At 59.5% G+C, this 57,671-nt stretch carries 42 protein-coding genes (2 of these 42 only partly in view); 31 read left to right on the forward strand and 11 right to left on the reverse strand.

All coding sequences use genetic code 11. From position 1 onward, the window contains the following. The 3 genes in view from ACP7BO_RS10800 to ACP7BO_RS10810 are tightly spaced (at most 12 nt apart) and all read left to right on the forward strand, a layout consistent with a single transcriptional unit that may run on beyond the window. Positions 1 to 622: the 3' portion of an ABC transporter permease gene (locus tag ACP7BO_RS10800; protein ID WP_426210225.1), read on the forward strand. The gene continues 92 nt to the left of window position 1, outside the view; 622 of the gene's 714 nt are visible here — the last part of the coding sequence; its start codon lies off the left edge, out of view; it ends in the stop codon at positions 620 to 622. A 3-nt stretch (positions 623 to 625) separates the two neighbouring features. Continuing rightward, positions 626 to 1,468 (forward strand): ABC transporter ATP-binding protein, encoded by an 843-nt coding sequence (locus tag ACP7BO_RS10805; protein ID WP_426210227.1) that lies wholly within the window; start codon positions 626 to 628, stop codon positions 1,466 to 1,468. Positions 1,469 to 1,480: 12 nt separating this feature from the next. Further along, positions 1,481 to 1,969, forward strand: a complete 489-nt coding sequence (locus ACP7BO_RS10810) for an Lrp/AsnC family transcriptional regulator (RefSeq protein WP_426210229.1) — start codon at positions 1,481 to 1,483, stop codon at positions 1,967 to 1,969. A 65-nt stretch (positions 1,970 to 2,034) separates the two neighbouring features. On the opposite strand, the gene ACP7BO_RS10815 is transcribed toward ACP7BO_RS10810, so the two are convergent. The 7 genes from ACP7BO_RS10815 to ACP7BO_RS10845 form a co-directional block, all read right to left on the reverse strand. After that, the gene (locus ACP7BO_RS10815) at positions 2,035 to 4,251 is read right to left on the reverse strand and encodes a TonB-dependent receptor (protein WP_426210231.1); all 2,217 of its coding nucleotides are present in this window, start codon (positions 4,249 to 4,251) and stop codon (positions 2,035 to 2,037) included. A 115-nt stretch (positions 4,252 to 4,366) separates the two neighbouring features. Further along, positions 4,367 to 5,350, reverse strand: coding sequence for a siderophore ABC transporter substrate-binding protein (locus ACP7BO_RS10820; protein ID WP_426210233.1), 984 nt, complete (start codon positions 5,348 to 5,350; stop codon positions 4,367 to 4,369). 11 nt (positions 5,351 to 5,361) lie between these two features. Next, complete coding sequence (locus tag ACP7BO_RS10825; protein WP_426210235.1) at positions 5,362 to 6,123, reverse strand: ABC transporter ATP-binding protein; 762 nt, start codon at positions 6,121 to 6,123, stop codon at positions 5,362 to 5,364. Next, on the reverse strand, positions 6,120 to 6,908 hold the full coding sequence (locus tag ACP7BO_RS10830) for an iron chelate uptake ABC transporter family permease subunit (protein WP_426210237.1): 789 nt from the start codon (positions 6,906 to 6,908) through the stop codon (positions 6,120 to 6,122). The genes ACP7BO_RS10825 and ACP7BO_RS10830 overlap by 4 nt, the downstream gene beginning before the upstream one ends. Then, positions 6,905 to 7,846 (reverse strand): ABC transporter permease, encoded by a 942-nt coding sequence (locus ACP7BO_RS10835; RefSeq protein WP_426210239.1) that lies wholly within the window; start codon positions 7,844 to 7,846, stop codon positions 6,905 to 6,907. Before ACP7BO_RS10835 ends, ACP7BO_RS10830 begins: the two co-directional genes overlap by 4 nt. Next, complete coding sequence (locus tag ACP7BO_RS10840) at positions 7,846 to 9,612, reverse strand: ABC transporter ATP-binding protein (protein WP_426210241.1); 1,767 nt, start codon at positions 9,610 to 9,612, stop codon at positions 7,846 to 7,848. Before ACP7BO_RS10840 ends, ACP7BO_RS10835 begins: the two co-directional genes overlap by 1 nt. Beyond that, the gene (locus tag ACP7BO_RS10845; protein WP_426210243.1) at positions 9,606 to 11,393 is read right to left on the reverse strand and encodes an ABC transporter ATP-binding protein; all 1,788 of its coding nucleotides are present in this window, start codon (positions 11,391 to 11,393) and stop codon (positions 9,606 to 9,608) included. Before ACP7BO_RS10845 ends, ACP7BO_RS10840 begins: the two co-directional genes overlap by 7 nt. Positions 11,394 to 11,583: 190 nt before the next feature. Between ACP7BO_RS10845 and ACP7BO_RS10850 the strand changes: the two genes are divergently transcribed. Continuing rightward, a complete protein-coding gene (locus ACP7BO_RS10850) occupies positions 11,584 to 12,228 on the forward strand; it encodes a TetR/AcrR family transcriptional regulator (protein WP_426210245.1) in 645 nt (214 codons plus the stop codon). Between the two features lie 94 nt (positions 12,229 to 12,322). Further along, on the forward strand, positions 12,323 to 12,823 hold the full coding sequence (locus tag ACP7BO_RS10855) for a GNAT family N-acetyltransferase (protein WP_426210247.1): 501 nt from the start codon (positions 12,323 to 12,325) through the stop codon (positions 12,821 to 12,823). Between the two features lie 43 nt (positions 12,824 to 12,866). Here ACP7BO_RS10855 and ACP7BO_RS10860 read toward each other — a convergent pair whose 3' ends face one another. Then, positions 12,867 to 13,313, reverse strand: coding sequence for a winged helix-turn-helix transcriptional regulator (locus tag ACP7BO_RS10860; RefSeq protein WP_426210249.1), 447 nt, complete (start codon positions 13,311 to 13,313; stop codon positions 12,867 to 12,869). Positions 13,314 to 13,429: 116 nt separating this feature from the next. On the opposite strand from ACP7BO_RS10860, the gene ACP7BO_RS10865 reads away from it, so the two are divergent. The 22 genes from ACP7BO_RS10865 (at position 13,430) to abaF (ending at position 44,212) form a co-directional block, all read left to right on the forward strand. Next, a complete protein-coding gene (locus ACP7BO_RS10865) occupies positions 13,430 to 14,695 on the forward strand; it encodes an MFS transporter (RefSeq protein WP_426210251.1) in 1,266 nt (421 codons plus the stop codon). 239 nt (positions 14,696 to 14,934) lie between these two features. Beyond that, the gene (locus ACP7BO_RS10870; RefSeq protein WP_426210253.1) at positions 14,935 to 15,354 is read left to right on the forward strand and encodes a hypothetical protein; all 420 of its coding nucleotides are present in this window, start codon (positions 14,935 to 14,937) and stop codon (positions 15,352 to 15,354) included. A gap of 104 nt (positions 15,355 to 15,458) precedes the next feature. Continuing rightward, complete coding sequence (locus ACP7BO_RS10875) at positions 15,459 to 16,139, forward strand: GntR family transcriptional regulator (protein ID WP_426210255.1); 681 nt, start codon at positions 15,459 to 15,461, stop codon at positions 16,137 to 16,139. Between the two features lie 114 nt (positions 16,140 to 16,253). Continuing rightward, positions 16,254 to 17,186 carry a 4-hydroxyproline epimerase gene (locus ACP7BO_RS10880; RefSeq protein WP_426210257.1) on the forward strand — a complete coding sequence of 311 codons (933 nt, stop codon included), beginning with the start codon at positions 16,254 to 16,256 and terminating at the stop codon, positions 17,184 to 17,186. Then, positions 17,183 to 18,298, forward strand: coding sequence for an NAD(P)/FAD-dependent oxidoreductase (locus tag ACP7BO_RS10885; RefSeq protein ID WP_426210259.1), 1,116 nt, complete (start codon positions 17,183 to 17,185; stop codon positions 18,296 to 18,298). The genes ACP7BO_RS10880 and ACP7BO_RS10885 overlap by 4 nt, the downstream gene beginning before the upstream one ends. Continuing rightward, positions 18,291 to 18,527, forward strand: a complete 237-nt coding sequence (locus ACP7BO_RS10890) for a (2Fe-2S)-binding protein (RefSeq protein ID WP_426210261.1) — start codon at positions 18,291 to 18,293, stop codon at positions 18,525 to 18,527. The genes ACP7BO_RS10885 and ACP7BO_RS10890 overlap by 8 nt, the downstream gene beginning before the upstream one ends. Next, positions 18,524 to 19,795 (forward strand): FAD-dependent oxidoreductase, encoded by a 1,272-nt coding sequence (locus ACP7BO_RS10895; protein WP_426210263.1) that lies wholly within the window; start codon positions 18,524 to 18,526, stop codon positions 19,793 to 19,795. The genes ACP7BO_RS10890 and ACP7BO_RS10895 overlap by 4 nt, the downstream gene beginning before the upstream one ends. A 74-nt stretch (positions 19,796 to 19,869) precedes the next feature. Then, a complete protein-coding gene (locus ACP7BO_RS10900) occupies positions 19,870 to 20,625 on the forward strand; it encodes a helix-turn-helix domain-containing protein (RefSeq protein ID WP_426210265.1) in 756 nt (251 codons plus the stop codon). A gap of 336 nt (positions 20,626 to 20,961) precedes the next feature. Further along, positions 20,962 to 21,945: a hypothetical protein gene (locus ACP7BO_RS10905; RefSeq protein WP_426210267.1), complete on the forward strand. Its 984-nt coding sequence runs from the start codon at positions 20,962 to 20,964 to the stop codon at positions 21,943 to 21,945. A gap of 80 nt (positions 21,946 to 22,025) precedes the next feature. Continuing rightward, entirely contained in the window at positions 22,026 to 27,086 is a 5,061-nt protein-coding gene (locus tag ACP7BO_RS10910) for an RHS repeat-associated core domain-containing protein (RefSeq protein WP_426210269.1), read from the forward strand. Between the two features lie 351 nt (positions 27,087 to 27,437). After that, entirely contained in the window at positions 27,438 to 27,563 is a 126-nt protein-coding gene (locus ACP7BO_RS10915; protein ID WP_426210271.1) for a hypothetical protein, read from the forward strand. Between the two features lie 63 nt (positions 27,564 to 27,626). Further along, a complete protein-coding gene (locus tag ACP7BO_RS10920; protein ID WP_426210272.1) occupies positions 27,627 to 28,844 on the forward strand; it encodes a YcaO-like family protein in 1,218 nt (405 codons plus the stop codon). 126 nt (positions 28,845 to 28,970) lie between these two features. After that, positions 28,971 to 30,224, forward strand: coding sequence for a trans-sulfuration enzyme family protein (locus tag ACP7BO_RS10925; protein WP_426210274.1), 1,254 nt, complete (start codon positions 28,971 to 28,973; stop codon positions 30,222 to 30,224). 231 nt (positions 30,225 to 30,455) lie between these two features. Next, positions 30,456 to 35,531, forward strand: a complete 5,076-nt coding sequence (locus ACP7BO_RS10930; RefSeq protein WP_426210276.1) for an RHS repeat-associated core domain-containing protein — start codon at positions 30,456 to 30,458, stop codon at positions 35,529 to 35,531. A gap of 463 nt (positions 35,532 to 35,994) precedes the next feature. Further along, complete coding sequence (locus ACP7BO_RS10935; protein WP_426210278.1) at positions 35,995 to 36,813, forward strand: transporter substrate-binding domain-containing protein; 819 nt, start codon at positions 35,995 to 35,997, stop codon at positions 36,811 to 36,813. Between the two features lie 11 nt (positions 36,814 to 36,824). Continuing rightward, on the forward strand, positions 36,825 to 38,597 hold the full coding sequence (locus ACP7BO_RS10940; protein ID WP_426210280.1) for an aconitase X: 1,773 nt from the start codon (positions 36,825 to 36,827) through the stop codon (positions 38,595 to 38,597). Beyond that, positions 38,590 to 39,255 carry an amino acid ABC transporter permease gene (locus tag ACP7BO_RS10945; RefSeq protein WP_426210282.1) on the forward strand — a complete coding sequence of 222 codons (666 nt, stop codon included), beginning with the start codon at positions 38,590 to 38,592 and terminating at the stop codon, positions 39,253 to 39,255. Before ACP7BO_RS10940 ends, ACP7BO_RS10945 begins: the two co-directional genes overlap by 8 nt. 10 nt (positions 39,256 to 39,265) lie before the next feature. Then, positions 39,266 to 39,916, forward strand: coding sequence for an amino acid ABC transporter permease (locus tag ACP7BO_RS10950; RefSeq protein ID WP_426210284.1), 651 nt, complete (start codon positions 39,266 to 39,268; stop codon positions 39,914 to 39,916). Further along, the gene (locus tag ACP7BO_RS10955) at positions 39,909 to 40,631 is read left to right on the forward strand and encodes an amino acid ABC transporter ATP-binding protein (protein ID WP_426210286.1); all 723 of its coding nucleotides are present in this window, start codon (positions 39,909 to 39,911) and stop codon (positions 40,629 to 40,631) included. The genes ACP7BO_RS10950 and ACP7BO_RS10955 overlap by 8 nt, the downstream gene beginning before the upstream one ends. 9 nt (positions 40,632 to 40,640) lie before the next feature. Beyond that, entirely contained in the window at positions 40,641 to 41,669 is a 1,029-nt protein-coding gene (locus tag ACP7BO_RS10960) for a trans-3-hydroxy-L-proline dehydratase (protein ID WP_426210288.1), read from the forward strand. Between the two features lie 162 nt (positions 41,670 to 41,831). Beyond that, positions 41,832 to 42,749 (forward strand): dihydrodipicolinate synthase family protein, encoded by a 918-nt coding sequence (locus ACP7BO_RS10965; RefSeq protein WP_426210290.1) that lies wholly within the window; start codon positions 41,832 to 41,834, stop codon positions 42,747 to 42,749. A 68-nt stretch (positions 42,750 to 42,817) separates the two neighbouring features. Then, a complete protein-coding gene (abaF, locus tag ACP7BO_RS10970; RefSeq protein ID WP_426210292.1) occupies positions 42,818 to 44,212 on the forward strand; it encodes a fosfomycin efflux MFS transporter AbaF in 1,395 nt (464 codons plus the stop codon). Between the two features lie 169 nt (positions 44,213 to 44,381). Here abaF and ACP7BO_RS10975 read toward each other — a convergent pair whose 3' ends face one another. The 3 genes from ACP7BO_RS10975 to ACP7BO_RS10985 all read right to left on the reverse strand — a co-directional run bounded on the left by ACP7BO_RS10975 (position 44,382) and on the right by ACP7BO_RS10985 (position 49,268). Then, positions 44,382 to 45,389 (reverse strand): Ldh family oxidoreductase, encoded by a 1,008-nt coding sequence (locus ACP7BO_RS10975; protein ID WP_426210293.1) that lies wholly within the window; start codon positions 45,387 to 45,389, stop codon positions 44,382 to 44,384. A 62-nt stretch (positions 45,390 to 45,451) separates the two neighbouring features. Further along, positions 45,452 to 47,593 carry a bifunctional mannitol-1-phosphate dehydrogenase/phosphatase gene (mtlD, locus tag ACP7BO_RS10980; RefSeq protein WP_426210294.1) on the reverse strand — a complete coding sequence of 714 codons (2,142 nt, stop codon included), beginning with the start codon at positions 47,591 to 47,593 and terminating at the stop codon, positions 45,452 to 45,454. Between the two features lie 712 nt (positions 47,594 to 48,305). Further along, positions 48,306 to 49,268: an alpha/beta fold hydrolase gene (locus tag ACP7BO_RS10985; protein WP_426210370.1), complete on the reverse strand. Its 963-nt coding sequence runs from the start codon at positions 49,266 to 49,268 to the stop codon at positions 48,306 to 48,308. Between the two features lie 183 nt (positions 49,269 to 49,451). Between ACP7BO_RS10985 and ACP7BO_RS10990 the strand changes: the two genes are divergently transcribed. From ACP7BO_RS10990 to ACP7BO_RS11005, 4 genes are all read left to right on the forward strand, one after another. After that, positions 49,452 to 51,638, forward strand: a complete 2,187-nt coding sequence (locus tag ACP7BO_RS10990; RefSeq protein WP_397456664.1) for a TonB-dependent siderophore receptor — start codon at positions 49,452 to 49,454, stop codon at positions 51,636 to 51,638. A 253-nt stretch (positions 51,639 to 51,891) separates the two neighbouring features. Continuing rightward, positions 51,892 to 53,136, forward strand: coding sequence for a multidrug efflux RND transporter periplasmic adaptor subunit MexE (mexE, locus tag ACP7BO_RS10995; protein WP_397456663.1), 1,245 nt, complete (start codon positions 51,892 to 51,894; stop codon positions 53,134 to 53,136). Between the two features lie 15 nt (positions 53,137 to 53,151). Then, positions 53,152 to 56,331: an efflux RND transporter permease subunit gene (locus tag ACP7BO_RS11000; RefSeq protein ID WP_060692281.1), complete on the forward strand. Its 3,180-nt coding sequence runs from the start codon at positions 53,152 to 53,154 to the stop codon at positions 56,329 to 56,331. Beyond that, a protein-coding gene (locus tag ACP7BO_RS11005; protein WP_426210297.1) for an efflux transporter outer membrane subunit crosses the window boundary here: on the forward strand, positions 56,328 to 57,671 show its 5' portion. Its footprint extends 66 nt past the window's final position; only the first 1,344 of its 1,410 coding nucleotides appear in the window; it begins with the start codon at positions 56,328 to 56,330; the stop codon falls past the right edge of the window. The genes ACP7BO_RS11000 and ACP7BO_RS11005 overlap by 4 nt, the downstream gene beginning before the upstream one ends.

Consider the following 57,671-nt stretch of genomic DNA (forward strand, 5'->3'; position numbering starts at 1 on the left):
CCTGTCGATCGTGCTGGGGTTCCTGATCTCGATTCCACTGGCAATTGCCCGTGTATCGCCGCACTTCTGGCTGCGCTGGCCGGTTGAGTTCTATACCTACGTGTTCCGGGGAACGCCGCTGTATATCCAGCTGCTGATTTGCTACACCGGCCTGTACGGCCTCGAAGTGGTCCGTGACAGCGCCCTGCTCAACCAGTTCTTTCGCAACGCCTTGAACTGCACAGTGCTGGCCTTTGTACTCAATACGTGCGCCTACACCGTAGAGATCTTTGCCGGCGCGATCCGCAACATTCCCCAGGGCGAAATTGAAGCAGCCCGCGCCTATGGCCTGTACGGCTGGCGACTGAATCTGTATGTGGTGATTCCGGCGGCTTTACGTCGCTCCATTCCGGCATACAGCAACGAACTGATACTGATGCTGCATGCCACCTCGCTGGCCTTCACTGCCACCATCGCTGACATCCTCAAGGTTGCCCGCGATGCCAACGCTGCAACCTTCATGACCTTTGAAGCCTTCGGTATCGCGGCAATCTTGTACATGTTGCTGTCCTTTGTGCTGGTCGGGCTGTTTCGCCTGGCTGAACGTCGCTGGATGTCTTTTCTGTCCCCTTCCCGAGCCTAATCCATGAACCCTTCCGCCAAAGCCATGCCTGCCTGTTACTCACCAACGCCGATCACTTCATCTGGCGTTATTGCAGAGGCCGCCAGCGTCAAACTCAAGGTCGCCGACCTGCATAAATCCTATGGCGAGCTCCAGGTGCTCAAAGGTGTATCACTCAATGCGCGCAACGGCGATGTCATCAGCATGGTCGGGGCCAGCGGTTCCGGTAAAAGCACGATGCTGCGCTGCATCAACTTTCTCGAAAAACCCGACGCGGGCTGTATCACCCTCGACGGCCAGAGCATCGAAATGCGCCAGGGCCGCGGGGGCGACCAGACTCCGCATCCCGCGCAGTTGCAGAACCTGCGAACGCGCCTGGCCATGGTCTTCCAGCACTTCAACCTGTGGAGCCACATGACGGTCATGGAGAACATCTGCCTGGCCCCACGACGGGTGCTGGGAGTAAGTGCCAAGGAAGCCGAGGAACGGGCCCGCACTTATCTGGAGAAGGTCGGCCTGCCCGATCGCGTGACATCTCAATACCCGGCCTTTCTGTCGGGCGGCCAACAGCAGCGGGTGGCCATTGCCCGGGCTTTGGCCATGGAGCCGGAGATCATTCTGTTTGACGAACCCACATCGGCACTGGACCCGGAGCTGGTCGGGGAAGTGCTCAAAGTCATACAGACGCTGGCAGAGGAAGGTCGTACCATGATTATGGTGACTCACGAGATGGGGTTTGCCCGCCAGGTCTCCAGCCAGGTGCTGTTTCTGCATCAAGGGCGAATCGAAGAACAAGGTACGGCTCAAATCCTTGATCAACCACGCAGTGAACGGCTGCAACAATTTTTATCCAACCGCCTGAAGTGAAAAATACCCACAATGGATATCAAGGCTAACAACACATTGAGTTCGCCACCGCTGGATCGAATCGACGAAGCCATTATCGAAGTGTTGCGCCATAACGGGCGCATCACTTATGACAAGCTTTCGACCCTGGTGCACCTGACTCCGCGACCGTGCCTGGAGCGCGTCCGCAAGCTGGAGCGGCGCGGCGTGATCAGAGGCTATGGGGCGATCATCGATATCCAGATGGTTTCGCCCGGGCTCTCGTTACTGGTACTGGTGGCCCTGTCAAATCAAAGCGGGCGCGCTGCACAGAGAGCATTCGAAGCCTGCGTGCGCGCCTGCCCGCAGGTCTTTGCCTGCCAGCTGATCAGCGGCCATTACGACTACAGCCTTCGTATGCGCTGCCGGGACATGGAGCATTATCGGGTCCTGACCGAGACCTGGATGGACGACGATGAGCTACACATTGACAAGCTGGTAGCCCATCCGGAGTTGGCGGTGGTAAAAAACACCGCCATCTAGGGCCGTCAAGCCGCAGTGCGGATTCTGGCGGCGGCGGCCGCCAGAAGGAGTGACGCGCCTGCAGGTTAGAAGTCCACCGACGCGGAGAGCTCAACAGTACGTGGCGCTCCCAGTCCCAGGCTGGACAACAACGGCGTCCCCCAATAAGCCTTGTTGGTCAGGTTGGTGACGCTGCCTCGCAACGTCACCGGGCGACTGGCAAAGCGGGTGGCATAGCGTGTGCCCAGGTCATAGATCGTATAGCCAGGTATCGATTGCGTGTTGTCGTCGCTGATGTACTGCTTTGACACTGATGTCGCATTGGCGGTCAGGGTTAAACCGTCGAGTACCGGTGTGTCCCATTCCACGCCCAGCTTTCCTTGCAGCTTGGGCAAGCCGGTGGCCGTCTTGCCCTGGTTGACGCCGCCCTCGGTCTTGGTGATTTTCGGGTCCACGTGAGCCACGCCCCCCATCAGGCGCACATTGTCCAGCGGTGAGCCGAAGAATCCCCACTCGACACCCCGGTTACGCTGTTCGCCACCAAACGAAAAGATATTGCTGTTCGGGTCCAGATAGCTGCCGGGACGCTTGATTTCATACAAGCTGAGGGTGTGGGTGAAGTCACCGAGGTCGACCTTGAGCCCCACCTCTTTCTGTTTGGATTTGTAGGGGGCGAACACATCGCCCGCATTCGCCGCTGTCATCGGCGCGGTAGCCCCTTTGCTCAGGCCTTCAATGTAGTTGGCATACAGCGAAACATTGTCGGTGAGTTTGACCAGCAACGCCGCTGCAGGCGTAGTGGCCCCTTCGTCATAACGGTCTGTGCGCGCCCCGGTAGTCACACTAAAGGCGTCGGTGAGCACTTGCTGACGGCGCACGCCAAGGGTCAGTTGCACCTGTTCCTCCAGAACCGACAGCGTATCCGCCACGCCGTAGCTGGTCAGACGGCTTTCGTTATGGGCAATGTAGGGAAAATCGGTGGGCGCAGCCGGGCCCCAGACCGGGTTGTAGATATTGGTCACCCAGTCTGCACCCGGCACCGAGCGGCGCCCGAAGTCCTTTTGGGTATCGCCGTAGTGCGTGGCATTCAAGGACCATTGATGCTTGATGGCCGCCGTCTGGAAGTGGCCCTTCAAGCCAACCTCCCCCGAGGTCTTCTCGAGTTCCATTTTCAACTGACCCATGCTGGTCCTGAAGTCGCCCGCATCGTTAAACACAGTGGCCAGCATCGTGCCGCTGTAGGTGTAGCGGGTCCTGCTGGCGCCGTAGGCCGCATAAGCCATCAGGCTGTCAGTCAGGTCGTACTCACCGCGCACTATCGCTCCCCGGTCTTTAGTCTGCACGTACGCCCAATCGGGGTTCAGCAGAGTGTCGGCCTTCGGCGGTTTGGGCACTGCCACGCCGGAGGCCAGGTTGATCCCCCGGTTCTGCCCGCGAATACGGTCTTCACTTTCATACAGGTCGGCGGAGAGTCGAGCGCGCTCGCCGCGCCAGTCCAGGCCCAGCGACGTCAGTTCGGCCTTCTGCTCCTGGTGATTGATCGCACCGTCGCCATCACGGTAAACACCGTTGAAACGGATGCCGAACTGCTGGTCCTCGCCAAACCGCCGGCCCACATCCAGATGACCGCCAAACTGGGCATCCGACATGTAGGTGCCGGTCAGCCGCGTCAACGGTTCATCGCCAGCACGCTTGGGTACCAGGTTGACGCTGCCGCCTACCGAGCCGCCGGGCGGCATGCCATTAAGCAGTGCAGACGGGCCTTTGAGCACCTCGATGCGCTCGTACATTTCCGGCGAAATCCGGTAGTACGGCGCGACGCCATACAAACCACCGATGGTCACGTCGCTGATGTCACTGGCGAAGCCACGGATGGAGTAGTTCTCACTGAAGGTGCCGGTCAGACCGTTGCTGAACACTGAAGGATCAGTGGCAGCAATCACCTGAGTGATGTTTTGCGCCTGACGGTCGGCGATGTACTTCTCCGTGTAGCTGACGGTGCTGAACGGCGTTTCCATAAAGTCCTTGTTACCCAGCAGGCCGACACGGCTGCCGTACGCCACCTGCCCGCCGGCATAGGTGGGCGGCAGCCCGGAAGGCAATAGCATTTCGCCCTCCACCAGGGTGGCGGGCAGCGTGGAGACACCCTCTTCTTCACTGGTCGTGCTCTGGGCATAAGCCGGCAAGCCGGTTGCGGCCAGGGTCAGGCCCAGTAGTACACCCTGTACGGCGGCGGCAGTGCGATTCAAGGCAAAGACTGCGCGTGGTGGCGCAATGCGGGTTTGAAAGTGGCGTTTACGCACGCTATGACTCCGTTCAATTGAGAAGGTATTGGTTGTGTTGAATCTGAATCTAAAGAATGGTTTTAATGAGAATCGATAACTATCAAAGGCGTAAGCGGCTACGGCCTGGCTCCCTTTAGCGCTGATAGCCCTTTTCGACGTCGTCGATAATCAATTTCAGTGAGGTCGGACTGGCCCCGGTCACGTACCAGGCCTGGGCATCGACAAAGATCACCCGCCCGTTTTTCCAGGCCTTGGTCTGGCGCAGCAGCGGGTTATCCATGCTTCGGGCATCCATCACCGGTCGACGCTCCATCACTGCCGTGCGGTCGACGACGAAGATGATGTCGGGGTTGGCCTGCAGGATGAATTCGCTGGAAATCGGCTGGCCATGCAGACCGGTTTCGGCATTCGGGCCGGCCGGCTTCACCCCCAGGGCACTGAAGATGAAGCCGTAGCGCGACTGCACGCCGAAGGAGTTGAAGGCGCCATTGTTGTGCAAAACCACCAATGCTTTGTCGGGGCGCCCCGCAGTGATACGCCTGACCTCCTCGACCCGGGTGTCCAGTTCGTTGACCTTCTGGCGGGCGAGCGCCTGCCGGGCGAAGACGTCTCCCAACGTCATCAGGTGCTCCCTGATGACGTCGATGTGGCGCGCCTGGCTATCGCGATAGTCGACATCAAAATGAAGGGTCGGGGCCATCTCGCTCAATTCCTCAAAGCGATTGGCCTGCAGCGATGTAATCAGTATCAGATCAGGCCGGGCGCCATGAACGCGTTCCAGATTGGGCTGCACGATCGAGCCCACGTCCTCGACGCTCGCTGCATCCTTGTAGCGGGCAAGAAAATGCGGGACGAAATCCTTTGGCATCGCCGCCACAGGTACCCCCAACTGGTCGAGAAAATCGACCTCGTTCATGTCCAGGGCGACCACCCGTTGTGGCGCATGGTCGATCCGGGTCGTGCCCAGTTGGTGTTGCACTGTGACAGGGGTGTAAGCCGCCGCTGATGATTGTGGGGATGGCGCTTGGCCGGACTTTTCATTACATGCACAGAGTGCGGCAGTCACGGCGATCAGCAAGGCCGACGCCCACCTGCGGTGTGTGTGATGGCTGGACATGGGGGATCTCTTTATGGGTTGAAGTAGTTGCACAGGCGCCCGCGCTGACCCTGTGTGATATCGAAAGCCAGACCGTAGAGTTCACCCAGGCGCGCCTCGGTAATCACCTCGGCAACGCTGCCGGCGCAATACACCGCACCCTCCTTCATCGCAACGATGTGGTCGGAATAGCTGGCGGCAAAATTGATGTCATGCACCACCAGGATGACGGTGCGCCCTTGCTCATCGCACAGGCGGCGCAGCGCACGCATGATCTGCACGGCGTGCTTGATATCGAGGTTGTTCAGCGGCTCATCCAGCAACAGATAGTCCGTCTGCTGGGCGATGGTCATCGCCAGAAAGGCCATTTGCCGTTGCCCGCCGCTGAGTTCGTCGAGGTAGGCCTGGCGCAGGGGTTCCAGGGACAGGAACGCAATGGCCTCGTCGATCACCCGCTGGTCTTCGCGGGTCAACGCACCACGGCTGTAGGGAAAGCGCCCGAACGCGACCAACTCCTCCACCGTCAGGCGCAGATTGAAGTCCGGCGCCTGACGCAGGGTCGCAACCCGCCTGGCGTATTCACCTATATCAATGCCTGCAACCGGGCGGCCCTCGATGCGCACTTCACCACGGCCAGGCGCCGTCAGCCGCGCGATCATCAGCAGCAGCGTGGTCTTGCCCGCGCCATTCGGGCCAATAAGCGAAGTCAGGCTCCGGGCCGGAAAACAGGCATCTACGCCCTTCAGTACGGCCTTGGCGCCATAGGCCTTGTGGATGTCGTGGACAGTGATCATGGGGCTCCTCGGGTACGAACCATCAGCACCAGGAAATAGCCGCCGCAGACCAGATTGACCAGAATGCCGACGGTGGTTTTGTAGTTGAAAACATGCTCGACCAGCAGTTGCGCGGTGATGAACATGCCGGTGGCTATCGCGCCCCCCAGTGGCAGCGTGACGCGGTGCCTGAAGGTGCGTGCCAGGGCGTAGGTGATGTTTGCCACGAACACCCCCATAAAAGCCGTGGGCCCGAGCAGGCTGGTGGACACAGCGACCAGGATTGCGATCAGCGCGAGATGCAGGCGTACATTGCGCCGATAGTCGACCCCCAGAGAAACGGCCTGGTCGCGTCCCAGACAAAGCACATCGAGGGTCGGCAAGGTCTTGCGTCCCAGCAGGCAAACCGCCCCCACCAGCAGTCCCGAAAAGAGCAACTGCAAGGGTTGGGCCCGGTTGAAAGAGGCCTGGCTGAAGCCCTGCAGGACCGAGAGCACAAAGTTGCCGTTGACCCCGAGCAGCACCAGGCTGGCGCTGCCCATAAATAGAATCAGCAAGGCCTGCCACAGCAAGTAGACAGCCTCATAGCCCATGATCGCCGGCGTCAGTATCCGGTTGCCGGTAAGGGTCTGGAATGTGATCGACGACCAGGCAATAGCTGCTCCGCCGATCAGCATGGCCGTCAGCCGCGCGATCCGCTTGGGGATCACATAGTCAAAGTCCAGGCCCGAGTGCAGGAACACGAAGATGAGTGCCAGCGTCACCACCACAATCCATACCGCGTGCCGGGGTTGCAGGTGCATCATCTGTACCTCCGGATGATCAACGCGAGGAACAGCACCCCGCCCACGCTGCCCGCGGTCAGGCCGATAGGCACCTCGAACGGGTAGATCAGCAGCCGCCCGAGGATGTCGCAGACCAGCAGCAGGCACGCGCCGCCCAGCGCAACGATGGGCAGCGTGCGCCTGAGGTTGTCGCCATAACGCAGCGCCACCAGATTGGGAATGACCAGTCCGACAAAGGGGATCGAACCGACAGTGATGACAGTGGCCGATACGGTGACGGCCACCAGCAGCAAGCCCAGCGCCACCCAGGCCAGATAGTTGAGACCCAGACTCGTGGCCATGCCCTCCCCCATGCCCAACAGGGTGAAACGCCGGGCATACAGGTAGGTCAACCCGACAATCGGCAAGATCAGGTAGATGATTTCGTAACTGCCCTGCACGACCCGGGAAAAGTCCCCCAGCAGCCAGCCCTGCATGCTTTGCATGATGTTGTTGCGATAGGCGTAGAACTCGGCAATGGCGCTCAGCACGCCGCCATACATCAGGCCGATAACCGGAACCAGTACCGAGCCCTTGAACTGGATGCGCCGTATGATCAGGACAAAAATCAGACCCGCGGCGAAGCTCAACAGCAACGCGAACAGCATTCGGGCCGGGGCACCCGCGCCAGGGGCGAGCACCAGCGACACCAGGATGCCGAGCCTGGCCGCGTCCAGTCCGCCCGTGGTACCGGGTTCGACGAACTTGTTACGCACAATGTGCTGCAGGATCACCCCGCACACAGCCAGGCCAACCCCCGTCAGCACCAGCGCCGCCAGGCGTGGCAGGCGGCTGGCCGTCAGTGTCAGCCAGGCATCGCCCGACAACGACAACAACTGCCCCCACTCCAGCTGTCGAGCCCCGACCAGCAGTGACGCCCCACACAAGATGGCAAACCACCATAGCCAGCGTGCGGGCATCAGGCTTGCTCGCTGTTCGACGGCACGGAGATCCGCCAGCCTCTGGCAGCCCGACGCTGTTCCAGAAAATGCGCATAACGCCCGCCACTGGCGCGCAATGCCGCAGGCGTGCCCTGCTCAACCAGTTGGCCTTTGTCGAGCACCACAATCTGGTCTGCCATCGACACCGTAGATAGCTGGTGGGCAATCACCACCACCGTGTGTCGACCGCGCAGACTGGAGAGCGTCCGGGCAATTACTGACTGATTCTGCGCATCCAGGGCGGCGGTGGCCTCGTCCACCAGCAGAATGGGCGCATTCTTGATCAGCGCACGGGCAATGGTGATGCGCTGGCGTTCGCCACCCGACAGCCTTGCACCGCCCTCGCCGACCGGTGTGTCGATGCCCAGGGGCAAACGTTCGATAAGGTCACCCAGACCGGCCTGCTGTGCAGCGTCGAGGATTTCACCAAAACTGGCAGCCGGACTGCCGATGCGGATGTTGTCGGCAATGCTGCCCTGAAACAGATAGGTGTCCTGGAAAATCTGACTGATCCGGGCGGACAGTTGTGAACTGGACATCTGTCGCACGTCCACGCCGCCGATCAGTACGCTGCCCTGGGTTGCATCGAAGAACCGCGCGATCAAACGCACCAGGGTGGTCTTGCCAGAGCCCGAAGCGCCCACCAATGCGGTCATGCTGCCGGGCTCGATGCGCAGGCTGATGCCACTCAGCACATCCGGCTTATCATGCGCATAACGCAGGCTCACCTGGCGAAACTCGACAGAACTGTCCGCCGGGGCCAATGGCTGATCCGGCTCCGGCAAGGGCTCGACCGCGAAAATGCTCTGCACCTCTGCAAGCTGGCCGTACGCCCCCCGCAGGATCTCGGCATAGCTGGCCACCTCCAGCAGCGGATCGATGAAGCGGCTGGTCAATAACAACGCGACAACCACCGCAATCACCGTACCGCTTTGCTGTGCGATGTCCTGATTCGCGTTGAGCCACAGGGCTGCGGCGATCAGCAGGGCCGCGAAAACGGCCTGCACCACCCAGGCGTTGAGCACCACCGAAAGAGTGGACTGATAGATCAGGCGCATGCCGGAGCGGCGCTGCTGGTCAAGGGCCTGTTCCAGAAGTTGCGTACTGGCGCCCTCGCCATTGAAGGCGCGCAGTACCGACTGGGCCTGGGCAAACTCGACCATGCGCTGGCTGGCGTCGGCAAAATGGTGCTGGTACGTACGGTCGGCGCGTTGTCCCAGGCGAGCGGTCAGCCACAATGCCACGCACAGAACGGGCAAGCCGAGCAACGCAATCAGGCCCAGCGACCAGTGCAGTAAAAATAGTGCGACCACAACCACCAGCGGCGTCACGGCGCCGCTGATCACTGGGGTTAATACATGCGCCGGCAACTGAGCTACCGCCATCATGCCCTGGGTAATCACATGCCCGAGGCGACTGGTATTTTGCGTGGTAAACCAGCCCACGGGCAGGCGCGCGACATGCTCGCCGATGCGCTGCCGCGCCCCCTGCAGTATGGCTACGCCGACTGCCACCCCCGCCCTGTCCAGCTGGAGCCGCCACGCCCAGCAAATGGCCACGCCGGCCAGCATTAGGCCGAGCCACAGCGCAGCCCCTCGCACATCTCCGGCCAGCAAGTGATCCAGTACCGGCACCAGAGTGGTGAGGGTCAAGCCGCTTAGCAGGCCATATAACACTGCCATCCAGACGTAGCGGTGCAAGACCGGCGCATCTTTATCCAGTAGTTGAACAAGGGGATTCAGCATGACGACACCGCCAGATCTGCAGATTGTGAATAGCCACCCTGCGCCCACAAGTGGGCATAGAGCCCCTTGCCTGCGAGCAGTTCTTCATGGCGGCCCTGTTCATGAACAATGCCGTTGTCGAGCACGATGATCTGGTCGGCAAGCATGATGCTGTCGAGCCGGTGGGCAATGACCAGCAGGGTTCGGCCGCGGGCAAAGCGCGACAACGCTTCCTGGATTGCGACTTCGCTTTCAGCGTCGGCTGCTGCAGTGGGTTCGTCGAGCACCAGAACGGGGGGATCGAGCAGCACGGCGCGGGCGATGCTCACACGCTGCTGCTCGCCGCCGGAAAACTGCGCATCTTCACCGATCACCGAGTCATAGCCGCGGGGTAAATCCAGAATGCGCTGGTGGATGTTGGCGATGCGCGCGGCGTCCTCGATCTGTTGCTGGCTGGCCGATGGTCTGCCCAGCGCAATGTTGTCGCGCACGCTGGCATGGATCAGGCGCACCTCCTGCAAGACAAAACCGATATGCCGGTAGAGGTTGCAGGTTTCAATCTCGCGCAGATCCACCCCGCCCAGAGTGATGCGCCCTTGCGTGGGGTCGAAGAAGCGCAGCAGCAGCCGCGCCAGGGTCGACTTGCCGGAGCCCGAGCGCCCGACGATGGCTGTGGTGGTGCCGGGCTTGAGCGTGAAGCTGACATCGGCGAGTACCTGGCGTGCGCTGTCATAGCCGTAGCTAACACCTTCGAAGCGGATCTCGTTTCCCTTTGGCGACTGCTGCAGGCCGGGGGCCGGTTGCTCCAGCACGGGGGTATCCAGCAGGGCCTGAACACGCCGGGCAGCACCGGCTGCGTGGTTAAGGTCATGGGTGATGTAGTGCAGCAACAGCAGCGGCCCGCACAGCCCCGGCGTCACCAGGGCAAACGGCAGCACATCCGGCGCCGCGATCCAGCCCAGGCCCACGAACACCGTACCGGACACCAGCACTACGCCGAGAACCGTAACCGGGGCAATCATTGCGTTGGCATTGGCCATCGGAGCCACCAGAGGCCGGGTGAATCCGATAAAGGCCAGGGCGAAGGCATCAATTGCTTCGCGGTAGCTGCTGTGTGCCCTGGTACCGGTACTGAATGACTTGACCACCGCGATGCCGTTGACGAACTCGACCACCGAGTTATCGATGCGCCCCATACCGGCGGTGAACGCCTGCATGTTGGTCTGGCTGACCTTCATCGCCCGGGCAAAAAACAGGAAGAATCCGGGGAACGGCAGGATCGAGATAATTGCCATGCGCCAGTCCATAGTGAACAGGTAGATCAGCGAGATCAGAACCGCGCCGGCCGCACGCCCCAACGTCGTGAAAAAATGCGCAGTCAGGCTGTGCAATGTATTGATGTCGTCCTGCATCGCCTGCTTGACCTCGCCCGACGCCCGGCTGGTGAACCAGCCCAGGGGCACGCAGCTGAGTCGCTGCACAATCGCCCGACGCAGGTGATGGGTAATACGGTTGTCCGCCAGGTGGGCAAGCAACTCTGCGCCGGATATCAGCAACATCCCGGCGCACAGGCTGGCCACTCCTGCAATCAGCGCCCACCACACCTGTGCCGGGGCAAGCTCGTTACCACCCAACGCCATTTTGCCGATATGGGCGATACCGGCCAGCGGCACTAGCGTGAGTATCGCGCCCGCTGCCGCGAGCATGCTGGCAACGATCAGGCGCCCACGCACAGGATGCAGTATCTGGCTGATCGGGCCGCGCACCCTGGTTTTGGCCAGGACCGTGTCATGAGTGTCCATAGAATTCAAATGTCCGGAAATTCAGAAGAGAGGGATGGTTCACGCCTGCCTATGGGGAAATATAAGGAGCGCTTGATCACATGAAACGGCCTCCTGAATCAGAAACTTAATTAGTTGCATGACTATAAACTAATTTGCGAAATGCTGGCAAGACAGCTACAAGACTGTCACTACCGTTCAAGGATTCGTCATGACAGCGCCACAACCACCCGCTACACGCGGGCGTCCCCGCACCATCACACGGGAACGTATTGTCGAAGCAGGCATCGAGATCGGCTTGCCGAGCATTACCTTTATTGGCGTTGCTGCCGCTTTGGGGGTCAGCCATATGGCGCTCTACAAGCACATTGCCAACCTGGATGCACTCAAAAGCATGGTTGCCGAGGAGATCTTCACCCGCTGGCAGATCCCCCGGGCCGACGCTGACCGGCGTGGCGGCCTGAAGGAATACATGATTGTGTTTGCCACCTCGGTGCGGGTGTTCGTCAAGGCCCACCCCGGGCTGACGCCTTACGTCATCCGCAGGCTGGCCGCGACACAACCCATGCTCGCCAAGATCGAAGAGCATCAGAGCCATATCGCTCAGGTTTATGGCATTTCAAAACAGCACGCGCGCTGGTTGCTGGCTACAGTGGCCTTCCACGGTATTGCCGTGGCAGACACCGTGTATTCGGTCACAGGCCGGGAGTCCGTGATAGAGGCTGAGCGTGCAGCGGAAGAAGCCGAGATGGAGGCCGAGCTGGCCCAGGGCATGCACGCACTCATCGTCGGAGCGCTGGTTTTGCTTGAGCAAGACGCTCACGGGGATTGTCTGATCGCCCAGCCCCGGTCATAGGCCGGGTTCCAGGACTTGCACAGTTTTTTAACTTGGTGCCCTGATGAGTGACACTCAGAGCGCCCCGCCCACTTCAACCAAAAGAGATATCGGTATGACCGGACATGACACCCGTGTGAGCAGAGCCGACATCGCCGATATGGACGGCATTCTCGAACTTCAGGCCGCCAATCAGACAGCACGGGGCGGTGCACTAGCGGCAAGTCTGACCGGGGAGCGCCTGGCAAAAATGATGCAGGATATGCCACTGATCGTTGCCCGCCGTGACGGGCGCATCACCGGCTTTCTGTTAACCACCTCCCGGGAGGTGAACGCGGACATCCCCATTGTAAAAGCCATGTTCAACGCATATCACGGCGCGCCCGATGCCTATGTGTATGGTCCGATCTGTGTCGGGGAACAGGAACGCGGCAAGGGCCTGGCGCAAATAATGTTCGCTGAGCTGCGGCGCCTTGAACCCGGGCGCGAGGGGATTCTTTTCATCCGCAATGACAACGAAGCGTCGCTGCGGGCGCACTTGAAAATGGGCATGAAAAAAGTCGCCTCGTTCGAGTTCAACAGTTTTGCGTACGCGGTTTTTTGTTATATCGGCTAGGCCTGGTGCAGGTCACCCGGCATGTATAAAGCCCCACCATGACTCACACCACTTTATTGACCCGGGTTTGTTCAGGCGCGATCGCCCGTCCATCTGCGGCCAGGGGCTGCATCAAAGGCAAGGGCTGCCCGGTGGCCGTGTCCACCAGTTGCGAGTGCTTTTCGTGCGGTCCGAACAGGTAGCGCTCGCCCCATTGCCTTAACGCCACCACCACCGGGAACAGGCTTTGACCTTGCGGGGTAAGCACGTATTCCTGATACGAGGTGCCGTCAGAAGCCGGTTGTACTTGAAAAATACCAGCCTCGACCAGGCTCTTGAGCCGGTTCGCCAAAACGCTGCGCGCCACCCCCAGACCCTGCTGGAAATCACCAAAGCGACGCACGCCGTCAAATGCGTCACGCACAATCAACAATGCCCAGCGATCTGCGATTACCTCCACAGAACGGGCCACCGGGCACGTGGTGGCCGGACTCATCTGATGCTTGGTCATACAGGCTGCTCCATACAGTTTCGGGTTTTCTCTGTGCAACAAGTTTCATTTTAAGACTAGTTACCCTAGAATCAAACAAGTCTTAATTTGAAACTACATTGAACGGAGAGCCACTCATGGCCCTTGATCAAGTTTCCCGGCCCGATCCAGCAGTGCTCGCGACCACCAGCAAGCGCATGCCGGGGGCGCTAGTCGGGTTATTCGCCTGTGCCAGCGGGCTGAGCGTGGCCAATGTTTACTATGCGCAACCGCTGCTGGATCAACTGGCCACCGACTTTGCGATCAGTCATGCCAGGGTCGGTGGCGTGATCACTGCAACGCAAATCGGCAGCGTGCTGGCATTGCTGCTGATCGTGCCACTGGGCGATCAACTGGATCGCCGCCGCTTGATGCTGGCCCAACTGGCGGTACTGATCGCAGGCCTGGTGTGCGTCGGCCTTACCCGTTCCCCGGCAGTGATGTTCTGCGCCATGCTGGCCATTGGTCTGCTGGGCACCGCAATGACTCAGGGCCTGATCGCCTATGCCGCCACCGCCTGCCTGGCGCAAGAGCGCGGTCGGGTGATGGGTAACGTTCAGGGCGGGGTTGTCATCGGTCTGTTGCTCTCCCGTCTAGCCGCCGGGCTGATCTCTGACCTGGCCGGGTGGCGCTGGGTTTACCTGGGGTCATCACTGGCAATGCTGGCACTGGGCGTGATTCTGTGGCGGGTTCTTCCGGCGCAGCGGCCAAGGGCGGTGACGATGTCTTACCCCGGGCTGGTGCGGTCGATGTTTAGCCTGCTCATGCAGGACCGGGTACTGCAGATCCGCGGCGTCATCGCCTTGTTGATGTTTGCCGTACTGAGCATTTTCTGGAGCGCGCTGGTGTTTCTCCTGATCAGCCCGCCTTACGGTTTTTCACACACGACTATTGGCACCTTTGGCCTGGTCGGCGTGGTGGGCGCACTCGCTGCCGCGCGGGCCGGAGCCTGGGCCGACAAAGGGCTGGGCCAGTGGACCAGCGGCCTGTCACTGGGGCTGTTAATCCTGGCCTGGCTGGCACTGTGGTTCACCAGCAACTCGATGGTGTGGCTGATTGTTGGCGTTGTGCTTCTGGATCTTGGTGCACAGGCCATTCATGTCACCAATCAAAGCATGATTTTCAGTGCGCACCCCGACTCCCATAGCCGGGTGGTGGGCTGCTACATGCTGTTTTACGCAACAGGCAGCGGACTGGGGGCGCTCGCATCAACCTCGGTGTATGCCACTTCCGGCTGGTCGGGCGTATGCCTGCTGGGCGCCGCAGTCAGTGTGCTGGCCCTGGGATTCTGGGCCGTCACACTGCGACAAATGCCTGACTCGCCGGCATCTGTTGCCGGTACATCAGCCGCCTCCTCCCACTGATCGCGCCGCTCTGGCGCTAAGCGCCAATACGCCCCTCGGCATCACGATCACAGCGATCAAGCTGTGTGACAGACACCGCACAAACATGGCTGAAAGGCGCACCCAGGGTGGTCGAGGGGTTACCAGCGGTTCAACATGCCACTGTTGTTTCTTGAAATATTCTTGCCGGATTCCTGTCGACCAATCCGCGTATCTTCGGCTCGCTGCCTGTCACTTCCCAACCAGTGAGCCCTGCGCATATGGACAATCAACAAACCGTGCAATACCTCAATACCGATCTGGAACTCATTGCCACGACCGACCTGGCTTCACTCGCACAAGCCTTGGCCCCCTCACACGTCACGGCTGCGTCAATCTGCTGTTTGCATGTGGGCTACATGGATCCTGTTGGCTATCACGCCAGGTTTGAAGCGTTTGGCCCCGAGGGGAGTCACCAAACCCCGGAACAAAGTATCAATGCCTTGCTCACTGCCATCGAGCAGCTTGACCCGCCGTTACACGCCCTGTGGCAGGCATGTTCCACCAAGACCCTGGACATCGGTTATCGCAGCGGGATTGCACCCTGCACTCTTTCTAATCAGCTATCCCTGCGGACCTTGGCCCGAATGCAGGTTTTGGGCATTGATCTATCAATCACCCTGTATCCGGTAGACGAATGAAAGGCTGAATGGCCATCAGGCGCCATGCCCGGCCGGCACGCCGACCATCGGCACAGAGAGTGCCCAAGCAAATTCGTATACCATATCTGCCTCTCCAGAAATCGATGACGACCGTGGCCCACCCTAAACTCAATGCTCCCGATCTGGGCAACTCGCCTTCCACTTCGGAAATCATCACGCTGCATCTGCGCGACGCTATCGTCGCCGGGCATTTCGCTGAAGATGAACCGATTCGCCAGGACGATATTGCCCGCCAGTTCAACGTCAGCAAAATCCCGGTACGCGAAGCCCTCAAGCGTCTCGAAGCCGAAGGCCTGGTGATGTTCCAGCGCAATCGCGGAGCGATGGTCACACGGATTTGCGATGCCGAACTGGCACAAATGTTCGAGGTGCGCATGCTTCTCGAAGACAAGTTGCTGCGCCTGGCCATCCCCAACATGACCGAAGCCACCTTCGCCCGCGCCGAGCTGATTTGTCAGGAGTTTGTCGGCGAGGATGATGTTGGACGCTGGGCCGAGCTCAACTGGGAGCTGCATGCCTGCCTCTACGAACCGGCGCATCGGCCGTTCATGATCAGCATGGTGCGCTCGGTCAACGACAAGCTTGAGCGTTACCTGCGCATGCAGATGAGCCTGTCGGCGGGCAAGGACCGCGCCGATCATGAGCACCGGGAAATCATCGATGCCTGCCGTGCCGGTGACGTGGAGCGGGCGGTCAAGCTGCTCGATGAACACATTGCCGGGGTCTGCAAGACCCTCTTCGAACACCTGCCGCAAAGCCACTGACAAGAGATGCCCCTGTGCTGATTTCGTCATCGGCACAGGCTAAATCCATCAAGCCGCCAACACCCGCTTAAGGCCACTCTTGGGTTCACTCAACTGAACTGACGTGGCCCTCCCATGAAACGCATCACCGTGATCGATTCCCACACCGGCGGCGAACCCACGCGCCTGGTCACCGCAGGCTTTCCTGAGCTGGGCAACGGCAGCATGGCCGAACGGCGCCAGGTATTGGCCACGCAGCATGACCAATGGCGCGCTGCCTGCGTCCTGGAACCCCGGGGCAGCGATGTGCTGGTCGGCGCCTTGCTCTGCGAACCGGTAGACCCGAGTGCCTGCGCCGGGGTGATTTTTTTCAACAACACCGGCTATCTGGGCATGTGTGGCCACGGCACCATCGGTCTTGTGGCGTCGTTGGCGCATCTGGGCCGGATCGGTCCCGGCGTACACAGCATCGAGACCCCGGTGGGCACCGTACAGGCGACCCTGCACCAGGATCACTCGGTCAGCGTGCGCAATGTGCCCTCTTACCGTTATCGCAAGGCACTGCGCCTCGAGGTCCCCGGCATCGGTGAGGTCACGGGCGATGTGGCGTGGGGCGGAAACTGGTTTTTCCTGATCGCCGACCACGGTCTGCAGGTCAATGGCGACAATCTGGATGCCCTGACCGCTTACACCTGGACCGTGCAACAGGCGCTGGACCACCAGGGCGTGCGGGGTGAAGACGGTGGCCTGATCGACCATATCGAACTGTTTGCCGATGACGCCGAGGCCGACAGCCGCAACTTTGTGCTCTGCCCCGGCAAGGCTTATGACCGCTCGCCCTGTGGCACCGGTACCAGCGCCAAGCTGGCCTGCCTGGCCGCTGACGACAAGCTGGCGCCCGGGCAGATCTGGCGCCAGGCCAGTGTCATCGGCAGTCAGTTTGAAGGCTCGTACCAATGGGCCGGCGAACGCATAGTGCCCACCATTCGCGGGCGAGCATTTATCAGCGCCGAAGCGAGCCTGATCATCGAACAGGACGACCCCTTTGCCTGGGGTATTGGGCAGTGAGCGAAAGCCGGGTGGCCGATGTGATTGTGATCGGCGCCGGCATCATCGGTGCTGCCTGTGCCCAGGCCCTGGCCCGGCGTGGCTTGCAGGTGCTGGTACTGGACGCGGGGTTGCCCGGCGCCACGGCCGCGGGCATGGGCCACTTGCTGGTTCTGGACGACAACCCCGCCGAACTGGCGCTCAGTCAATACTCTCTGCAACGCTGGCGAGAGCACGCGCCCGACTTGCCCCGGGACTGTGCCTGGCGCAGCAATGGCACTTTGTGGCTGGCGGCCAACGCCGAGGAAATGGCCGTGGCGCAGCACAAATACCAGACCTTGAAAGACCATGGCGTGGTCTGTGAAATGATCGGTGCCCAAGACCTGCGCCGACGTGAACCGGCACTGCGCGAAGGCCTGGAAGGCGGGCTGCTGATTAATGGCGATGGCATTTTATATGCACCGGCCACTGCCCGCTGGATGCTGCAAACCGCCAATATCAGTCAGCGCCGGGCGAAGGTGTTAGAGGTCGACGGCAATCGTGTACGACTCAATGACGGTCACTGGCTGAGCGCGGATGCGGTGGTCCTGGCCAATGGCATCCAGGCCAGTACGCTGTGTCCGGAGCTGCCGATCAAGCCGAAAAAAGGTCATTTGCTGATCACCGACCGCTACCCTGGCACTGTCACCCATACCCTTGTGGAACTGGGCTATGTCACCAGTGCCCACAACACGAGCGGCCCCTCCACCGCCTGCAATATCCAGCCTCGCCCCACCGGACAATTGTTTATTGGGGCCTCGCGCCAGTTCGGCACCACCGACCCGGCCGTCGAAGGCTGGATGCTGGCAAAAATGCTCAAACGGGCCACCGAGTACATGCCGGGGCTGGCCCGGCTCAACGCGATCCGCGCCTGGACCGGCTTTCGTGCGGCCAGCCCCGACGGCATGCCGCTGGTGGGCCAGCACCCGCAGCGCAAAGGCCTGTGGCTGGCAGTCGGGCATGAAGGCCTGGGTGTCACAACTGCGCCGGGCACGGCTGACTTGCTGGTGGCACAGATGTTCAACGAAACCCCGCCGCTGCCGGCACACCCATATCTGCCGCAACGCTTTCTCGGAGAATCGGCCCATGCCTGACCTGACCCTGAACGGCCAAGCCCTGCGGGTAGCTGCAGGCACCAGTGTCGCCGCCGCCCTGATGCTGGGTGGCGATGGCTGCAGCCGGACCTCCGTCAGCGGTCAGCGCCGCGCCCCGTTGTGTGGCATGGGCATCTGCCAGGAGTGCCGGGTGAGCATTAACGGGCAACGGCGGCTTGCCTGCCAGACCCTGTGCCTCGATGGCATGCAGGTGGAGACACTGTCATGAGTCGCCATACCGAGGTGCTGATCATCGGTGCCGGACCTGCCGGCATGGCTGCAGCGCTGGCAGCCGCGCCGCGTGCCGCAAGCATCGTGATCATCGACGACAACCCGTTGCCGGGCGGGCAAATCTGGCGTGACGGCCCCGGTGCCGGGCTGCCCGCCAAGGCGCGGCAACTGCGCGAACAACTGCTGCGCTGGAACACCATCGAGCTGCATACCAGTACCCGTGTGATCGCCTGCCCCGGCGCGAAGCAACTGCTGGTGGAAGATCCGGAGCATGGCTGGAGCATTACCTACGACAAGCTGATTTTGTGTACCGGAGCCCGTGAGCTTCTGCTGCCATTTCCCGGCTGGACCTTGCCGGGCGTTACCGGTGCCGGCGGGCTGCAAGCCTTGATCAAGGGCGGCATGCCGGTGCACAACCAGCGACTGGTGATCGCCGGCAGCGGCCCGCTGTTACTGGCCAGCGCCGCCACTGCCCGACATCAGGGTGCCCAAGTGCTGCGCATCGCCGAGCAGGCGTCAGCGTTGGCGGTCGCCGGTTTTGCGGGGCAATTGCCGCGCTGGCCACACAAACTGTGGCAATCGCTGAGCCTGCTGAACCGCAACTATCGCACCTCGACCCACGTGCTGGAGGCGTTGGGCTCCGAGCGTCTGGAAGCTGTACGCCTGCAACAGCAAGGCAAAATCGTCGAACTGGCCTGCGACCGGCTGGCCTGTGGTTTTGGCCTGATCCCCAACACCGGGATCGGTCAGGCCCTGGGCTATGCACTTAACGGTCAGGCGCTGGCGGTAGACGCCTGGCAGCGCAGCAGTCGCGCCGACCATTACGCGGCGGGCGAATGCACCGGTTTTGGCGGTAGTGAACTGGCGCTGATTGAAGGCGCGATTGCCGGGCACGCGGCCGTGGGGGAGCGTCAGGCGGCACAAGGTTTATGGTCGCAGCGGGCGCGCTGGCAAGGGTTTGCCAGGGCATTGAACCGGGCATTCATCCTTGGCCCGCAACTAAAAAGCCTGGCCCGGGCCGACACCCTGGTCTGTCGTTGTGAAGACGTGCCCTACAGCGCCCTCACCGGCCACAGCGAATGGCGCGAAGCCAAGCTGGCCAGCCGCTGTGGCATGGGCGCCTGCCAGGGACGGGTGTGCGGTGCAGCGGTGCAACACCTGTTTGGCTGGCAGCCATCGGCTCCGAGGCCGCCTTACAGTCCGGCGCGGATCGAAACGTTGTTGTGTCTCGACTCTGCGGGGGCGGATCAAGGGCCACCCCCATGAAAACCCGGGGTGCACTATCGAGCGCGCGGGCAAATGATTATGCTCCAGCAGATTGCCATCAGACATCCAGCGCCATGTATGCCTCGCTCGCCCAGTTCAAGCCCTGTGACCTGCCTGCCCTGCTCAGCAGTCTGCAGTCCATTGCGCCGCTGCTCGACACCTTGTCGGACGTGGTGTTTTTCATCAAGGATTGCCAGGCCCGCTACGCGTTCGTCAACCAGACGCTTGCGCGCCGTTGCGGAGTCAAACACAGCAGTGAATTGCTGGGGCATACCGCAGAAATGGTCTTCCCCCGGCGTTTCGGGCCGCTGTACACCGAGCAGGACCTCAGGGTGCTGGCCAGTGGCCGAGAGTTGGCCGACCAGCTTGAATTGCATCTGTATTACGCCAACCAACCAATCTGGTGCCTGACCCACAAGCTGGCTCTGCGCGACACGCACAACCGGATCGTTGGCCTGGCGGGCATATCCCGTGATCTGCAACTGCCGCAGTCTAGCCACCCGGCCTTTCAGAAACTGGCGGCAGTGGATGAACATATTCGTGAGCACTTTTCCCGACCGGTCAGCCTGGCTGAATTGACTGCGATTGCCGGTGTTTCGGTGGCGCAACTGGAGCGCAATTGCAAACGGGTGTTCCAGCTCACACCACGGCAGATGATCCACAAAGCGCGTCTTGAAGAATCGTCGCGGCTACTGCTGCACACCGACCTGCCCATCACTGAAATTGCCTTGCGTTGCGGCTATACGGACCACAGCGCGTTCAGTCGCCAGTTCCGCGCGCTGACCAGCCTGGCGCCCACTCAGTATCGGGATAGCCGCCGCCCACTGTAAGCCCGCCCCATCATTAAATAATGCTCCCCGGCCACTCTTTCATAACTTCGGTATAGAGCCTTTTGGCGCGCCAACATCCTTGTTGTTATAACTGCATGACTCAAGTCATGAACAGGCTTTTGTAAGAACCCTCCCTACATAGCCCGCAGATTGTTCCGACAATAATCAGTGATTATGATTTATCCGACTTCCAATAAAAAATAAATATTGGAGGTTGTAGTTTGCAATCAACCCACTCCCCAAACAACTTTACCCCCTGGAAAGATCGTTATTCCGGGCAAGTTTTTTATTAACTTCACCCCGTATAGACGGGGGCACTTATCAGGAATAAAAATCATGAACAAACATATCGACCCCTACTGGTATATCAATGATATGGAGGTGCATACCGACACTGCACCTCACATTTATGCCAATGGCCTGCAACAAGTGAAACTGACGCTGGGCGTTAAGGCGCTGGATGGTCGCGGCACCGAAGTTGTGCTGACCCAGAGTGAAAAAAACAACCTGCAGGTTGTCATGTACCGTAATGCCAGCCAGGTTCTTCCTGTTGATGAATTTGATGCGCTGGGCTGGTCTGTGTCCCGTCAGTACACAGGCTATGAATATTTCCCGGTAAACAATGCCAAGGCTACGTTCGAGCCAAAAGCCGGCTTTGAGTATTTCGAGTTTTATGTCTCGTGTCAGTCTTTGGCTGCTGGCGGTCAGACGATCGGACTGGCCTTTATGGTCACCGGTGATAACGGCCGGCGTTTCTGCTCCAATGGCTCGAGCTGGTACGAAGACGGCACTCCGGATCGAGGGACCAGCCACGATAAACCGGGTGCCAATATCACGGTTCATCGCCCGCCCCGCTATGCACAGGATAATTTCATCCTCTCCGAGTTTTTTGACCTGCCCTCCACGCAATTGACAGCCGGGATTTTCAATCGCCGTTGCACATTGACGCTGCAAACTGCCCCGAGCCAGACCATTGCACTCAAGAGTATGAGCCTGGTGCCCAAGGGCATGATCATGTGGGAGAGCAATCTGCCCGATGATCAATTGTCCAGTGCTGTCGGCTATGTCGAACCAGGCAAGACCTCGATTCAGTGGAACCCTGCGCTCCCGCAAAGTGTGGTCCCGTTACCGAGTACATCGGCTGCCGTTCAGGGCAAAGGCAGTCTGGTGCTGTGTGGCCGGGTTGACATCAAGCAGTCCCAGGGTGGCTTTCGTGGCCCGTGCGCTCTGAGCCTGGTGGATGTTTTTGGCAATCAACATGACTTGTCCCTGCGTTTTGATCCCAAGAACCGCGAGCGTCTGGAACTGACGCTCGCCTAAGGAAACACTGAAAAGCCCCTCTTTCAGGGATGGGGCTTTTTCAGCGCCTTTCCATGAGTTGCTAATAAGGAATAGCTATCATGACCGATCCATCTGACTCCAACCCCGACTCCCGATCCGCCGCCAGCCTGTTCAGCACTGGCGATGTTTATTCCGGCGCCTACAACTTCATGAGCAGCATCAGTGCCGGGGTTGATCCGCGCACCGGTATGTTTTCGGCCTCGATAACCCTGCCTACCGGGGCCGCCAACGATTTACGCGGGCCGATCAGCCAATTGCGCCTGGGTTACAGCCCGTTGATGACCGACGACCAGGGTTTTGGCCTGGGCTGGATGCTCGGCACCACGTCCTGGGACGGGGCCAGTCAGCAGTTGCAGCTCAATTCCGGCGAGCGTTTTCGTGGGGAAATTGTTGGTCAGAGCATGCGCTTCCCGGACGTTCGCTTGCCGGTGGTGACGGTCACGGTGCAGCGCCAGGAGATGTGGGTCCGACATAACGACGGCACCTGTGAACGCCTGATTCCATTGGCTGGGCACCCGAGCTTGTGGGTGGTCAGCACCTTAGTGGGGGCCGATGGCAGTGCCCTGAGTTTTGATTGGCGTTCCATCGGTAACGCGGCCTACTTGCAAAAGGTTAGCGATGCTCAGGGCCGAACTGTGGTGGCGTTGGCCTACGAGGGTCAGCAAACCCATCTGACCCTACAGCCGGACACCCCCTCACAGATGGTGATGACTTTTCAGCGCATCTCCGGGCAATTGCGCCGGGTGACAGTGGACGGGCTTCCTGACAATGGTTGGCAATTTGACTACAGCACCGCCAGCTCGGGGTTGTTGCTGTTGAGCAAATGCACCCAGCCCACCGGCAGTACCGAGGAAGTGACCTATAGCGAAGCCAACGGTCTGGCGTTGCCGCCGGGCGCGCCGTTCCCACGGATGCCGGTGGTCAGCCAGACCCGCAAGGACCCGGGTGACGGGCAACCAGTGCAGTTGGTTCGGTATGACTATGGGCTGTATGGCAGCAACAATTACTTCGGCTGGCCGGTAGTGCGCCAGTGGCGCAACCGTGAGGACAATCTTTACCACCTGACCGGGGGCGGCGATTTTCTTTATGGCTCCACCGAAACCCTGATGGATGCCCGGGGTACGACTCTGCAGACCATCAGCCGCACCTTTAACCGTTTCCACCTGCTGACCCGCGAACGCACGTTGCAGGGCCAGACCCTGCAGGAAACCGAGACCACCTATTACGACGAGCCGTGGCTGCCCATTGCCCGGCAAGTGCCTTACTTCCAGTTCCCGCACAAGGTCATCACCCGCAAGGCGCATCTGGACGGGCAGCGGGTGCTGCGTGAACTGAGCACAGAAGAAGAAACCCGCTATGACGAGCTGGGCAACCCGGTCTGGCACCGCAATGCATTGGGTGGCATTGAAGCGTCGGAGTATTACCCGGTCAGTGGTGAGACCGACCATTGCCCGGCCGATCCGCTGGGTCGAATCACCCGTCTGAAAAGTCGCACCGCAAGCCCTCCACCCGGCACCGAGGGCCCGGTTAAACAGACTCGATACCGTTATCAATCATTGCCGGTACGGCAGGATGCTCCGGCGTTTGCCTTGCCGACCTTCGTCCAGAGCAGTGAAGAACGTTTGCTGCTGGTTGAAGGTGAAAACCTGACTGAACTGGTGCATTCCAGCCAGACCTTTATCGTTAATCCGGCATCGCCTCATCACGCTCGCATGTTGAGTGAAACCGAGACTGCTCAGGGTAAAAGCACGACCCGGGTCTACAGCTACATGCTCACTCAAGCGCGAGGGGCTCGGTCGCTTGAGCGCGCAGTGTTGCAGGAAAACGTGACCATCACCGGGTACGACGGTCATGAGTCCAGCTCCCAATCCTCGCAAGATCTGTACTCGGGCCTGATGGTCACCGAGCAGACCGATGAGCAAATGCGCATCGCCTTTGCCCACGATGCCCTGGGCCGTGTAGTGCAGGAAGTCGCCGCCCCGGATTCGGCGTTTGAAGCCGAGGTTAACTGGACCTATTCGTTGTCAGCGAACGAGCGCTGCCAGACCCGAATCGGCGCTTCCGGGCGTAAGGAAACGGTCTGGCTGGATGGTATGGGCAGGGAAATTCGTCGAGAAAAACAGACCGACAGCGGTCAGACCTATACCGCCTGGACTGGCGAATATGACGTGCTCGGTCGGGTATTTCGGGAGACCAGCTATGACCCCGGTAACGAAGACACTCCGGCCCTGAGCATGACCACCGAACGTACCTTTGATGATTGGGGCAATGTGCTGACCGAAACGTCGGCGGACGGCGTCACCCAGCACACTCTGGCCGACCCGGTAGCGCTGACCGGAACCAGCTGGCAGACCGACGCCAATGGCGTGGCCGGTGTCAAAACCATCACTACCCATACCCTCGATGGACGCCCCCTTAAAGAAGAACTCTATTGCGCCGACGGCGTGCTGCAGCACGAACTGGGCTGGAGCTATGACGGACTTGGGCGTTGCATCAGCCAGACCGATGCCATGGGCCGCAAGACCTTGCAGGAATGGGATGTGCGGGATCGACTGGTGTCGACCACGTTGCCCGATGGCAGTGTGATCAAGCGCACCTATGCCGAAGGGCACGACAGTGAATTACCGGCCACGGTCTCGATCTCTCATCCTTCTTTGGGAATTAACGAAGTCGTACTGGGCGAGCGTAAATACGACGGTTTGGGCCGACTGGTGTGGGAAAAGGTCGGCCAGAGTGTTTCTGAATGGCAATACGCCGAAGGACAAATCCACGCCCATACCCGGACACTGCCCGATGGCACCGAAGTAGTCACAGAACGCCAACCGGAACTGGGTGGGGCATTGCTATCGATGCAAGCGCCCGGCATCAGCGTGTTCAACACGTACGATCCAAAAAGTGGCCGTTTGCTGGAGTCGCAAGGGAATCTGGGGCAACAGAACGATCACTGGTCGCCGTCGGGCCAACTGACAAGGGCCGATTACGCCTGGCACGGTGATCAACCTCGTTCACAACAGCAAACCACCACACCTGCGGGCAAGGTCACGCGCCTGACCGATGCCGACGGCGCCGAACAGCGCTGTCAGTACGATGATTTTGGTCGTTTGAGTGTGCAGCAAGGTCCAGACGTCACGATCACCATCACCTACGATGCAGCCTCGCGGATTCACCAGCAGCGCACCCAATCAAAAGACGGTTCGCGAGACATGACCGTGACCCTGGGCTACGACAGCCTCGGCCGCCCGGCCCGTCGCACTACCGACACCCGCACCCCGTCCGGACAACAGATAGAAGTGCAAACCCAACAGTGGCGTAAAGACGGCAAGCTGAGTAAACGCGAACTGAACCGTGACGGTGTTCTGGTACGCAGTGAGACCTTCGATTACGACATTCGTGGACGCATGATTGCCCATCGCCTTACAGGCCCATCGTTACCAGAAGACGCCCACGGTCGCAGCTACCGCGAGCAGCATTTCCAGTACGACGCCCTCGACAACGTGCGCCGCCTCGAAACGGTATTTGCCGACGGCAGCGAAAGCAATGTCAGCGTATTCGGCTACAACCCTTCCGACCTTACCCAGCTAATAAACGTCAGCCACAGCCGCGCAGATTACCCAGCGCCGGTGACCCTAGAGTACGACGTTCTGGGCAATCTCAAACGCGACGAGCGCGGCAATCCGCTGCACTACGACGCCTTAGGCCGACTGATCGGGGTAACCCTGCCTACCGGCCAGCGTCGTTGGCACTACGGACCGGGCGGTAACATCATCAAGACCGAAGACGCAGCCGGTCCACGTTGGCGCTACCACACCTCGGGCCAGCTCAGTTGCGAGGTGGGTGAAAGCACCCAAACCCGCTGGGTCCGTGCCGGAGCGGTGCCGGTTGCCGAGAGCCGACTGGCCTCTGCTGTGCGCGAAGTCATGCTGCTGGGCACCGATGCCCAGGGTTCAGTAACTACGGAGGCCAAAGACCAAATCCAGACCCCGGTCTACGGCGCCTACGGCCAGAGCACAACCGAACCCGGAGCCAGCCGACTGGGCTACGCCGGCGCCTTGCGCGAACAAGACATCGGCTGGTATTTCCTCGGCGACTACCGGATCTACAACCCGGTACTGATGCGCTTCCACAGCCGTGACAGCCTCAGCCCTTTCGGGGAAGGCGGCCTCAATGGCTATGCCTACTGCGCGGGCGACCCGGTGAATCGCGTCGATCCGTCGGGCCATTCGTGGCTGGACTGGCTATTACCGGCAGCGGGGATTGCGCTAGGGCTGTTCATGGCAGTTTCTTCATTTGGAACTTTGGCGGCACCTGCCGCAGCCCTGAGCGCCAGCTATATGGTGGCGGTAACTACTGCCACCCTGAGTGTGGTGTCACTGGCAGCAGACGTCGCTTCCATAACCTTGCTGGCCACCGGCAATGAAAACGCGGGTCGGATTCTGGGCTATGTAGGCATGGCCACGGGCCTGGCATCGGCGTCACCGTCGATTACCAGTGCCGCAGCCAAGGGGGTGAAAGGCCTAGGCACGCGCGTGGGCTCGTTGCAGCGCAGGCTGCAACATGCCGGGGGTGTTCCAGGAGGGGGGCGGGCATTTAACCCTGCAACGCTTCAGCGCTCAGCTTTAAATGTAACCAACCCTAAGGAAGCCTGGCTGGCTACTCGCAGCATGAACCCTTCAGGAGCAGCAAATAACATTATGTACTCTGCTGCACAACGGTACAGCGGCGTCAGTAGGGAAACATCCATAGAAGTTCGAAACTTTTACAGGCTCAATCCGACGAAGGCCGTTTTGCCACAGAACAATATTCCATCCACGACCGTTAGAAGTCTGGATGGCAATACCGTGATGCCTGTGTTTCAGAACAACCCCGATTATGTTAATGAGATCAGGCAAATAGCTGTCGACATACACCCGTCGTATCCACCTGACATCTTGCAGGGCTCCAACATAAACACCAACGCTCTAGCCATTACCTCCACAGACTTTTACGACGCTACTGTTTTTCGCACGCACATATTGGATCTGCCTTCCAATGATAATTACACCAGGTATGCGATGCAGGATGGATTATGGCTAAGGGATAAAACCAAATGGCACGAGAACTTTATGCGCTGGCGTCTCTAGGAAACCTTTAACTCTCCGCCATTTTTATATTCCAGCCATTTGGAATTTAAAAATGGCGCCCCCCAAACTCAGGCTAGAGCCGGGGTTTGATTACGGTTGCCAGCGTATCGCCATCAACGAAGAACATCTGCCTCATGCGCAGCCCAATCGAAGTGTTCAGACCAGACGCTCTCCTTAAACAAAACCGGCGTTTTTTTCGAGTATTTCTGAAATATAACCGCCCCCATAAAAATAGGACCAGTCCTATGAATTAGGAATTTTCCTAGGTACAACCCAAATCACACGCACTAACCTCCCATTGCACCTGCTGAACAAGTGCACACTTAACTCCAATATGAAAAGGATATTTCCATGGGTATGTTTTGCTGCATGTACATTAATGAATTCAACGTTGCCCCATCCACTGACGAAGAGCGAGATATCGTTAAACCAGAAGAAGACTTCACGCCAGAAGAAGCGGCTGTGCTGGCTGAGTAACAGAAATAAAATGAGGCGAATTATTCGCCTCATTTTTTTGGTTTATATGGAAGCTCCCTGCCTATGAAAACAATTGCCCCGGAACGTACGCTGTCATTACAAGATGCAGAAAGTGCAATCGATCAGCATTTTTTGAGCGAAGGAATACATTTAACCCTGCGTCGCTACGGTAGCCCGCTGTCAAGTACTGTTGCCACGCTTGACCTCCCCCATGACAGCACCGGCCTGGAATGTGTCGGTTGCGGCAAAGGGTATGAAGCAGAGGCTCGCGTCGGCGCAAAATATGAAGCGTATGAGCACTATATGGGGCCACTGCGCCTGCGCACCTTTAGTTCACTGCACAGTTTTGCCTCGGTTATTTCTCAACCGGCCTTGCAGAACACACTGCCGATGCAACTGCTTGGCCATTCAACCGCCTCACAGATAGCGGTACTGAACTTTGAAGCGGATGAAGCATCAGGTGGGGTTGAACTGCTCTACCCGTCATTCCTGATCAACCATCAATATGCCAATCAACCCATTCCCGGCGATGAGACTGATTATGGGGCGGCGCGCCGGTATTCCTGCGGCACGGGTGTGGCAGCAGGTTTCGGGTTTACGGAAGCGGCTATACATGCTGCCAGTGAGGTAATTGAACGCCATGGCATTGGGCGTTTTATCGCACAGCATTTCTTTTACGACTCAAAAGAACCCATCAGAAAAATCATTCTTGAATCAATGCCGGAGCACCTGTTACAAACCCTGCGCGATGCAGAAGTTGCCATTGGTGCCAGCATTGAGGTATTCAATGCAACTAGCCAAATCCCCTACCCCGTTTTTATTGCCTATTGTCCGGACAAGACGATTTCCGATGTCAATGTAATTGGCGGGGGTTGTTCACTTTATCCAAGTCATGCCGCCGCACGCGCGATCAAGGAATTGGTGCAACAATATAAAGTAGCCGAAGGTATTGAACACGTCACACAAGAGTGGACAAAATCAACGGACAACCTGGCACAACAACCCAGGCTGCTACGGTGTTTACGCATGGCGTTTGACACCCACCAGCGCGCTAAAATGACTCTTTGCTCCCTGCCTCACGATCCAGACAGAATGCCACTGCACCAACACTTGTCCCATTTAAAGAATGAATGTTTTAAAGCGGGTCACCCCGTGTGGACAAAAGAACTGCATTGCAGCGCTAACCAAGTGAGTCTGGCCTGTGCCGTTATGCCAAAAATGGAAAGATTCTCTATCGTTTCGCTCGGAGGAAAAGTGGTGCCCTGCTACAAATACGAATAAATAGCGCCGCACTCTTGATTATTACCAACGCACGTTAAAGCGTATCACCCCAAGCATTGCAACATGCCATGACACACCCACAGGCGACTGGCTTGTCTCTCATTATTTATCGGAACCCGGCCCTTCATGAGTCCAACAGAAAACAAAAGTTCACGTGATTGTGATTATTTTCTTTCCTCTCCTTTAGGCGCCGCTACCAGGGCAATCCACTTAGGGCAGCATGAGGCTGGAATGGATCAGTTTCCGGTTCCGGCCCTCGTTTGCAATTCTGCAGTACTGCTGAATTCGATTGAAGAAGGCAGAGAAATGCTGGGCAATGCAGCGATGGAAAATTTTGCATACCAGCGTTACGCCAACCCTACCGTTTCAATTTTAGAAGCGAAGTTCCGGGCCCTTGAACACTGCACCTATAGCTTGGCAGTCAATAGCGGAATGACGGCATGCCTGCTGGTCTTTCGTGCGCTATTGAAAGCAGGTGATCATATCATTGTGCCCCACAGTATATTTTATGAAGTCATTGAGCAGCTTAATTATGAAGCCTGCAACCGTGATATAGAAATGTCGATTATCGACGAATACGCGGCAGTCGCATTTGAGGCCGCCATTCGACCAAATACGAAGATAATCTTTATTGAAGCACCCACCAATCCGGCTTTTTTGGATATCAACATCCCTGATCTGGTACAGCTTTGCTCTAAAAACAATATTATCCTTGTTGTCGATAATACTTTCCTGACGCCTGTCTGCCAAAAACCACTGTCCCTGGGCGCTGCCGTAACTTTATATTCCATTACCAAACACATCAATGGCCATGGCGATGTAATGGGTGGAATGGTCAGCACCAATGACCCGGCGCTATTCAAGGTTTTAAAATATCACAGGGAAAGTGCAGGCCTTATATTGGACCCGTTTACGGCATGGCTTACCATACGCGGCTTGAGAACACTGCCACTGAGGTTAAAAAAGCATACTGATAATGCACATGCTGTCATTGCAATGATACGTGAAGAGTTCCCTCAGTTAGAATGGCGCGCAGTATGGTCGACTAAAAGTGCGCAGGCCAACGGTATAGTTTCATCCCTGCACACCGGCCTCATCGCCATTGTGTTTCCTTCACAGCAAGCGGGCACAACCTTTGTTAATCATTTGCAACTGATACGCACAGGTACAACGTTTGGCAATATTGAGTCCTTATGCTATCACTACGGAAGTTTTACCAGAGCAGGCAGTACCGATCTGGAAAAGATGGGTGTGCCGTACGGTTTGGTTCGAATCTCTGTAGGCCTGGAAGACAGTGAAGATATTAATGCAGACATCAGGCGTGCACTGCGCCTTGCCACACAAATCAAAACTTCCACGGCAAGTGAATTAACACCTTAGGGAGGCGCTAAAATACCCACTGATTTTTTGATACTCCAACAATCAGCCTTCTTGAGGTTTTCTTGATTCAATATTTTCTTGAACAGCCCCTTTTCCCGTGATTTTGCATCTTCCACACGTGTTGCAAGGCACTTTTTGTCCCGCTCCCCCCTACAACACTTGCTCATTGTTAGCCCTCGGCGAGGGACTCTATTTTGCTACCCCTTTCTAGCGAAACAAGGAGTAGCAAACATGCTTGACCCATCTGAGTACACCCCCGCAATCCAATCCGCCGCCAGCCTGTTCAGGACTGGCGACGTTTATTCCGGCGCCTACAACTTTATGAGCAGCATCAGTGCCGGGGTTGATCCGCGCACCGGCATGTTTTCGGCCTCGGTGACCTTGCCTACCGGAGCCGCCAACGATTTACGCGGGCCGATCAGCCAATTGCGCCTGGGCTATAGCCCTTTGATGACCGACGACCAGGGTTTTGGTCTGGGCTGGATGCTCGGCACCACGTCCTGGGACGGTGCCAGTCAGCAGTTGCAGCTCAATTCCGGCGAGCGTTTTCGTGGGGAAATTGTTGGTCAGAGCATGCGCTTCCCGGACGTTCGCTTGCCGGTGGTGACGGTTACGGTGCAGCGTCAGGAAATGTGGGTGCGGCATAACGACGGTACCTCCGAGCGCCTGATTCCATTGGCCGGGCATCCGAGCTTGTGGGTGGTCAGCACCCTGGTGGGGGCGGACGGCAGTGCCCTGAGTTTTGACTGGCGCTCCATCGGTAACGCGCCTTACTTGCAACAAGTCAGCGATGCCCAGGGCCGGACTGTGGTGGGGCTTTCCTACGAAGGTTTGCAAACCCATCTGACCCTGCAGCCGGATACTCCCTCACAGATGGTGATGACTTTTCAGCGCATCTCCGGGCAGTTGCGCCGGGTGACGGTGGACGGACTTCCCGACAATGGCTGGCAATTTGACTACAGCACCGCGAGCTCGGGTCTGTTGCTGTTGAGCAAATGCACCCAGCCCACCGGCAGCACCGAGGAAGTGACCTACAGCGAGGCCAACGGTTTGTACCTGCCTGAGGGCGCGCCATTCCCACGGATGCCGGTGGTCAGCCAGACCCGCAAGGACCCGGGCGATGGCCAGCCGGTGCAGTTGGTTCGTTATGACTATGGCCTTTATGGTTCCAACAATTACTTCGGCTGGCCGGCGGTGCGGCAGTGGCGCAACCGTGAGGACAATCTTTACCACCTGACCGGGGGTGGCGATTTTCTATACGGCTCCACCGAAACCCTGATGGATGCCCGGGGTACGACTCTGCAGACCATTAGCCGGACTTTTAACCGTTTCCATCTGCTGACCCGGGAACGTACGTTGCAGGGCCAGACGCTGCAGGAAACCCAAACCACCTATTACGACGAACCCTGGCTGCCCATTGACCGGCAACTGCCTTACTTCCAGTTCCCGCACAAGGTGATCACCCGCAAGGCGTATCTGGACGGTCAGCGGGTGTTGCGTGAATTGAGCACTGAAGAAGAGACCCGCTATGACGAGCTGGGCAATCCGGTGTGGCACCGCAATGCATTGGGTGGCATTGAAGAGTCGGAGTACTACCCGGTCAGTGGTGAGACCGACCATTGCCCGGCCGATCCGCTGGGGCGCATCACCCGTCTGAAAAGTCGTACCGCAAGCCCGCCACCCGGCACCGAGGGCCCGGTCAAACAGACCCGATACCGTTATCAATCATTGCCGGTACGGCAGGATGCTCCGGCGTTTGCGTTGCCGACTTTCGTCCAGAGCAGTGAAGAACGTTTGCTGCTGGTGGAAGGTGAAAACCTGACTGAACTGGTGCATTCCAGCCAGACCTTTATCGTTGATCCGGCCTCGCCTCATCACGCTCGCCTGCTCAGTGAAACCGAGACTGTTCAGGGCAAAAGCACGACCCGGGCCTACAGCTATCAGCTCAACCAGGCGCGTGATGCTCGCTCTCTTCAGCGTGCGGTGTTGCAGGAAAACGTAACGATTACCGGGAACGACGGGCACTCATCTGTCTCCCAATCCTCGCAGGATCTGTACTCGGGCCTGATGGTCACCGAGCAGACCGATGAACAAATGCGCATCGCCTTTGCCCACGATGCCCTGGGCCGTGTAGTACAAGAAGTCGCCGCCCCGGATTCGGCGTTCGAAGCCGAGGTCAATTGGGCCTATTCGTTGTCAGCGAACGAACGCTGCCAGACCCGAATCGGCGCTTCCGGGCGTAAGGAAACGGTCTGGCTGGATGGTATGGGCCGCGAGGTGCGACGTGAGAAACAGGCCGACAGCGGTGAGACCTATACCGCCTGGACTGGCGAATATGACGTGTTGGGCCGGGTATTTCGTGAGACCAGCTACGACCCCGGTAACGAAGACACTCCGGCCCTGAGCCTGGCTACCGAACGCACCTTTGACGACTGGGGCAATGTGCTGACGGAAACCGGGGCTGATGGGGTGACGCAACACACTCAAGCCGACCCTGTGGCGCTGACCGGAACCAGCTGGCAGACCGATGCCAATGGCGTGGCCGGGGCCAAAACCGTGACTACCCATACCCTCGATGGCAAGCCGCTGACCGAGCAGTTGTACTGCGCCGACGGCGAGCTGCAGCACGAACTGGGCTGGAGCTATGACGGGCTGGGTCGCTGCATCAGCCAGTCCGACGCCATGGGTCGCAAGACCCTGCAGGAATGGGATGTGCGGGATCGACTGGTGTCGACCACGCTGCCCGACGGCAGTGTGATCAAGCGCACCTATGCCGAAGGTCATGACGGTGAATTACCGGCCACGGTCTCAATCTCTCATCCTTCTTTGGGTATTAACGAAGTCGTACTGGGAGAGCGTAAATACGACGGTCTGGGCCGACTGGTGTGGGAAAAGGTCGGCCATAGTGTTTCTGAATGGCAATACGCCGAAGGACAAATCCACGCTCATACCCAGACCTTGCCCGATGGCACCGAAGTAGTCACAGAACGCCGACCAGAATTGGGCGGCGCGCTGCTATCGATGCAAGCTCCCGGCATCAGCGTGTTCAATAAATACGATCCGCTAAGTGGTCGTTTGCTGGAGTCGCAAGGAAATCTTGGGCAACAGAACGATCACTGGTCGCCGTCGGGCTTGCTGACCAAGGCCGATTACGCCTGGCACGGTGATCAACCGCGTTCACAACAGCAAACCACCACACCTGCGGGCAAGGTCACGCGCCTGACCGATGCCGACGGCGCCGAACAGCGCTGCCAGTACGACAAATTCGGGCGTCTTAGTACGCAGCAAGGTCCCGACGTCACGGTCACCATCACCTACGATGCGGCGTCGCGAATTCACCAGCAGCGCACCCAATCAAAAGACGGTTCGCGAGACATGACCGTGACCCTGGGCTACGACAGCCTCGGCCGTCCGGCACGTCGCACTACCGAAACCCGGACCCCATCCGGGCAGCAGGTAGAAGTGCAAACCCAACAGTGGCGTAAAGACGGCAAGCTCACCCAGCGCGAACTGACCCGTGACGGCACACTGGTACGTCGCGAAACCTTCGACTACGACATCCGTGGCCGGATGATTGCCCAGCAGCTAGTGGGCGAGAAATTACCCGAAGACGCCCACGGCAAAACCTACCGCGAACAACACTTCCAGTACGACGCCCTCGACAACGTGCGACGTCTGGAAACGGTATTTGCCGACGGCAGCGAAAACAATGTCAGCGTGTTTGGCTACAACCCTTCCGACCTTACCCAGCTAATACACATCAGCCACAGCCGACCCGATTACCCGGCGCCGGTAACCCTGGAGTACGACGCGCTGGGCAATCTCAAACGCGACGAACGCGGTAATCCGCTGCACTACGACGCCCTAGGCCGACTCATCGGGGTAACCCTGCCTACAGGCCAGCGTCGTTGGCACTACGGCCCGGGCGGCAAGATCATCAAGACCGAAGACGCTACCGGTCCACGTTGGCGCTACCACACCTCGGGCCAGCTCAGTTGCGAGGTCGGCGAAAGCACACAAACCCGCTGGGTCCGTGCAGGAAATGTTCCGGTTGCCGAGAGCCGACTGGCCTCGGCTGTGCGTGAAGTCATGCTCTTGGGCACCGATGCCCAGGGCTCCATAACCACAGAAGCCAAAGACCAAATTCAGACCTCGGTCTACGGCGCCTACGGCCAAAGCACAACCGAACCCGGAGCCAGCCGACTGGGCTACGCCGGCGCCATGCGCGAACAAGACACCGGTTGGTATTTCCTCGGTGATTACCGGATCTACAACCCGGTGCTGATGCGGTTCCACAGCCGCGACAGCCTCAGCCCCTTCGGGGAAGGCGGCCTCAATGGCTATGCCTATTGCGCCGGCGACCCGGTAAACCGCATCGACCCGTCGGGCCATGCGTGGACCGACTGGCTGTTGCCGGCAGCTGGGCTCGTGCTGGGCATGATCGGCACCGTGGCGTCACTGGGTGCTTTGGCGGCACCTGCCGCAGCCCTGACCGCCAGCTATATGGTGGCGGTGACCACTGCGACCCTGAGTGTGGTGTCACTGGCCGCAGACGTCGCCTCCATAGTCTTGCTGACCAGCGGTAATGAAAACGCGGGTCGGATTCTGGGCTATGTAGGCATGGCCACGGGCCTGGCATCGGCGGCGCCGTCGATTGCCAGTGCCGCTGCCAAAAAGGTCAAAGCATTCGGCATGCGAGTGGGCCACGGACAGTACAGACTGCAACATGCCGGGGGCAGAGGCCAAGGCTTTCCAGGATCGACCCCGAGAGCCGGCTCATCTGAGATGAAACTCGATCAGTTGACCCGTGAAGCTTTACCTGCGCAGGACTTGCACTATGTCCGGCAACACTTCGCCATGCCCAGCAATCTTGTAGATAGACGCTTCTTCGCTGAAATGCCGCCCGAGGTGATGAGAAATATTGTCGGTCGCCTGCCCGGCTCGGATCTGGTCTCACTGTCACAGACATCCAGAGACATACACCAAACGGTACAAAGAACTACACGCCCACTCAATTTGCCGACGTTACACGGGGCCCCCCATCCGGCAAACATCCCGTATGTCGACTACGTACAGCAGACATGGTTGGGCAATACCGTCGGGGTTTTACCGGAGCAGATTACCAATGCGGGCATCTCGCCTTACAGCACAACCACTCTTCGCATGGTCGCCGACCAACACAATGTCCCTGCGCAATTCATGAATTCCAGCTGGGCATACGAGGCTACGCTGCGTAGCAGGAACACTCAGGCACTGGCACGCGTACAAGAGGCACAGGAAGCAGCGCTCAGGCTTCGGTTGCCTTAACCATACACATTTCACTCCTTTGAACAGGAATGATCCGAGCCTGTAGCCTCTGGTTCCGGGAACATCAATCACAAAATGGCGTTGTGTAGGCCAATGCCCGTTTTAAAATGCCACGCAAAATGGATGGAAGCCTGGCTTGCAAGCGATGCAGGCAAGCCAGGCTCCTGCAGGAGATATTCAGCGTTCTGTCGACTGCACTCCCTTGACCGACTGGCAAAACCCCGCCCCTGAAGAGCCAAGTGTTCCTTTATGGGGCACCCCACCCCTCGATGCTCCCTTCTGTAACACCCGCCTCGACACACCCGCCCTGCCGGCTGAGCACTGCAAATCGGCAAGCTGTCAAGAACCGGACCCACCGCTTAATTGCAGGATGCAAGAAAACCCGGCACACGAATTGCTAATTAAATATCGTATACGAAATCCTTAATTCGTTATTCAACAGCCCCCCCATTGCGAGGCCTCTATGAAAAACCCCGTATTTGCCGTAGCCCTCAGCGCTGTTATCAGTAGTTCATTTATCGCCACCGCCCATGCCGACAAGCTCGATGACATCATTGGCTCGGGCAAACTGCGCTGTGCCGTGACCCTGGACTTCCCGCCCATGGGCTCGCGTGATGAAGCCAACAAGCCGGTAGGCTTTGACGTGGACTACTGCAACGATCTGGCGAAGGTACTCGGTGTCGATGCTGAAATCGTCGAAACCCCCTTTCCCGACCGTATCCCGGCGCTGGTCTCCGGGCGGGCCGACATCATCGTGGCCTCCACTTCCGACACCCTGGAACGGGCGAAAACCGTCGGCCTGAGCATCCCTTACTTTGCCTTCCAGATGGTGGTGCTGACCCGCGACGACACCGGGATCAACAGCTTCGCCGATCTCAAGGGCAAGGCCCTGGGCAATACCAGCGGCACCTATGAAGCCATAGCCCTGGAAAAAGACGTGAAGAACTGGGGCAGCGGCTCGTTCCGTGCTTATCAGTCGCAAAACGACACCCTGCTGGCCGTTGCCCAGGGCCATATTGAAGCCACTGTCGTCACCAACACCGTCGCCGCAGCCACCCTAAAATCGGGCAAATACAAGAATCTGAAAGTCGCCGGCAACGCGCCATACGTGGTCGATTACGTGTCCCTGGGCGCCAAGCGCAACGAGTACGGCCTGCTCAATTACCTCAACCTGTTCGTCAACCAGCAGGTACGCACCGGCCGTTACAAAGAACTGTGGGTGAAGTGGGTCGGCACCGAGATTCCACCGGCGAACCTGACCGTACCTGACGTTTACTACTGAGGTCGGCCAGCATGTCGAGGATCACTTCTCTTAACGGCCGCAGCCTGATCAGCGGCGCGGCCCAGGGCCCGCTGTTGTTCGCCGATATGGGGCTGAGCTTCTGGGGCGGGGTCAACCCGTTCACCGGTGAGGTGATTGACCGTCACCACCCCCTCAGTGGCCAATTGCTCAGCGGCCGGATACTGGCGATTCCCAGTGGTCGCGGCTCCTGTACCGGCAGCAGTGTGCTGATGGAGCTGATCAGCAATGGCCATGCCCCCGCCGCACTGGTGCTGGCTGAAGCCGATGAGATTCTGACCCTTGGCGTGCTGGTGGCCCGGACCCTGTTCGAGCGCTCCCTGCCGGTACTGTGCATCGGCAAGGAAGCCTTTGCCGGCTTACGGGCAGGGGCATTTGCCCGGGTCGAGGGACCCCGTGTCAGCCTGTTCGATACTCCACCGGACGATGGCTGGTCGCCACCGACCAACGAGGCACCAAGCGAAGAACCGGACTCATCCATCACCCTGACCCGGCATGACCGCGCCCTGCTCGACGGCCAACATGGCAAGGCCGCTCAGGTGGCCATGCAGATTGTGCTGCGCATGGCACAGTTACAGGGCGCGCAGCAGCTGCTGGACATTACTCAGGCGCATATCGACGGCTGCATTTATACCGGGCCTGCCAGTCTGCGCTTCGCCCGACAACTGGTGGACTGGGGCGCGAAAGTCCGCGTGCCCACCACCCTCAACTCGATTTCTGTAGACCAGCGCCGCTGGCGCGAATTGGGGGTCGACCCGGCTCTCGGTGTACCCGCCAGCGCCCTGGGCGATGCTTATATGGCCATGGGGGCACACTTGAGTTTCACCTGTGCGCCCTACCTGCTCGACAGCGCGCCCAAAGCCGGCGAACACATTGTGTGGGCCGAATCCAATGCGGTGGTGTACGCCAACAGCGTGCTCGGCGCACGCACCCTCAAATACCCCGACTATCTGGACATTTGCATCGCCCTCACCGGCCGTGCGCCGCTGATTGGCTGCCACCTGGAGGATCAGCGTAAAGCCCGGCTGCAAGTCGAGCTGCCAGCCATGGACGCGCTGGACGATGCTTTCTACCCGTTGCTCGGTTATCACATCGGCGCCCTGGCCGGCACCCGAATCCCTCTGGTCTGCGGGCTGGAGCGCTACCAGCCGGATCTGGACGACCTCAAGGCGTTCGGTGCGGCCTTTGCCACCACCTCAGCCGCCCCGCTGTTTCATATCGCTGGGATCACCCCCGAGGCACTGGACCCGACACAAGTGCTGGATGGCCCGGTGCCGGTGATGACCATCACTCTGGAGGATCTGCTACACAGCTGGCATGAACTCAACAGTGCCAGCGATCCCGGGGTAGATGTGGTGTCTCTGGGCAATCCACACTTCTCCCTCAGCGAGTTCGCGCGCTTGGCACGCCTGTGCCAAGGGCGGCACAAACACCCCGACGTAGTCATGGCCATCACCTGTGGCCGCGCGGTGCTGGAGCAGGCCCGTGTAGCCGGGCATATCGCGGTCATCGAAGCGTTCGGCGCGACCCTGGTCAGCGATACCTGTTGGTGCATGCTGGGTGAACCGGTGATTCCGTGCGCGGCCACCACCCTGATGACCAATTCAGGCAAGTACGCCCACTACGCACCGGGGCTGGTGGGGCGCAAGGTGCATTTCGCCAGCCTCGCCGAATGCGTGAATGCCGCCTGCTGCGCCAGGGCCGACGGCGGTCTGCCGCAATGGCTGCAAGCGTCAGCCGCACTGGAGAGCCCCGCCCATGTTTGATTACACCTTTCAATGGCGCTCAGCCCTGCGCGCCTTGCCGGACATGCTGGCCGGGGCCCTGGTCACCTTTGAGACCGCAGCGCTGTCGATGATCTTCGGGGTGTTGATCGCCCTCGCGCTGACAGTGATGCGCGAAACCAAAAACCCGCTGTTGCGCGGCATTGGCAACGGCTGGGTCTCCATTGCCCGCAACACCCCGTCGCTGTTCCAGATTTATGTCCTGTACTTCGGGCTCGGCTCACTCGGCCTGCATGTCAGCTCATGGATCGCGCTGCTGGCCGGGATCACCTTCAACAATGCCGGTTACCTGGCAGAAAACTTTCGCGGCGGTCTCAAGGCCGTGCCCCAGACCCAGGTACGTGCTGCACGCTCGCTGGGCATGAGTGCCTTCCAGACCTACCGCATGATCGTGGTCCCGCAGCTGTTGCGCATCGTGTTCTACCCGCTGACCAATCAGATGGTGTGGGCGGTCCTGATGACTTCGCTGGGGGTGATCGTCGGGCTGAACAACGACCTCACCGGCGTCACCCAGGACTACAACGTCAAAACCTTCCGCACCTTCGAGTATTTCGCCATTGCCGCGGTGCTGTATTACCTGATTGCCAAGGCGATCGTTGCGGCAGCCCGGCTGATGGCCTGGCGTCTGTTCCGTTACTGAGGACGTGAGCATGTTTTCCACCAGTTTTACCTGGAACGATTTTTTATTCTTGCTGCAAGGGGCCTGGGTCACACTGCAATTGACCACTTGGGCAATCCTGCTGGGCACCCTCGCCGGATTGCTGTTCGGCCTGCTGCGGGCACTGCTGCCAAGGGCCAGCCTGCCGTTGGCCTGGGTCCTTGATGTGTTTCGCAGCGTGCCGTTGCTGATCCAGTTTGTGCTGTTCAACTCGCTCAAGAGCATCGTCGGCCTGAACATCAGCGCCTTCAGTGTCGGCTGCATTGTGCTGGGGGTGTATGCCGCCGCGTACTTCACCGAGATTGTGCGCAGCGGTGTCCTGGCGGTGCCGTTCACCACGCGCCGGGCCAGCCGCTCGCTGGGCCTCAGCTATTGGCAGGACCTGCGCTACATCGTGCTGCCGATCGCCACGCGGGTCGCCTTCCCCGGCTGGCTCAACCTGGTGCTCAGTGTGATGAAAGACACCGCACTGGTGATGTGGATCGGCATCGTTGAACTGCTGCGCGCCTCGCAAACCATCGTTACCCGCATCCAGGAACCGATGCTGGTGTTGTGCATCGCGGGTCTTATCTATTACGTCATGAGCCTGGTGGTCGCCCGCCTTGGCGCTCGTGTGGAAAGAAGGTGGCAAGAAAATGATTGAGATCGACAACGTCTACAAATCCTTCGGCGATCTTGAAGTGGTCAAGGGCGTCAGCCTGACGGTCAACAAGGGCGAAGTGGTTTCGATTATCGGCGGCTCCGGCTCCGGCAAGTCGACCCTGCTGATGTGCATCAACGGCCTGGAACCGATCCAGAAAGGCAATATCCGGGTGGACGGGATTGAGGTCCACGACAAGGCCACCGACCTCAACCGGCTGCGGCAGAAAATCGGCATTGTGTTCCAGCAATGGAATGCCTTCCCGCATTTGACCGTGCTGGAGAATGTGATGCTGGCCCCGCGCAAGGTACTGGGCAAAAGCAAGGCTGAGGCCGAGGCCCTGGCGGTGCAGCAACTGACCCATGTCGGGCTCGGCGACAAGCTCAAAACCTTCCCCGGCAAGTTGTCCGGCGGCCAGCAACAGCGCATGGCCATCGCCCGCGCCCTGGCCATGTCCCCGGATTACATGCTGTTTGACGAAGCCACCTCGGCCCTCGACCCGCAGTTGGTCGGCGAGGTTCTGGACACCATGCGCATGCTGGCCGAAGACGGCATGACCATGGTCCTGGTGACACACGAAATCCGCTTTGCCCGTGATGTATCGGACCGGGTGGCGTTCTTTCGCAATGGCCTGGTGCACGAGATCGGCTCCCCCGATCAAGTCATCGGTAACCCGCTGCATGCAGAAACCGCAGCCTTCCTCAAATCGGTCAAATAGGAGCAAACCATGCGCTCATCCAAAGTCATTCATGTGGTCAGCTGTCACGCCGAGGGAGAAGTCGGCGACGTGATTGTCGGCGGCGTTGCACCACCGCCCGGGGCCACGGTCTGGGAGCAGTCACGCTGGATCGCCGAAGATCAGGCATTGCGCAATTTTGTCCTCAACGAGCCCCGTGGCGGTGTGTTCCGCCACGTCAACCTGCTGGTCCCGGCCAAAGACCCGCGGGCGCAAATGGCCTGGATCATCATGGAACCCGCCGACACCCCGCCGATGTCCGGGTCCAACTCGATCTGCGTGTCTACCGTGTTGCTCGACAGCGGTATTTTGCCCATGACCGAGCCGCAGACCCGGCTGGTCCTGGAAGCCCCGGGGGGGCTGATCGAAGCCGTGGCCGATTGCCGCGACGGCAAGGTTGAACGGGTCGAAATCAAAAACGTGCCCTCCTTCGCCGACCGTCTGGATGCCTGGATCGAAGTCCCGGGGCTGGGTTCGATCAAGGTCGACACCGCTTATGGAGGGGACAGTTTCGCCATCGCCGATGCCCGGGAACTGGGCTTCTCTATTACTGCGGACGAAGCCGCAGACCTGGTGGCGGTCGGGTTGAAAATCACCCATGCGGCCAATGAACAATTGGGCTTCGTGCATCCACTGAACCCGGACTGGTCGCATATCTCCTTTTGCCAGATCGCCGCGCCCGTGGTGTACGAAAAAGGCATCGCCAGCGGCGCCAACGCCGTGGTCATCCGCCCCGGCAAAATCGACCGCTCGCCCTGCGGCACCGGGTGCTCGGCACGCATGGCGGTGCTGCAGGCCAAAGGGCTGCTGCAAGTCGGGGAGCGATTTATCGGACGCTCGATCATCGGTTCCGAATTTCATTGCCGCATTGACTCAATGACCGAAGTCGCCGGACGCGCGGCCATCTACCCGTGCATTTCCGGGAGGGCCTGGATTACCGGCACCCACCAGCACCTGCTCGACCCGGGCGACCCGTGGCCGCAAGGGTATCGCCTGTCGGATACCTGGCCGGGGGCATAACCACTTACCCCTGTCCCTGTAGGAGCGAGCTTGCTCGCGATCTTTTAAGGCTCGCGAGCAAGCTCGCTCCTACAGAAAGCAGAAGGCAGAAAGCACTGGCCGAGCACTGGCATTTAAAATATCGTATACGAAATACAATTAATACAACCGGAGGCAACAACAATGAGCAAGCGCATAAACTGGAGTGGTGTCTTCCCCGCGGTGACCACTCAATTCAACGATGACTTCACGATCAACCTGGACAAGACCCATCAGGTGATTTCCAACGTGATCCGTGACGGCGTGTCCGGTCTGGTGGTGTGCGGTTCGGTGGGTGAAAACACCTCGTTGACCGCTGAAGAAAAAATCGCCGTCACCGAGGTCGCGGTTGCTGCCTCCGGCGGGCGGGTACCGGTGATCTGCGGCGTGGCCGAGTTCACCAGTGTGCAGGCGGCCAAAGTGGCCAATGCGGTGCGCAAGGTCGGGGTCGACGGCGTGATGTTGATGCCGGCGCTGGTCTATGGCTCTAAACCGTTCGAAACCGCCGAGCATTACCGCTACGTGGCCAAAAACGCCGACATCCCGCTGATGGTGTACAACAACCCGCCAATCTACAAAAACGATGTGACCCCGGAAATTCTCATCTCCCTGTCCGACTGCGACAACGTGGTGTGCTTCAAGGACTCATCCGGAGATACCCGCCGCTTTATCGACATCCGCAATCAGGTCGGCGACCGCTTTGTGTTGTTCGCCGGCCTCGACGACGTGGTGCTGGAAAGCCTGGCCGTGGGTGCCGAAGGCTGGGTATCGGGCATGTCCAACGTCTTCCCCAAGGAAGGCGAGACCATATTCCGCCTGGCCAAGGCCGGTCGTTTTGCCGAAGCCATGCCGATCTATGAGTGGCTGATGCCGATCCTGCACCTGGATGCCCGGGCCGATCTGGTGCAATGCATCAAGTTGTGCGAAGCCATTGCCGGTCGCGGTAGCGCCCTGACCCGTCCGCCACGCCTGGCCCTGCCTCAGGCTGATCGTGAGTATGTGGAACAGATCATGGCCAAGGCCCTGGCCAACCGTCCGCATCTGCCTGACGTCGGTCTTTGAGTGATTGCCGGGCGGCTCTGACTGCCCGCCCGGCTACCTGTCTTCGCGCACCTACAGGAAGTGCCAGCATGTCGACTCAATCCTCTCACGCAACCACTACCCCTTCGGGACTCAAACGTGTCGTGGCCGCAGCAATGGCCGGTACGGTCGCCGAATGGTATGAATTTTTCCTTTATGGCACCGCCTCGGCACTGGTTTTCGGCCAGTTGTTTTTCCGCCAGACCGACAGCCCGATCGACGGCATCATTGCCGCCTTTGCCCTGTATGCCGTCGGCTTTCTTGCCCGCCCCCTGGGGGGCCTGGTGTTCGGTCACTACGGCGACAAGTTCGGGCGTAAACGCCTGCTGCAACTGAGCCTGGTGGTGGTCGGTATCACCACCTTCCTGATGGGCTGCCTGCCGGGCTTCGATACCATCGGTTACGCCGCACCGGTATTGCTGGTGGTGCTGCGCCTGATCCAGGGCTTCGCCTTTGGCGGGGAATGGGGCGGTGCCATTCTGCTGGTTTCGGAGCACTGCCCGGACAACCGGCGGGGCTTTTGGGCCAGCTGGCCACAGGCAGGGGTTCCCGCTGGCAACCTGGTGGCGACCGTGGCGCTGCTGTTGTTGTCGACCTCACTCTCGGAGGAGCAATTCCTCGCCTGGGGCTGGCGTGTAGCGTTCTGGTTCTCGGCGGTGGTGGTGCTGATTGGTTACTGGATTCGCACCAGCGTCGACGACGCCCCCATTTTCAAAGAAGCCCAGGCCCGCCAGGCACAGAACAAACAGCAGGAACTGGGGGTGATAGAGGTTCTGCGTCACCACTGGCGCTCGGTGCTGGTGGGCATCGGTGCACGGTTTGCAGAAAACATTCTGTACTACACCGTTGTCACCTTCTCGATCACCTATCTGAAACTGGTGGTGCACAAGGACACGACCGAGATTCTGTTTTTGATGTTCGGTGCCCACTTGCTGCACTTCTTCATGATCCCGCTGATGGGGTACCTGTCTGACCTGGTGGGGCGTAAACCGGTGTACCTGGTGGGGGCGGTGCTCACGGCGTTCTGGGGCTTTGTCGGTTTTCCGATGATGGACACCGGCAATAACTGGCTGATCATGGCGGCCATCACCCTGGGCCTGGCGATTGAGTCAATGACCTATGCGCCCTACTCGGCGTTGATGGCGGAGATGTTCCCGACCCATGTGCGCTATACCGCGCTTTCGCTGTGTTATCAGGTGGCTCCGATCTTCGCCGGCTCGCTGGCACCCCTGATCGCGATTACGTTGCTGAACAAGTACCACAGCTCGACACCGATCGCCTGGTACCTGGTCGGGGCGGCACTGATCTCGATTGTGGCCGTAGGCCTGACCCGTGAAACCCGGGGTAAGTCGCTGCATCAGGTGGATGCTGAGTCGGCAGCGCGCCTATCCGCGCTGGACGGCGCTGCTTGCACCACGCCCCGGCGTGGCGACTCGCTGGCCTGACCCCGACTAACCCAACGACCCCTGTGAACCTGTGAACTTGTGAACTTGTGAACTTGTGAACTGTAGGAGCGAGCTTGCTCGCGAGCTTTTTCATCGCAGCAACAAAAAGCTCGCGAGCAAGCTCGCTCCTACAGACAAGCTCGCTCCTACAGAGATTTGGGGTGATGGATCAGGATTTAAGCGCCAGCAGGTCGCGGTACAGGGCTTGCGGTATCTGTACCCCTTCCACCAGGCTTCGCGCCCGCGCTTCATAACGTCGTTGCGACGGTAAACGCGCACCCTGCCCTTCGATACTCGCAAACAGCACTTCGGCCCTGGCCAGGTGTTGCTCGGTAGCAGCCCCCAGAAAACGCTGCGGATCCAGCGCGATGATCAGTTCACCATGGTACGGCGACGACTTGCTGCCCGCGTCCCACGCCAGCGACTCGGCACTGGTCAGATCACCGATCAAGGGCCCGGCAATCAATTCCACCATCGCCGCCAGCGCCGAGCCTTTGTGCCCGCCGAATGTGAGCATCGCGCCCGAGTCCAGCACCACATTGGCATCAGTACTGGACCGACCCTGTGCATCAACCCCCCAGCCCTCGGGAATCGCTTTGCCCGCACGCCGGTGCAACTCGATGTCGCCACGGGCGATGGCGCTGGTGGCAAAGTCGAAGACAAACGGGTCCTTGCCCGCACGCGGCCAGCCGAAGGCAATCGGGTTGGTGCCGAATACCGGTACGCTGCCGCCCGCCGGCGCAACCCAGGCATGGCTCGGGTTACAAGCCAGCGCCACCAGACCGGCAGCGGTCAGTTGCTCGATCTCCACCCACAACGCGGAAAAATGCACACAGCGATTAATCGCCAGCGCAGCAATACCGTTGGTTCGAGTTTTTTCTTGCAGTAACCCCAGGCCCGCCTGGAACGCCAGCTGGGAAAAACCCCCTGCTGCGTCCACCCGCACTATAGAGGGTGCCTGATCGATTACCCGGGGTTCGGCATCGGCCGAGACCTTGCCCGCACGCAGCGAATTGACACAGCCCAACAGCCGATACAGGCCGTGGGAAGCGCAACCATCGCGCTCCCCGGCAAGCACGGTATCGCTCACCGCACGGGCATGGGCCGGGTTGAAACCGTTGTGCAACAGGATGGATTCGGCCAGCTCTCGGGCTTGGGCCAGGGACAGTCGGATCATGATCAGCTCCTTGAACAGACCGTCCAGACTGGCCCATTCAAGGTGCTGCGGGCTTGATTGCTTTAGGCTCCGGTCATGACGAATTCGGCACAGTCCGGCTCCATCGCCGCCAGGTCCCGGAAATGCCCGGAGATGGCCTCGATCAACGCACCATCGGTGACCGGGTCCAGGCCCGGATACGGCCGGCCGTTGTAGCTTGCGCTGTAGGTCAGCACCGCTTCGACACTGCCGCTGTCTTGATACAGGTTGCGCATCAACTGGCTTTCCTGATCCTTGCTGTCCGTGGATTGCAGCGCGTAGTGCAGAGCCAGGGCGCTGCCAAACTCCAGGGCGCTGCAGTTGATGCCATGTTTTTTGGCCAGATCGATACTGCGAAAAATCCGCTCGTTGCGCTGCAGTTTACGCAGCGGGTCACGGCCCACGCGGGTACAGGGATCCTTGAACGAGGTGTTGCAGCGCTCCAGAAATGTTTTCGAGAAGCTCTCGACCGCTTCAGCCATGTGCGGGTATTCGGCCACCAGTGCCGGGCCGACTTCCTGGCGAATCAATCGCTCGGCCAGTGCGCTGACCCGAGGATCGCCCATGGCCTGCCCCAGCCACGAATAGCCCAGGCGGCTGGCGTACCAGGCAATGATGGCGTGAGGGCCGTTCCACAACAGGTTTTTCATCACCTGGGTCAGGGTGATGTCGTCGACGGTCTTGACCTGGCGCAGACGCTCCAGCAGGTTGCTGCAGCGCTCGGCATACAACGGCATGTCCGACTCGCTGTTGAACAGGATCAGGTGCAACTGGCTGAGTGCATTGCTGGACTGGGCGAATGGCCGGAAACGGCTGATCAGCCGCTCGTATTCGGGCACTGGGGTTTTCGGGTTGGCCGTGGGAGCGGCCGTCTCGTCCGTCAGACTGTTCTGGAAAATCTTCGATTTGATGCGCAACTGGCGCACCAGCGATTCGTTGGACAGCTTGGAGACAATGCGACTGACCACGGTTTCTGCAAAGTGGGTGTTGTCCAGAATTTTCTGGCACATGTGCGGTGCAACCAGCCGTTCAAGCTGGGCTTGCACATGGCGGCGCACAAAGTCCGCGCCACCGACCTTGTTCAACACGATGAGAATCGTCAGTTCACGCCCGCGCCGCTCAAAGCGCCGGATCAAGCCCTTGGCAATCACGTCTGCCTGTTTGCGGATCGCGGTTTCCGGAAGGCTCAGCCCGACAATTTCAGCCACGTCGTACATGCGGATCACCTCTTCGGCGTCATCCATGTCGATCATTCTGAGGTTTTCAATGGTCTGGTCGAACGAGGTCGCACCATAGCGCACGCTGAAGCGGCCAAAGGCCTGGATGGTGTCGCGCAGCATCCGCGAACGGGTGGCCGCGATGATCTCGCAGGGCCGGGTGTAGCCATCCCAGTGGGAGAAAATCTGTGTCAGGTAGCCACCGCCCATGGCCCCGAAACCGTGGATGCCGACACTGAATTGATTGAGCGCCTGGGGGAAGCTCTCGTTCAGTTCGGGGGTGCCCAGGTCCGGCATGCATTCGTTCAGGTCGCCCAAAAACCCGTGCATGTTCTGATACGCCTTCAGCGCACCGGCTTTGACTTCGGCTGCTGGCGGCTTGATGTCTTCGATCAGGATCGGCTGGCCTTCGGCACGAATCGCCGACAACAGGCCGTTCTCGGAGTCTTCGAGCATCAGGCAATGATCCGGCAGGCAATTGAGCGCGCTGGCCGCCTTGAGGAAAATCTCGGGGTGAGGCTTGCCCTGCTCCACTTCATCACCGCAGACAGTGACGTCGAAGTACTTGAGCACGTTGGCATTGATCAGATATTCCTCGGCGATGGCACGGCGGCTCGAGGTGGCCACGGCCATGGTCAGGCCATACTTGCGCAAGCGCTCAAGCACTTCGAGCAAGCCGTCCTTGATCGGTACGCCATGATTGCGCACATGGGCCAGTTCCAGTTCATCGGCCCGCTGGCGGACTGCAGCGTAAGGGAAATCCTCACCATGATTGGCCTTGGCCAGCGCTTCGGCTTTTCGGGCACTCAGGCCCAATGACCCGATCAGGGTTTCTTCACTGAGCGGTGTGCCGTAAATCTCGAGAGCTGCCTGTTTGAGGGTCTTGAAACGCAGGCGTTCGGTGTCAAACATCGTGCCGTCCATATCGAAGATGGCACTGAAAATTCTTTTACCCTGGAAATAAATCATTGGTCGTGAGTCCTTGTAGCGCAGGCGTCCGGTCATGGCTGACTAAACGCTGTCGTGACCTGCAGCTGGCTGGCGCCAGGGGTGTCGGGTCAGAAAATGAGGGGATCAGATAAAAAAGCCGGGCAACAGCACATGCCGTTAAAAACGGATGCAGACGCGCCTGGACGGCGAACGATCAGAAAAAATCTGGAGGGGGGACGTAGCAGTGGCGCCAGTCGGCGCAGCTGGCTGGCAAACAACGGGGTGGAACGAAGCGTGCAAAGAGGCGGGAGACAAACCCTGTCGCTGCAATGCTGCAGCCTTTGACGTGAGGCCCACACTGCGCAATCAGGGATGCGTAATGTGAGCCGGACTGGCGATTGATACGTGTGATTCCATCCATAGGGAGCTGTAATTTCCTGTAATACGATTGGATACCCTTTTAGCTATAACGTACTTGGAGGCTCTAAATCAAGGTTTGATCCTGGTTTGATCATCTGTAACGAAGGCCACGATAAGGTCCACGGGACCTTCACCGGGCCACCCGTAGCAGCTGGCGAGTAAAACGAGACTGCGTCCGCGTGGTACGGCACTACGACGTAGCCGTCGTAAATTCATGCCCTCGGCTCTTCATATACACCGTGGACTGTGGATTACGATCGCTTCGCAATCGGACGTAGCCTTCGGCAACTGCTACGAAAAATGAGCATTTCCCGTAGTCGCTGCCCCAGGGTTAACCCTGGCGGTTCAACTGTTCTATCAGCACCTTGTTGAACGCCGCCGGATCTTCCATTTGCGGGGCGTGGCCCATGCCCGGAAACTCGATCAACGTCGCCCCTGGAATCCGCTCGGCGGTCTGCTTGCCCAGCACTTTGTAGTGACCGATTCTGGCCTTCACCTGCGGCGAAGCAATATCGCTGCCGATGGCCGTGGTGTCGGCATCGCCGATCAACAATACGGTAGGGACCTTGAGATCCGGCAGTTCGTAAAATACCGGCTGGGTGAAAATCATGTCGTAGATCAACGCCGAGTTCCACGCCACCCGTTTGTGCCCCGGGCCTTTGTTCAGCCCCGCCAGCATGTCCACCCAACGGTCGTATTCAGGCTTCCAGTGCCCGGCGTAATAGGTGCTTTGCTCGTACTGGCGAATACCTTCGGCGCTGAGTTTGAGCTCGCGCTCGTACCATTGGTCAACGCTGCGCCATGGCACGCCGAGGGCTTTCCAGTCCTCCAGGCCGATCGGGTTGACCAGTACCAGTTTTTCCGTTTGAGGCGCGTACTGCAATGCATAGCGAGTGCCGAGCATGCCACCGGTGGAGTGCCCGATGATGCTGGCCTTGTCCACCCCAAGGCTGTCGAGCAAGGCATGGGTATTGGCTGACAACTGCTGAAAGCTGTATTGATAACTGGCCGGTTTGCTCGATGTACAAAACCCGATCTGGTCCGGCGCCACGACGCGATAACCTGCCGCGCTCAGGGCCTTGATACTGTCACCCCAGGTCGCCGCGCAGAAATTTTTGCCGTGCAACAGCACCGCCGTATGGCCATTGGCAGGACCCGTTGGGGCGACGTCCATGTAGCCCATCTGCAGGGCCTGGCCCTGGGACTCAAAGTTGAAGTGATGCAGCGGGTACGGGTACTCGAAGCCTTGCAGTTGCTCGCCGTAAACCGGGCCGGGAGCGGAAGGCGCCGCCATCGCCAGCAACGGCAAGCTGCAGGCCAGAGCCAGGCATGAGCGTCGAAAAAAGGGCATGCGCAGTTCCTCAAAAGTCGGGAGCCTCACATTGCACTATTAACCCATGGTTAAGTAGCGTCTGTATGATGGCGCGCTTGAGAAAAGGCCTTGGTCTCAAGCCCGCCCATCATTCAGGAGCTTTGCATGAACATGCTTCACCGGACTTTCAACGAGGGAGAGTCCGCACCGCGGTTCACGCTCAACTTGCTGACCCTTGGCCTGTTGCTGTCCAGCGCAATACCGGTGGCACAAGCGGCCAACACCGAACTGCCGGCGACGTCAGTGACCGCCGAAGACAACACCGGCTACCAGGCCGACAGCGCCTGGGTTGGCGGCTTTGAAGCGGCACCCCTGCTCGATACCCCGGCAGCCATTTCAGTGTTTACCGATGCACTGATCAAGGATCAGCAAGCCCGCCTGCTCAGCGATGTGTTGAAAAATGACGCGTCGGTGGGTGAAAGCTATGCACCGGTTGGCTACTACGAAAACTTCGTGGTGCGCGGGTTCTCGTTGAATTCGGCCAGCAGCTACAAGATCAATGGCCGCACCATCACCGGTGAGCAAAACGTCGGCCTGGAAAACAAACAGCAGGTGGAATTGCTCAAGGGCCTTTCCGGCCTGCAAAGCGGCGTCTCCGAACCCGGCGGCGTGGTCAATTACGTGACCAAGCGCGCGGCGGATGTACGCTCGGTCACGGTCTCCACCGATGACCGCGGCAGCGGTTACCTGGCCACCGACGTGGGGGGCTGGTTCGGCAGCGAACAGCAGTTCGGACTGCGCGCCAACTTCGCCCACGAAGACCTGCACTCCTACGTCGAACATGCCAATGGCCAGCGTGATTTCGCCTCTGTGGCCTTCGACTGGAACATCAGCCCCGATGCCCTGCTGCAACTGGATGTGGAGTATCAGAACAAGGAGCAGCGTTCGGTACCGGGCTATCAATTGCTCGGCGGTACCGAGTTGCCGCACCACGCCTCGCCAAAGAAACTGCTGGCCCACCAGAGCGGCTCCAAACCGGTGACCATTGATTCGCTGAACATCAACGGCAACTTTGAATACCGCTTCACGGACAACTGGAAAGGCAGCCTGAGCGCCTCGCGCAGCAAAGTGGTGATCGATGATTACAGCTCGTTTGCCTGGGGCGGCTGCACAGTCGGCTGCGCAACGCCTGATGTCGGCAACTACTTCAGCCCTGAGGGCAACTACGACATTTATGACTTCCGCAGCCCCGACGACACCCGGCGCAATGATGAGGTGCAGGCAGCGCTCAGCGGCCAGTTTGATACGGGCGCAACCGGTCATGAACTGACAGTGGGTACCAGCGCATTTCGCCGCGTGGTGGATAACCGCACCGCGATCAATGAATGGATCGGCAGCGGCAACATCGACAGCGAGCCTGAAGATTTTGCCCGCTATGATGGCCCGCTGAACGACAGCCATCGCCGCCTCGACAGCCGCCAGTACGGGCTGTTCTTCAATGACCGGATCAGCTTCAACGAGCAATGGCAGACCGTGCTCGGTGGCCGTGAAGTGCGTCTGGACGAACGCACCTTCGACGATCAGGGCGACACCGGCCGCCACACCCGGCGCTATGAATTCCTGCCCCAGGCTGCCCTGATCTACAAGCCGGTATCCAACCTGTCGCTGTACACCCGCTACAGCAAGGGCTTGTCGCTGGGTGGCACGGCCCCGTGGTTTGCCAGTAATGCTTTTGAAATCCTTGCGCCCACTGTGTCACGGCAAATTGAAGCAGGTATCAAGTACGACTGGCGACGTATCAGCCTGAGCGCCACGCTGTACCAGATCCGTCAGGCCTACCAATACTCGCGCCCCAATGACGACGGCACGTTCACCTACGTGCAGCAAGGCGAACAGAAAAACACCGGCCTGGAACTGGCGGCCAACGGTTGGGCCAGCGAGCGCTTGCAGATTTCAGCCAGTGTGGCGGCGATCCGTTCGCGGGTCACCGGTAGTGGCACAGCGGAGTATGAAGGCCATCAAACCATCAATGTGCCTACCCTGCGTGCCAGCCTTTATGGCGATTACGCCCTGCCCTGGGTCGATGGCCTGGCCGTGCTCGGCGGCGTGCAATACAGCGGCAAAAAATACGCCAGCCAACAGGGCGGTGTGCAGGCCGCCAGTTACGCCATCTTCAATATCGGCAGCCGTTACAGCACCCGTATCGAGGGTTATGACACCGTGTTCCGGCTGACTGTCGACAACCTGTTCGACAAGCGCTATTGGCGCGATGTGGGCGAGTACATGGGCGACAACTACCTGTTCCAGGGCGCGCCGCTGACCGCACGCCTGAGTGCTTCGATCAATTTCTGACAGAACCCCTGACTGTAGGAGCGAGCTTGCTCGCGAGCCCTTAAAAAGCTCGCGAGCAAGCTCGCTCCTACAGGGAATGCATGCCCATGAGGAAGAATTTAATTGATAGCACCCTAACAAAAGGCGCAAGCTAGAGGGCTTGGTCACACTTTGTATCATTCCGAATGATATTGATCTTCGCTGGGTTCGATTCGTTCCTCAGCCCTCGCGCCAGCATTATCCGCCCATCTCAATAGATTGGCGGACTCCCCCCATGGAACAGTCACTTAAACATTTGCGCTTCCCACTCGCGGCCCTGGCCATCGTGGTGATGAGCGCATGCGGCAAAACTCCACAAGCGACTGCTCCTGCTCCCGCTGCCAAAGTCAGTGTGGCCAAAGTGCTTGAACAGCCAGTCAATGAATGGGACGAGTTCACCGGGCGCCTTGAAGCACCAGAAACCGTTGAAATTCGTCCGCGCGTGTCGGGCCAGATTGATCAGGTCGCCTTTACTGAGGGCGCCCTGGTGAAAAAGGGCGACCTGTTGTTCCAGATCGATCCGCGCCCGTTCCAGGCCGAAGTTCGACGTCTTGAAGCCGAGGTGCAACAGGCCCGCGCCACCGCTACCCGCACCGACAACGAAGCCCAGCGTGGCGAACGCCTGCGCCAGAGCAATGCGATTTCCGCAGAACTGGCCGACTCGCGCACCACCGCCTCCCAGGCCGCCCGCGCCGGTGTCTCGGCCATTCAGGCACAACTTGACCTGGCCAGGCTCAACCTCAGCTTCACCCGCGTCACATCGCCAATCAGTGGCCGGGTCAGCCGTGCCGAAATCACCGCAGGCAACATCGTCACTGCTGATGTCACGCCCCTGACCAGTGTGGTCTCCACCGACAAGGTGTACGCCTATTTCGATGCTGACGAGCGCGTGTTCCTCAAATACGCCCAACTCGCCCGCCAGGGCCAGCGCGGTCAGAGCACCCCGGTTTACCTCGGCCTGTCCAACGAAGACGGCAACCCGCACCTGGGCCAGATGAACTTCGTCGACAACCAGGTCAACCCCAAGACCGGCACCATCCGCGGCCGTGCCGTGTTCGATAACGCCGACGGCAGCTTCACCCCGGGCCTGTATGCGCGTCTCAAGCTGGTCGGCAGCGGCACCTACGACGCGGTGTTGATCAATGACGAAGCGGTCGGCACTGACCTGGGTAAGAAGTTCGTGCTGGTAATGGACGGCGCCAATAACACCGCTTACCGCTCCGTTGACCTGGGACCGAAAATCGAAGGCCTGCGCATTGTTCGCAGCGGCCTGAACAAGGACGACACCATCATCGTCAAGGGCCTGCAACGGGTGCGCCCGGGCTCTGCAGTCACCCCTGAAGTGATTCCGATGGCCAGCGAACAGACCCTCGCCGCACTGGCACAACAACGACAAGCCCTGGAAGCCAGCAACCTGTCCCCTGCCAAGCCCGCCAATGGCGCGCCGAAGCTGGCCAGTGTCGCGACTCCTCGCGGTTAAGGGACGATAACTCCGATGAATTTTTCCCAGTTCTTCATTCAGCGGCCGATTTTCGCCGCCGTACTCTCCTTGCTGATTCTGATTGCGGGCAGCATTTCGCTGTTCCAGTTGCCCATCAGTGAATACCCCGAAGTGGTGCCGCCGACCGTTGTGGTCCGGGCCAACTTCCCGGGGGCCAACCCCAAAGTGATCGGCGAAACCGTCGCCGCGCCGCTGGAACAGGCGATTACCGGTGTCGAGAACATGCTGTACATGTCTTCTCAGTCCACCGCTGACGGCAAGATCACCCTTACCATCACCTTTGCCCTGGGCACCGACCTGGACAACGCTCAGGTGCAGGTGCAGAACCGTGTGACCCGTACCGAGCCCAAGCTTCCAGAAGAAGTGACGCGCATCGGGATCACGGTGGACAAGGCGTCGCCCGACCTGACCATGGTTGTGCACTTGACCTCGCCGGACCAGCGCTACGACATGCTGTACCTGTCCAACTACGCCATCCTCAACATCAAGGATGAGCTGGCCCGCCTGGGCGGGGTTGGTGATGTGCAGTTGTTCGGCATGGGCGATTACTCGTTGCGGGTGTGGCTCGATCCGAACAAGACCGCGTCGCGCAATCTGACGGCTACCGATGTGGTGAACGCGATCCGCGAGCAGAACCGTCAGGTGGCTGCCGGTGCCCTGGGCGCGCCCCCTGCCCCGAATGCCACCAGCTTCCAGCTCTCGGTTAATACCCAGGGCCGCCTGGTGTCCGAAGAAGAGTTCGAGAACATCATTATTCGCGCAGGCGATGACGGTGAAATCACTCGCCTCAAAGACATTGCCCGGGTTGAGCTGGGTTCCAGCCAGTACGCGCTGCGTTCCTTGCTGAACAACCAGCCTGCGGTGGCGATCCCGATTTTCCAGCGCCCGGGTTCGAACGCCATCGATATCTCCAATGAAGTTCGCGCCAAGATGGCCGAACTGAAGAAGAGCTTCCCGCAGGGCATGGACTTCAGCATCGTTTATGACCCGACGATCTTTGTTCGCGGCTCTATCGAGGCGGTGGTTCACACCCTGTTTGAAGCACTGATCCTCGTGGTGCTGGTGGTGATCCTGTTTCTGCAGACCTGGCGTGCCTCGATCATTCCGCTGGTGGCGGTGCCGGTATCGCTGATCGGTACCTTTGCCGTGATGCACATGTTCGGCTTCTCGCTCAACGCCCTGTCGCTGTTCGGGCTGGTGCTGGCGATCGGGATCGTGGTCGACGATGCGATTGTGGTGGTGGAAAACGTCGAACGAAATATCGGACTGGGCCTGACTCCGGTCGAAGCGACCAAGCGCGCCATGCGTGAAGTGACCGGCCCCATCATTGCCACGGCGCTGGTGCTGTGTGCGGTGTTTATCCCGGCCGCGTTCATCTCCGGGCTGACCGGGCAGTTCTACAAGCAGTTCGCCCTGACCATCGCGATTTCGACGGTGATCTCGGCCTTCAACTCGCTGACCCTGTCGCCAGCCCTTGCAGCGGTATTGCTCAAGAGCCACGACGCCCCGAAAGACCGCTTCTCCAAAGTGCTCGACAAGCTGTTCGGCGGCTGGCTGTTCCGCCCGTTCAACCGCTTCTTCGATCGTGCCAGCCATACCTATGTCGGCACCGTGGCGCGGGTGATCCGCAGCAGTGGCATTGCCCTGATCCTGTACGCAGGGTTGATGGTGCTGACCTTCTTCGGCTTCGCCAATACCCCGACCGGTTTCGTCCCCGGCCAGGACAAGCAATACCTGGTAGCCTTCGCGCAATTGCCGGATGCGGCCAGCCTGGACCGTACCGAAGACGTGATCAAACGCATGTCCGACCTGGCCCTGAAACAGCCCGGCGTTGAAAGTGCGGTAGCGTTCCCGGGGCTGTCGATCAATGGCTTCACCAACAGCCCTAACGCCGGCATCGTGTTCGTGACGCTTAAACCGTTCGACGAACGCAAAGACCCGAGCATGTCTGCCGGGGCCATTGCCGGCGCCCTGAACGGCAAGTTCAGCGGCATTGAAGAAGCCTATATGGCGATCTTCCCGCCGCCGCCGGTACAGGGCCTGGGGACCATCGGTGGTTTCCGCCTGCAACTCGAAGACCGGGGCAACCTGGGCTATGACGAGCTGTACAAAGAAACCATGAACATCATCAACAAAAGCCACAACGTGCCGGAACTGGCCGGGCTATTCACCAGCTACACGGTGAACGTGCCACAGGTCGATGCTGCCATCGACCGGGAAAAAGCCAAGACCCACGGCGTGGCCGTCAGCGACATCTTCGATACCCTGCAGATCTACCTGGGTTCGCTGTATGCCAACGACTTCAACCGCTTCGGCCGTACTTACCAGGTCAACGTTCAGGCCGAGCAGCAGTTCCGCCTGGAACCGGATCAGATCGGCCAGTTAAAAGTGCGTAACAACAAGGGCGAGATGATCCCGCTGGCCACCTTTATCAAGGTCAGCGACACCTCGGGCCCGGACCGGGTGATGCACTACAACGGCTTTATCACCGCTGAGATCAACGGTGCCGCGGCCCCCGGCTACAGCTCTGGCCAGGCCGAAAAAGCCATCGAAAAACTGCTCAAGGAAGAACTGCCCAACGGCATGACCTATGAATGGACCGACCTGACCTACCAGCAGATTCTGTCCGGCAATACTGCGCTGCTGGTGTTCCCGCTCTGCGTATTGCTGGCGTTCCTGGTCCTGGCGGCCCAGTACGAAAGCTGGAGCCTGCCGCTGGCGGTGATCCTGATCGTGCCCATGACCCTGTTGTCGGCCATTACCGGGGTGATCGCTACGGGGGGTGACAACAACATCTTCACCCAGATCGGATTGATCGTACTGGTGGGGCTGGCGTGCAAGAACGCGATTCTGATTGTCGAGTTTGCCAAGGACAAGCAAGAAGAAGGCATGAGCCCGCTGGATGCGGTGCTGGAAGCCTGCCGCCTGCGGTTGCGGCCGATCCTGATGACCTCCTTCGCGTTCATCATGGGTGTAGTGCCTCTGGTGTTCTCCAGCGGTGCCGGTGCTGAAATGCGCCACGCCATGGGTGTCGCGGTGTTCTCCGGGATGCTGGGGGTGACCTTCTTCGGCCTGCTGCTGACGCCGGTGTTTTATGTATTGATCCGCCGCTATGTGGAGCGCAGTGAAGCGCGCAAGGCGGCCAGGCATCTCAAGCTGGAGTCACAACAATGAGCCTGAAAGTCTTTATGCCAAGTCTGTTGGTGCTGGCCTTGAGTGCCTGCGCCGTTGGCCCGGACTACAAGACACCGGTAACGGCGCCGGCACAGATCAGTGCCGACTACCTCAAGGGTTTTGACCGGGCCCATTATGAAGGCATCTGGTGGCAGCAATTCGACGACCCGACTCTCAACCAGTTGGTGACTCAGTCGCTCAACGGTAACCGCGAGCTGCGCGTGGCTTTTGCCCGCCTGCGCGCGGCCCGGGCCATTCGTGATGACGTCAGTAACGACGCCATGCCGACCATTACCAGCCGTGCCAGCAGCGATCTGGGCAAAGGCCAGATACCGGGCCAGACCGAGAAGCGGGTCAACAGTGAGCGTTATGACCTGGGGCTGGATATGGCCTGGGAGATCGACCTGTTTGGCCGTATCCAGCGCGAGCTGGAAGCCAGCGACGCCGACGAGCAAGCCGCCGCGGCCGATTTGTACCAACTGCAAGTGACCATGATTGCCGAGCTGGTGGATGCCTATGGTGAACTGCGCGGCGCGCAACTGCGTGAGCGGATCGCCCTGGACAACCTGAAAAACCAGCAAGACTCCAAAGCCATCACCGAAAGCCTGCGCGATGCCGGGGTGGGTGACGAACTGGATGTCATGCGGGCTGACGCGCGTCTGGCCGCAGTTGAGGCCAGCGTGCCGCAACTGCAGGCCGAACAGGTACGCGAGCGCAATCGGATCGCCACGTTGCTGGGCCAGAGACCCGAGCAATTGAGCGTGGACTTGAGCCCTAAACAGCTCCCGGCCATTGCCAAGGCGCTGAATATCGGCAACCCCGGCGACCTGTTGCAGCGTCGACCGGACATCATGAGTGCCGAGCGCAAGCTGGCGGCCGCCACTGCCCGGATCGGCGTGGCCAAGGCAGATTTGTTCCCTCGGGTCAGCCTCAGCGGCTTCCTCGGTTTTACTGCCGGGCGTGGATCGCAGATCGGCTCGGCCGCGGCCAATGCCTGGGCACTGGGCCCGCGCATCACCTGGCCGGCGTTTGATCTGGGCAGCGTGCGGGCACGTTTACGCGGTGCGGACGCCGAGGCCGATGGCGCACTGGCCAGTTACGAGCAGCAAGTGCTGCTGGCGCTGGAGGAGTCAGAGAATGCCTTCAGCGACTACGGCAAACGTCAGCAGCGCCTGGTTTCGCTGATTCGTCAAAGCGAGTCCAGCCGCACGGCAGCGGACCTGGCGGCGATTCGCTACCGCGAAGGGACGGTGGATTTTCTGGTGTTGCTCGATGCCCAGCGCGAGCGTCTGGCGGCCGAAGACAGCCAGGCGCAGGCCGAGGTTGAGCTGTATCGCGGC

This window comes from Pseudomonas sp. TWR2-1-1 (genome assembly GCF_049897045.1).
GTDB lineage: Bacteria > Pseudomonadota > Gammaproteobacteria > Pseudomonadales > Pseudomonadaceae > Aquipseudomonas > Aquipseudomonas versuta.

Coding starts and splice junctions, on each gene's coding strand:
- ACP7BO_RS10805 (WP_426210227.1), top strand. CDS start 626: ATGAACCCTTCCGCCAAAGCCATGCCTGCCTGTTACTCACCAACGCCG.
- ACP7BO_RS10810 (WP_426210229.1), top strand. CDS start 1,481: ATGGATATCAAGGCTAACAACACATTGAGTTCGCCACCGCTGGATCGA.
- ACP7BO_RS10820 (WP_426210233.1), bottom strand. CDS start 5,350: ATGTCCAGCCATCACACACACCGCAGGTGGGCGTCGGCCTTGCTGATC.
- ACP7BO_RS10825 (WP_426210235.1), bottom strand. CDS start 6,123: ATGATCACTGTCCACGACATCCACAAGGCCTATGGCGCCAAGGCCGTA.
- ACP7BO_RS10830 (WP_426210237.1), bottom strand. CDS start 6,908: ATGATGCACCTGCAACCCCGGCACGCGGTATGGATTGTGGTGGTGACG.
- ACP7BO_RS10835 (WP_426210239.1), bottom strand. CDS start 7,846: ATGCCCGCACGCTGGCTATGGTGGTTTGCCATCTTGTGTGGGGCGTCA.
- ACP7BO_RS10840 (WP_426210241.1), bottom strand. CDS start 9,612: ATGCTGAATCCCCTTGTTCAACTACTGGATAAAGATGCGCCGGTCTTG.
- ACP7BO_RS10845 (WP_426210243.1), bottom strand. CDS start 11,393: ATGGACACTCATGACACGGTCCTGGCCAAAACCAGGGTGCGCGGCCCG.
- ACP7BO_RS10850 (WP_426210245.1), top strand. CDS start 11,584: ATGACAGCGCCACAACCACCCGCTACACGCGGGCGTCCCCGCACCATC.
- ACP7BO_RS10855 (WP_426210247.1), top strand. CDS start 12,323: ATGACCGGACATGACACCCGTGTGAGCAGAGCCGACATCGCCGATATG.
- ACP7BO_RS10860 (WP_426210249.1), bottom strand. CDS start 13,313: ATGACCAAGCATCAGATGAGTCCGGCCACCACGTGCCCGGTGGCCCGT.
- ACP7BO_RS10865 (WP_426210251.1), top strand. CDS start 13,430: ATGGCCCTTGATCAAGTTTCCCGGCCCGATCCAGCAGTGCTCGCGACC.
- ACP7BO_RS10870 (WP_426210253.1), top strand. CDS start 14,935: ATGGACAATCAACAAACCGTGCAATACCTCAATACCGATCTGGAACTC.
- ACP7BO_RS10875 (WP_426210255.1), top strand. CDS start 15,459: ATGACGACCGTGGCCCACCCTAAACTCAATGCTCCCGATCTGGGCAAC.
- ACP7BO_RS10880 (WP_426210257.1), top strand. CDS start 16,254: ATGAAACGCATCACCGTGATCGATTCCCACACCGGCGGCGAACCCACG.
- ACP7BO_RS10890 (WP_426210261.1), top strand. CDS start 18,291: ATGCCTGACCTGACCCTGAACGGCCAAGCCCTGCGGGTAGCTGCAGGC.
- ACP7BO_RS10895 (WP_426210263.1), top strand. CDS start 18,524: ATGAGTCGCCATACCGAGGTGCTGATCATCGGTGCCGGACCTGCCGGC.
- ACP7BO_RS10900 (WP_426210265.1), top strand. CDS start 19,870: ATGTATGCCTCGCTCGCCCAGTTCAAGCCCTGTGACCTGCCTGCCCTG.
- ACP7BO_RS10905 (WP_426210267.1), top strand. CDS start 20,962: ATGAACAAACATATCGACCCCTACTGGTATATCAATGATATGGAGGTG.
- ACP7BO_RS10910 (WP_426210269.1), top strand. CDS start 22,026: ATGACCGATCCATCTGACTCCAACCCCGACTCCCGATCCGCCGCCAGC.
- ACP7BO_RS10915 (WP_426210271.1), top strand. CDS start 27,438: ATGGGTATGTTTTGCTGCATGTACATTAATGAATTCAACGTTGCCCCA.
- ACP7BO_RS10920 (WP_426210272.1), top strand. CDS start 27,627: ATGAAAACAATTGCCCCGGAACGTACGCTGTCATTACAAGATGCAGAA.
- ACP7BO_RS10925 (WP_426210274.1), top strand. CDS start 28,971: ATGAGTCCAACAGAAAACAAAAGTTCACGTGATTGTGATTATTTTCTT.
- ACP7BO_RS10930 (WP_426210276.1), top strand. CDS start 30,456: ATGCTTGACCCATCTGAGTACACCCCCGCAATCCAATCCGCCGCCAGC.
- ACP7BO_RS10935 (WP_426210278.1), top strand. CDS start 35,995: ATGAAAAACCCCGTATTTGCCGTAGCCCTCAGCGCTGTTATCAGTAGT.
- ACP7BO_RS10940 (WP_426210280.1), top strand. CDS start 36,825: ATGTCGAGGATCACTTCTCTTAACGGCCGCAGCCTGATCAGCGGCGCG.
- ACP7BO_RS10945 (WP_426210282.1), top strand. CDS start 38,590: ATGTTTGATTACACCTTTCAATGGCGCTCAGCCCTGCGCGCCTTGCCG.
- ACP7BO_RS10950 (WP_426210284.1), top strand. CDS start 39,266: ATGTTTTCCACCAGTTTTACCTGGAACGATTTTTTATTCTTGCTGCAA.
- ACP7BO_RS10955 (WP_426210286.1), top strand. CDS start 39,909: ATGATTGAGATCGACAACGTCTACAAATCCTTCGGCGATCTTGAAGTG.
- ACP7BO_RS10960 (WP_426210288.1), top strand. CDS start 40,641: ATGCGCTCATCCAAAGTCATTCATGTGGTCAGCTGTCACGCCGAGGGA.
- ACP7BO_RS10965 (WP_426210290.1), top strand. CDS start 41,832: ATGAGCAAGCGCATAAACTGGAGTGGTGTCTTCCCCGCGGTGACCACT.
- abaF (WP_426210292.1), top strand. CDS start 42,818: ATGTCGACTCAATCCTCTCACGCAACCACTACCCCTTCGGGACTCAAA.
- ACP7BO_RS10975 (WP_426210293.1), bottom strand. CDS start 45,389: ATGATCCGACTGTCCCTGGCCCAAGCCCGAGAGCTGGCCGAATCCATC.
- mtlD (WP_426210294.1), bottom strand. CDS start 47,593: ATGATTTATTTCCAGGGTAAAAGAATTTTCAGTGCCATCTTCGATATG.
- ACP7BO_RS10985 (WP_426210370.1), bottom strand. CDS start 49,268: ATGGCGGCGCCTTCCGCTCCCGGCCCGGTTTACGGCGAGCAACTGCAA.
- ACP7BO_RS10990 (WP_397456664.1), top strand. CDS start 49,452: ATGAACATGCTTCACCGGACTTTCAACGAGGGAGAGTCCGCACCGCGG.
- mexE (WP_397456663.1), top strand. CDS start 51,892: ATGGAACAGTCACTTAAACATTTGCGCTTCCCACTCGCGGCCCTGGCC.
- ACP7BO_RS11000 (WP_060692281.1), top strand. CDS start 53,152: ATGAATTTTTCCCAGTTCTTCATTCAGCGGCCGATTTTCGCCGCCGTA.